This is a genomic window from Sulfuricurvum sp. (assembly GCF_028688295.1).
GTDB lineage: Bacteria > Campylobacterota > Campylobacteria > Campylobacterales > Sulfurimonadaceae > Sulfuricurvum.
On sequence record NZ_JAQTYM010000005.1, the window covers coordinates 1 to 57,188 of the forward strand.

Annotated in this window: 58 protein-coding genes, 1 tRNA gene and 1 pseudogene (1 of these 60 running past the window's edge); 33 read left to right on the forward strand and 27 right to left on the reverse strand. The window is 43.0% G+C overall.

Annotated features, from left to right (window positions below):
* A pseudogene (locus PHR02_RS02295) lies at positions 1-743 on the forward strand (translational GTPase TypA); the annotation flags it as partial.
* A 17-nt stretch (positions 744-760) separates the two neighbouring features.
* Here the strand turns inward: PHR02_RS02295 and PHR02_RS02300 are convergent.
* Positions 761-1,981: an NAD(P)/FAD-dependent oxidoreductase gene (locus PHR02_RS02300; protein WP_299988359.1), complete on the reverse strand. Its 1,221-nt coding sequence runs from the start codon at positions 1,979-1,981 to the stop codon at positions 761-763.
* Positions 1,978-3,075 carry a deoxyguanosinetriphosphate triphosphohydrolase gene (locus PHR02_RS02305; protein WP_299988362.1) on the reverse strand — a complete coding sequence of 366 codons (1,098 nt, stop codon included), beginning with the start codon at positions 3,073-3,075 and terminating at the stop codon, positions 1,978-1,980. The genes PHR02_RS02300 and PHR02_RS02305 overlap by 4 nt, the downstream gene beginning before the upstream one ends.
* A 254-nt stretch (positions 3,076-3,329) precedes the next feature.
* On the opposite strand from PHR02_RS02305, the gene PHR02_RS02310 reads away from it, so the two are divergent.
* The 4 genes from PHR02_RS02310 to PHR02_RS02325 all read left to right on the forward strand — a co-directional run bounded on the left by PHR02_RS02310 (position 3,330) and on the right by PHR02_RS02325 (position 7,627).
* Positions 3,330-3,761 carry a hypothetical protein gene (locus tag PHR02_RS02310; protein WP_299988366.1) on the forward strand — a complete coding sequence of 144 codons (432 nt, stop codon included), beginning with the start codon at positions 3,330-3,332 and terminating at the stop codon, positions 3,759-3,761.
* Positions 3,762-3,805: 44 nt separating this feature from the next.
* Positions 3,806-3,893 (forward strand) — tRNA-Ser (locus PHR02_RS02315).
* Between the two features lie 57 nt (positions 3,894-3,950).
* The gene (locus PHR02_RS02320) at positions 3,951-6,062 is read left to right on the forward strand and encodes a TonB-dependent receptor (RefSeq protein WP_299988369.1); all 2,112 of its coding nucleotides are present in this window, start codon (positions 3,951-3,953) and stop codon (positions 6,060-6,062) included.
* Between the two features lie 20 nt (positions 6,063-6,082).
* Positions 6,083-7,627 carry a YfiR/HmsC family protein gene (locus PHR02_RS02325; protein WP_299988372.1) on the forward strand — a complete coding sequence of 515 codons (1,545 nt, stop codon included), beginning with the start codon at positions 6,083-6,085 and terminating at the stop codon, positions 7,625-7,627.
* 12 nt (positions 7,628-7,639) lie between these two features.
* Here the strand turns inward: PHR02_RS02325 and PHR02_RS02330 are convergent, their stop codons facing one another.
* Positions 7,640-8,890 (reverse strand): MgtC/SapB family protein, encoded by a 1,251-nt coding sequence (locus tag PHR02_RS02330; RefSeq protein ID WP_299988375.1) that lies wholly within the window; start codon positions 8,888-8,890, stop codon positions 7,640-7,642.
* Positions 8,891-8,961: 71 nt separating this feature from the next.
* On the opposite strand from PHR02_RS02330, the gene PHR02_RS02335 reads away from it, so the two are divergent.
* Entirely contained in the window at positions 8,962-9,648 is a 687-nt protein-coding gene (locus PHR02_RS02335) for an SIMPL domain-containing protein (protein ID WP_299988378.1), read from the forward strand.
* Here PHR02_RS02335 and PHR02_RS02340 read toward each other — a convergent pair.
* From PHR02_RS02340 to PHR02_RS02350, 3 genes are read right to left on the reverse strand one after another with little or no spacing between them, the layout of a single operon-like run.
* Positions 9,621-10,886: a hypothetical protein gene (locus tag PHR02_RS02340; protein ID WP_299988381.1), complete on the reverse strand. Its 1,266-nt coding sequence runs from the start codon at positions 10,884-10,886 to the stop codon at positions 9,621-9,623. The two genes, PHR02_RS02335 and PHR02_RS02340, sit on opposite strands and share 28 nt — an antisense overlap.
* A complete protein-coding gene (locus PHR02_RS02345; RefSeq protein ID WP_299988384.1) occupies positions 10,879-11,121 on the reverse strand; it encodes a DUF2249 domain-containing protein in 243 nt (80 codons plus the stop codon). The genes PHR02_RS02340 and PHR02_RS02345 overlap by 8 nt, the downstream gene beginning before the upstream one ends.
* Complete coding sequence (locus PHR02_RS02350) at positions 11,118-11,552, reverse strand: hemerythrin domain-containing protein (protein WP_299988387.1); 435 nt, start codon at positions 11,550-11,552, stop codon at positions 11,118-11,120. The genes PHR02_RS02345 and PHR02_RS02350 overlap by 4 nt, the downstream gene beginning before the upstream one ends.
* A gap of 172 nt (positions 11,553-11,724) precedes the next feature.
* Between PHR02_RS02350 and PHR02_RS02355 the strand changes: the two genes are divergently transcribed.
* On the forward strand, positions 11,725-12,252 hold the full coding sequence (locus PHR02_RS02355) for a SurA N-terminal domain-containing protein (protein ID WP_299988389.1): 528 nt from the start codon (positions 11,725-11,727) through the stop codon (positions 12,250-12,252).
* A 43-nt stretch (positions 12,253-12,295) separates the two neighbouring features.
* On the opposite strand, the gene PHR02_RS02360 is transcribed toward PHR02_RS02355, so the two are convergent.
* From PHR02_RS02360 to pstS, 3 genes are all read right to left on the reverse strand, one after another.
* Positions 12,296-12,691, reverse strand: coding sequence for a hypothetical protein (locus PHR02_RS02360; RefSeq protein WP_299988392.1), 396 nt, complete (start codon positions 12,689-12,691; stop codon positions 12,296-12,298).
* Between the two features lie 106 nt (positions 12,692-12,797).
* The gene (locus tag PHR02_RS02365; protein ID WP_299988395.1) at positions 12,798-14,153 is read right to left on the reverse strand and encodes a hypothetical protein; all 1,356 of its coding nucleotides are present in this window, start codon (positions 14,151-14,153) and stop codon (positions 12,798-12,800) included.
* Between the two features lie 317 nt (positions 14,154-14,470).
* A complete protein-coding gene (gene pstS, locus PHR02_RS02370) occupies positions 14,471-15,472 on the reverse strand; it encodes a phosphate ABC transporter substrate-binding protein PstS (RefSeq protein WP_299988397.1) in 1,002 nt (333 codons plus the stop codon).
* A gap of 145 nt (positions 15,473-15,617) precedes the next feature.
* Here pstS and PHR02_RS02375 point away from each other — a divergent pair, with 145 nt between their 5' ends.
* The 10 genes from PHR02_RS02375 (at position 15,618) to PHR02_RS02420 (ending at position 24,235) form a co-directional block, all read left to right on the forward strand.
* A complete protein-coding gene (locus PHR02_RS02375) occupies positions 15,618-16,289 on the forward strand; it encodes a PhoU domain-containing protein (RefSeq protein ID WP_299988400.1) in 672 nt (223 codons plus the stop codon).
* Positions 16,290-16,336: 47 nt separating this feature from the next.
* A complete protein-coding gene (locus tag PHR02_RS02380; protein ID WP_299988403.1) occupies positions 16,337-17,011 on the forward strand; it encodes a response regulator transcription factor in 675 nt (224 codons plus the stop codon).
* Entirely contained in the window at positions 17,005-18,417 is a 1,413-nt protein-coding gene (locus PHR02_RS02385; protein WP_299988407.1) for a HAMP domain-containing sensor histidine kinase, read from the forward strand. Before PHR02_RS02380 ends, PHR02_RS02385 begins: the two co-directional genes overlap by 7 nt.
* Complete coding sequence (locus PHR02_RS02390) at positions 18,414-19,511, forward strand: hypothetical protein (RefSeq protein ID WP_299988410.1); 1,098 nt, start codon at positions 18,414-18,416, stop codon at positions 19,509-19,511. The genes PHR02_RS02385 and PHR02_RS02390 overlap by 4 nt, the downstream gene beginning before the upstream one ends.
* 46 nt (positions 19,512-19,557) lie before the next feature.
* The gene (gene pstC / locus PHR02_RS02395; protein WP_299988412.1) at positions 19,558-20,409 is read left to right on the forward strand and encodes a phosphate ABC transporter permease subunit PstC; all 852 of its coding nucleotides are present in this window, start codon (positions 19,558-19,560) and stop codon (positions 20,407-20,409) included.
* Positions 20,406-21,248: a phosphate ABC transporter permease PstA gene (gene pstA, locus PHR02_RS02400; RefSeq protein WP_299988414.1), complete on the forward strand. Its 843-nt coding sequence runs from the start codon at positions 20,406-20,408 to the stop codon at positions 21,246-21,248. Before pstC ends, pstA begins: the two co-directional genes overlap by 4 nt.
* 4 nt (positions 21,249-21,252) lie before the next feature.
* Positions 21,253-22,038 (forward strand): phosphate ABC transporter ATP-binding protein PstB, encoded by a 786-nt coding sequence (gene pstB / locus PHR02_RS02405; protein ID WP_299988416.1) that lies wholly within the window; start codon positions 21,253-21,255, stop codon positions 22,036-22,038.
* A 43-nt stretch (positions 22,039-22,081) separates the two neighbouring features.
* A complete protein-coding gene (locus PHR02_RS02410) occupies positions 22,082-22,852 on the forward strand; it encodes an RMD1 family protein (protein WP_299988419.1) in 771 nt (256 codons plus the stop codon).
* Between the two features lie 71 nt (positions 22,853-22,923).
* Positions 22,924-23,676 (forward strand): UDP-2,3-diacylglucosamine diphosphatase, encoded by a 753-nt coding sequence (locus PHR02_RS02415; protein WP_299988422.1) that lies wholly within the window; start codon positions 22,924-22,926, stop codon positions 23,674-23,676.
* Positions 23,654-24,235: a hypothetical protein gene (locus PHR02_RS02420; protein ID WP_299988424.1), complete on the forward strand. Its 582-nt coding sequence runs from the start codon at positions 23,654-23,656 to the stop codon at positions 24,233-24,235. Before PHR02_RS02415 ends, PHR02_RS02420 begins: the two co-directional genes overlap by 23 nt.
* A gap of 13 nt (positions 24,236-24,248) precedes the next feature.
* Here PHR02_RS02420 and PHR02_RS02425 read toward each other — a convergent pair whose 3' ends face one another.
* Genes PHR02_RS02425 through PHR02_RS02435 form a run of 3 tightly spaced genes read right to left on the reverse strand, consistent with a single transcriptional unit; the run spans position 24,249 to position 27,006 of the window.
* Complete coding sequence (locus PHR02_RS02425) at positions 24,249-25,163, reverse strand: MlaD family protein (protein WP_299988427.1); 915 nt, start codon at positions 25,161-25,163, stop codon at positions 24,249-24,251.
* Positions 25,163-25,897, reverse strand: a complete 735-nt coding sequence (locus tag PHR02_RS02430) for an ATP-binding cassette domain-containing protein (protein WP_299988430.1) — start codon at positions 25,895-25,897, stop codon at positions 25,163-25,165. The genes PHR02_RS02425 and PHR02_RS02430 overlap by 1 nt, the downstream gene beginning before the upstream one ends.
* The gene (locus tag PHR02_RS02435; protein WP_299988434.1) at positions 25,894-27,006 is read right to left on the reverse strand and encodes an ABC transporter permease; all 1,113 of its coding nucleotides are present in this window, start codon (positions 27,004-27,006) and stop codon (positions 25,894-25,896) included. Before PHR02_RS02435 ends, PHR02_RS02430 begins: the two co-directional genes overlap by 4 nt.
* A 131-nt stretch (positions 27,007-27,137) precedes the next feature.
* Between PHR02_RS02435 and PHR02_RS02440 the strand changes: the two genes are divergently transcribed.
* Both PHR02_RS02440 and PHR02_RS02445 read left to right on the forward strand, forming a co-directional pair.
* A complete protein-coding gene (locus PHR02_RS02440; protein WP_299988437.1) occupies positions 27,138-28,601 on the forward strand; it encodes a pyruvate kinase in 1,464 nt (487 codons plus the stop codon).
* A gap of 41 nt (positions 28,602-28,642) precedes the next feature.
* Positions 28,643-30,409 (forward strand): GGDEF domain-containing protein, encoded by a 1,767-nt coding sequence (locus tag PHR02_RS02445; RefSeq protein ID WP_299988440.1) that lies wholly within the window; start codon positions 28,643-28,645, stop codon positions 30,407-30,409.
* Positions 30,410-30,421: 12 nt separating this feature from the next.
* Here the strand turns inward: PHR02_RS02445 and PHR02_RS02450 are convergent, their stop codons facing one another.
* The 3 genes from PHR02_RS02450 to PHR02_RS02460 form a co-directional block, all read right to left on the reverse strand.
* A complete protein-coding gene (locus PHR02_RS02450; RefSeq protein ID WP_299988443.1) occupies positions 30,422-33,244 on the reverse strand; it encodes a translocation/assembly module TamB domain-containing protein in 2,823 nt (940 codons plus the stop codon).
* Complete coding sequence (locus PHR02_RS02455) at positions 33,241-34,935, reverse strand: BamA/TamA family outer membrane protein (protein WP_299988446.1); 1,695 nt, start codon at positions 34,933-34,935, stop codon at positions 33,241-33,243. Before PHR02_RS02455 ends, PHR02_RS02450 begins: the two co-directional genes overlap by 4 nt.
* Before the next feature lie 67 nt (positions 34,936-35,002).
* On the reverse strand, positions 35,003-35,434 hold the full coding sequence (locus PHR02_RS02460; protein WP_299988449.1) for a hypothetical protein: 432 nt from the start codon (positions 35,432-35,434) through the stop codon (positions 35,003-35,005).
* A gap of 156 nt (positions 35,435-35,590) precedes the next feature.
* Between PHR02_RS02460 and PHR02_RS02465 the strand changes: the two genes are divergently transcribed.
* On the forward strand, positions 35,591-35,746 hold the full coding sequence (locus PHR02_RS02465; protein WP_299988452.1) for a hypothetical protein: 156 nt from the start codon (positions 35,591-35,593) through the stop codon (positions 35,744-35,746).
* Here the strand turns inward: PHR02_RS02465 and PHR02_RS02470 are convergent.
* From PHR02_RS02470 to PHR02_RS02495, 6 genes are read right to left on the reverse strand one after another with little or no spacing between them, the layout of a single operon-like run.
* Positions 35,733-36,527: a Fic family protein gene (locus PHR02_RS02470; protein WP_299988454.1), complete on the reverse strand. Its 795-nt coding sequence runs from the start codon at positions 36,525-36,527 to the stop codon at positions 35,733-35,735. The genes PHR02_RS02465 and PHR02_RS02470 overlap by 14 nt on opposite strands.
* Positions 36,528-36,567: 40 nt before the next feature.
* Positions 36,568-37,914: a cobyric acid synthase gene (locus tag PHR02_RS02475; protein WP_299988458.1), complete on the reverse strand. Its 1,347-nt coding sequence runs from the start codon at positions 37,912-37,914 to the stop codon at positions 36,568-36,570.
* Positions 37,915-38,475, reverse strand: a complete 561-nt coding sequence (locus PHR02_RS02480; RefSeq protein ID WP_299988461.1) for a hypothetical protein — start codon at positions 38,473-38,475, stop codon at positions 37,915-37,917.
* Positions 38,475-40,283 (reverse strand): TonB-dependent receptor, encoded by a 1,809-nt coding sequence (locus PHR02_RS02485; RefSeq protein ID WP_299988463.1) that lies wholly within the window; start codon positions 40,281-40,283, stop codon positions 38,475-38,477. The genes PHR02_RS02480 and PHR02_RS02485 overlap by 1 nt, the downstream gene beginning before the upstream one ends.
* Positions 40,229-40,486 (reverse strand): hypothetical protein, encoded by a 258-nt coding sequence (locus PHR02_RS02490; RefSeq protein ID WP_299988466.1) that lies wholly within the window; start codon positions 40,484-40,486, stop codon positions 40,229-40,231. The genes PHR02_RS02485 and PHR02_RS02490 overlap by 55 nt, the downstream gene beginning before the upstream one ends.
* Before the next feature lie 56 nt (positions 40,487-40,542).
* Positions 40,543-42,114 carry a methyl-accepting chemotaxis protein gene (locus PHR02_RS02495; protein WP_299988468.1) on the reverse strand — a complete coding sequence of 524 codons (1,572 nt, stop codon included), beginning with the start codon at positions 42,112-42,114 and terminating at the stop codon, positions 40,543-40,545.
* A 66-nt stretch (positions 42,115-42,180) separates the two neighbouring features.
* On the opposite strand from PHR02_RS02495, the gene PHR02_RS02500 reads away from it, so the two are divergent.
* The 7 genes from PHR02_RS02500 (at position 42,181) to tpx (ending at position 47,815) form a co-directional block, all read left to right on the forward strand.
* The gene (locus tag PHR02_RS02500) at positions 42,181-43,503 is read left to right on the forward strand and encodes an NFACT RNA binding domain-containing protein (RefSeq protein WP_299988471.1); all 1,323 of its coding nucleotides are present in this window, start codon (positions 42,181-42,183) and stop codon (positions 43,501-43,503) included.
* A gap of 24 nt (positions 43,504-43,527) precedes the next feature.
* Positions 43,528-43,833, forward strand: a complete 306-nt coding sequence (locus PHR02_RS02505; protein WP_299988474.1) for a hypothetical protein — start codon at positions 43,528-43,530, stop codon at positions 43,831-43,833.
* A 45-nt stretch (positions 43,834-43,878) separates the two neighbouring features.
* Positions 43,879-44,637: a phosphatidate cytidylyltransferase gene (locus PHR02_RS02510; RefSeq protein WP_299988477.1), complete on the forward strand. Its 759-nt coding sequence runs from the start codon at positions 43,879-43,881 to the stop codon at positions 44,635-44,637.
* Positions 44,634-45,710, forward strand: coding sequence for a 1-deoxy-D-xylulose-5-phosphate reductoisomerase (dxr, locus tag PHR02_RS02515; protein ID WP_299988480.1), 1,077 nt, complete (start codon positions 44,634-44,636; stop codon positions 45,708-45,710). Before PHR02_RS02510 ends, dxr begins: the two co-directional genes overlap by 4 nt.
* Entirely contained in the window at positions 45,704-46,234 is a 531-nt protein-coding gene (locus PHR02_RS02520; RefSeq protein WP_299988483.1) for an alpha/beta hydrolase, read from the forward strand. Before dxr ends, PHR02_RS02520 begins: the two co-directional genes overlap by 7 nt.
* Positions 46,231-47,208, forward strand: coding sequence for a tRNA (adenosine(37)-N6)-threonylcarbamoyltransferase complex transferase subunit TsaD (tsaD, locus tag PHR02_RS02525; protein ID WP_299988545.1), 978 nt, complete (start codon positions 46,231-46,233; stop codon positions 47,206-47,208). Before PHR02_RS02520 ends, tsaD begins: the two co-directional genes overlap by 4 nt.
* Positions 47,209-47,311: 103 nt before the next feature.
* Positions 47,312-47,815, forward strand: coding sequence for a thiol peroxidase (gene tpx, locus PHR02_RS02530; RefSeq protein WP_299988485.1), 504 nt, complete (start codon positions 47,312-47,314; stop codon positions 47,813-47,815).
* A 42-nt stretch (positions 47,816-47,857) separates the two neighbouring features.
* Here the strand turns inward: tpx and PHR02_RS02535 are convergent, their stop codons facing one another.
* From PHR02_RS02535 to recA, 4 genes are read right to left on the reverse strand one after another with little or no spacing between them, the layout of a single operon-like run.
* Positions 47,858-48,463: an AMIN domain-containing protein gene (locus tag PHR02_RS02535; RefSeq protein ID WP_299988488.1), complete on the reverse strand. Its 606-nt coding sequence runs from the start codon at positions 48,461-48,463 to the stop codon at positions 47,858-47,860.
* A 14-nt stretch (positions 48,464-48,477) separates the two neighbouring features.
* Positions 48,478-48,759 (reverse strand): hypothetical protein, encoded by a 282-nt coding sequence (locus PHR02_RS02540; protein WP_299988490.1) that lies wholly within the window; start codon positions 48,757-48,759, stop codon positions 48,478-48,480.
* On the reverse strand, positions 48,759-50,027 hold the full coding sequence (eno, locus tag PHR02_RS02545; RefSeq protein WP_299988492.1) for a phosphopyruvate hydratase: 1,269 nt from the start codon (positions 50,025-50,027) through the stop codon (positions 48,759-48,761). The genes PHR02_RS02540 and eno overlap by 1 nt, the downstream gene beginning before the upstream one ends.
* Complete coding sequence (recA, locus tag PHR02_RS02550) at positions 50,024-51,061, reverse strand: recombinase RecA (protein ID WP_299988547.1); 1,038 nt, start codon at positions 51,059-51,061, stop codon at positions 50,024-50,026. Before recA ends, eno begins: the two co-directional genes overlap by 4 nt.
* A gap of 177 nt (positions 51,062-51,238) precedes the next feature.
* Here recA and PHR02_RS02555 point away from each other — a divergent pair, with 177 nt between their 5' ends.
* The 5 genes from PHR02_RS02555 to ccoG all read left to right on the forward strand — a co-directional run bounded on the left by PHR02_RS02555 (position 51,239) and on the right by ccoG (position 55,460).
* Positions 51,239-52,102, forward strand: coding sequence for an MqnA/MqnD/SBP family protein (locus tag PHR02_RS02555; RefSeq protein ID WP_299988495.1), 864 nt, complete (start codon positions 51,239-51,241; stop codon positions 52,100-52,102).
* A 97-nt stretch (positions 52,103-52,199) separates the two neighbouring features.
* Positions 52,200-52,466 carry a flagellar biosynthesis protein FliQ gene (fliQ, locus tag PHR02_RS02560; RefSeq protein ID WP_299988550.1) on the forward strand — a complete coding sequence of 89 codons (267 nt, stop codon included), beginning with the start codon at positions 52,200-52,202 and terminating at the stop codon, positions 52,464-52,466.
* Entirely contained in the window at positions 52,463-53,257 is a 795-nt protein-coding gene (locus PHR02_RS02565; RefSeq protein ID WP_299988498.1) for a UDP-N-acetylmuramate dehydrogenase, read from the forward strand. The genes fliQ and PHR02_RS02565 overlap by 4 nt, the downstream gene beginning before the upstream one ends.
* An 81-nt stretch (positions 53,258-53,338) precedes the next feature.
* Positions 53,339-53,983, forward strand: a complete 645-nt coding sequence (locus PHR02_RS02570) for a hypothetical protein (protein ID WP_299988501.1) — start codon at positions 53,339-53,341, stop codon at positions 53,981-53,983.
* Between the two features lie 34 nt (positions 53,984-54,017).
* Positions 54,018-55,460, forward strand: coding sequence for a cytochrome c oxidase accessory protein CcoG (gene ccoG, locus PHR02_RS02575; RefSeq protein ID WP_299988502.1), 1,443 nt, complete (start codon positions 54,018-54,020; stop codon positions 55,458-55,460).
* A gap of 173 nt (positions 55,461-55,633) precedes the next feature.
* Here the strand turns inward: ccoG and purM are convergent, their stop codons facing one another.
* Positions 55,634-56,629, reverse strand: a complete 996-nt coding sequence (purM, locus tag PHR02_RS02580) for a phosphoribosylformylglycinamidine cyclo-ligase (RefSeq protein ID WP_299988505.1) — start codon at positions 56,627-56,629, stop codon at positions 55,634-55,636.
* 66 nt (positions 56,630-56,695) lie between these two features.
* Positions 56,696-56,899: a phosphoribosylaminoimidazole synthetase gene (locus PHR02_RS02585; protein WP_299988507.1), complete on the reverse strand. Its 204-nt coding sequence runs from the start codon at positions 56,897-56,899 to the stop codon at positions 56,696-56,698.
* A gap of 158 nt (positions 56,900-57,057) precedes the next feature.
* On the opposite strand from PHR02_RS02585, the gene PHR02_RS02590 reads away from it, so the two are divergent.
* On the forward strand, positions 57,058-57,188 hold the 5' end (the start) of the coding sequence (locus PHR02_RS02590; RefSeq protein ID WP_299988510.1) for a spermidine synthase. It continues 424 nt past the right edge of the window; 131 of the gene's 555 nt are visible here — the first part of the coding sequence; the start codon lies at positions 57,058-57,060; its stop codon lies beyond the right edge, outside the window.

Below are 57,188 nucleotides of genomic sequence, written 5' to 3' on the forward strand. Positions count from 1 at the left end.
TCGTTTCCGGTCGTGGTGAGCTTCAAATCACGATTCTTGCAGAAAACATGCGTCGTGAAGGTTTCGAGTTCGGTATCGGACGTCCTGAAGTTATCGTAAAAGAGATCGAAGGGGTCAAATGTGAACCATTCGAGCACTTGGTCGTTGACCTTCCGGCAGACAATGCAGGTACGATCATCGAGCGTCTCGGTCGTCGTAAAGCGGAAATGAAAGCAATGGTACCGATGGGTGAGGGCTTTACTCGCGTAGAGTTCGAAATCCCTGCACGTGGTTTGATCGGTTTCCGTGGTCAGTTCTTGACCGATACCAAAGGTGAGGGTGTAATGAATCACTCATTCTTGGAATTCCGTCCTTACACAGGAAATGTTGAGAGCCGTCAATACGGAGCGTTGATCTCTATGGAAGACGGTGTTGCGTTAGCGTACTCATTGTTCAACCTTCAAGATCGCGGTGTCCTTTTCACAGCGCCTCAAACAAAAGTGTACAAAGGGATGATCATCGGTGAGCACAGTCGTTCAAACGACCTTGACGTTAACCCGATCAAAGGTAAAGCACAATCAAACGTCCGTTCTTCTGGAGCTGATGAAGCGATTAAACTCGTTCCACCACGTGATATGAACCTTGAGCGTGCATTAGAGTGGATCGAAGACGATGAACTTCTTGAAGTTACTCCTCTTACTATCCGTATCCGTAAACGTTGGTTAGATCCTAGTGATCGTAAACGTTACGGCGCTAAAAAGTAAGTTAAGCGCGTAAGCGCTTACTTCCCCATCTCTTTCCCCGCAATCATTCCACTAGCCCACGCAAAGTTAAAATTATAACCTCCACGTTTCCCCACAATATCGAGAACTTCACCCGAAAAATAAAGCCCTTCTATAATCTTTGATTCCATCGTTTTATTATTGACTTGTGCCGTAGAGACACCGCCTCCGCTCACTTCAGCATGTTTAAACCCGTGGGTATCGATCACGTCAAATTTCCATTCACCGATCAAATGGGCGATTTTTTTGATCTCTTTTGGATTTAGAGTGGATACGGTTGTGGAGAGTGCAACTACGGCATCTTCGAGGAGATAGGTGATGATTTTGGCGGGGAGTAGACCGCAGAGGGCGGTGTGGACGTCGTGTTTAGGGACGGAAGCAAATAGTTTTTCGATGACACTCACAAGGCTCGCTCGATCATAGCGGGGGAGGAGATTGAGAGCTATACTAACGCGTTGTTTGTGTAGCAGAGCATTAGAAGCGCGTTGGCTGATGTCGAGGATGGCTAGCCCCGAAATACCGTACGCGGCAAATAGGATATCTCCTGTTACTTTTGTGTTACTTTTGTTATCGATGAATAGGGTGACTTCTGCGGTCGTTTTAACCCCTGCCATTTTGTGGTGGTTTTTGGAGTTTAGATGGAGCTGTACGAGGCTGGGGTAGGTAGGGAGTATCTCATGTCCGAATGCACGGGCAAAGGTGTATCCATCTGCCGTTGCACCCAGTTGTGGAGCCGCTTCACTTCCCGTGGCGATTAAAACATTGTTATAGCTTTGTTTGCCCTGATCGGTTTGGACGGTGAAATGGGAGTCTTGTTTTGTTAGGGCAGTAACTTTAGTATCGGTGATGATTTTTACCCCTGCTTCACTCACGGCACTTTTGAGGGCGATGAGTACCGATTTGGCTTCATTCGAGAGGGGATAGCATCTGCCGTCGTCTTTTATGTCGAGTAATAGTCCGATAGAGTGACAGAACTTTTCAAAATAGTGAAAATTGAGCTGTTTAAGTGCATAGGTGACAAACTGCGGATCAGCTCCTGCATAATCCTCGTACGTGGCGGTGGTGTTAATGATGTTACATCGCCCGTTCCCCGAAGCGAGTATCTTTTTCCCCACACTGTTGTTATGCTCGTAAATGGTGACATTAGCACCTGTGCGTGCGGCGAAGAGGGCCGCCATAAGTCCACTCGCACCGCCGCCGATAATTGCTATTTTATTCATACACGTCCATATAACTCGTTATACAGCTCCATCGCATACCGATCCGACATACTGGCGATATAGTCACTGATAACACGGTGAGGATTACGCCGCTCACACTGTTCGAGGTAGTAACGCGGTAACATCTTCGGCTCTTCCATCAGAGCATTAAACAACCCAATAATCGCCTGTTTTCCGGCAAACATTTTACGCATGATGTGTTTGTGTTGGTAGAGTTCTTGGTATAACAGTTTTTTGAGTTTTTTGATTTGTGTCTCAAGGTCAGGTTCGAATCCGATCACTATCGGCTCATGAGCTGGAATAACAGAGGCTAACACGTTGGTATTGTCGATTTTACCACGGGAGTGCTCCAAGAGCGAATAGACGAGATGATTTATGAGATGGGAGCTAAAACGGTAGCGGAACATCTCATCCTCATCTTCGTGAATCCCCTCGTCATATACTTTTTGCAAAATTATTTGGATCAGCTCAGAGGATTTCAGGGTTTCAAAACTAATCAGCCCTGAGGCTACGCCATCATCGATATCGTGGCTGATGTAGGCGATTTCATCGGCACGATCAACGATCATCGCTTCGATGCTGGGGTGGGTATCGAGGGCAAATGCCTCTCGAATCTCATCGGGTAAAAACACTTTGTTATATGGATACGAGTGTTTTAGTATCCCCTCTAGCGTAGCGTAAGTGAGATTGAGTCCTAAAAAGGCTTTATAGCGCTGTTCGAGTTTGGTGACGACGCGAAAGCTTTGAAAATTGTGCTCAAAGCCGCTAGTAAATCCCCGCTCTTTTAAGCACTCATCAAGGGTGTCTCCGCCAATGTGCCCGAATGGGGTATGCCCCAAATCGTGAGAGAGGGCGATAGACTCGGCGAGTGATTCTTCGAGTCCTAAATGTGAAGAAATAGAGCGGGCGATTTGGCTCACTTCGATGCTGTGGGTGAGTCGGGTACGGAAAAAATCTCCCTGGGAGTTTAAAAATACTTGTGTTTTGTATTCGAGACGGCGAAAACTCCCTGAATGAATAATACGGTCACGGTCACGGGCATAGGGGGAGCGAAAATCATCGCTGATGGGATAAAAACGTTGATTTGGGAGCACATGAACCCTTTTGTATAGTGTAATGCAATTATATCCATCTAAAGATGATTCAAAAATAATACTCTTTACACAAAATTAACACTTCTTTTCTACAATGGTGACTCGATTCTCCTTCGATAGTTTGACCGCAACACTCCTCCTTCGTGTTTCGGTTACCTATAATCTTTAATTATCTCAAAAAACTTTTGATAATCCACCGACTTTTTTTGTAAAACAAGATATAATTTATCATCACGCGTCTAAGGTTTATAGATATGGATAATAAAAATCAGATAAGGTCATCATTGATTTCTGATAGTGCTCGAGACAGCGCACGGGAATATCAGCATCATAATCTCCAAGCACGTCGCCAAATGGAAAATGATTTTTTTCAGAAATCACTTGATTATCGTGATTTTGTCTTTTCACCGGAGGGGTATGAGGGGCTTGTCTTAGCCCTTTATATTGCAACTATCCCGTATTTGATGGGCTTACTGTTTTTATTTTTATTTGTTGCCGAAGCAAGTTATGAGTACTTTTTACAGTTTAATTTAGCCTCTTTCTTTGTAATTTGGGCGATTGGGTATGAGGTGTGTGCCGCCTTGATTTTGATTGGTATTTTTCTCTCATGGCTCAACCACATTAACGGTCGATGGAAGAAAGAACAAGCACGTAAAAAACCGCAGAAGAGTAAATATAGCTATTAAGGCTAATCCTAAGCTCATTTTGTTATAATTTCACGCTTCAATTAGGACATCTGGCCGAGTGGTCGAAGGCGCACGCCTGGAACGCGTGTATAGGGAAACCTATCTAGGGTTCGAACCCCTAGGTGTCCGCCATACAAATCCCCTATATACTGTACTTTCAGCGACTTAAAAACTATGAACGGTGAATCTATGAAACCACTTTTATCCCTTATCGCAGCCGTTTCTTTGTTGGGTGCCAATGAGTATAAAATTGATTTGATGGATGATGTTTTTGGGCTTGATTTGTATGATTTGCAACAAATGAAAGTCCATTCTGCTTCTAAATCGGAACAAAGCTTGAATTTTACCCCCGCTAAAATGATCGTTATTTCTAAAGAACAAATAGAAGATCGCGGATATCGCGGATTGGATGAGCTTTTAAATGATCTGCCTGGAATTCAGGTGATGCGTTATGCTGATAGCGGGATTTTGAATCAGATCGGGATTCGCGGGGTGATGGGGACCAACTATTTTAAAGTTCTTCAAGACGGGATAGAGATTGATCAGAGTGATGGAGAGATACTAAGCCATTCGATGCAATACCCGCTATTTGGGATTGAACGGGTTGAAGTCCTTTATGGTGCAGCATCGGTGGTGTATGGTGCGGATGCACTCAGCGGTGTTATTAATCTCATCAGCACTCAAGTTCCGAACGATGAGATCGGAATCTCCGGAGGAAAAAATGGGTATCGATACGCTTATGGGATAAAATCGATTGCCTTGGGAGAGGGGCGATTGAATCTGAAAGCGCATTATCATAATGATCAAGATTATGATCTCGAAAAAGAGTACCCTCAGGATTTTATTGTATCCAGTCGAAATAAAGAGTTCGATTTTCAGCCTCATATTTCCAAATCAATCAGCGCACGGTATCAAAATGGCGGTTTTGATATGGGTGCAAACTACCGGTACTCCTCAGAATCGACCCTAATTGCGATGAATCAGGGGAACTCTACTAGTAATATATTTGATAATGACTCGAATCTCAATACGGAACTAATGGGATATTATGGTCGCTATAGTAGTAAAATATTCGAAGATATCCATTCTACGACGACACTCAGTTACGATTCGACAGAGCTTTTGATTGATAGCTATTTTATCAACAAATATACCGCTTACAAACCCGGATACAAATACTCGAAATCAGAGCGTTATGCTCTAGAGGAGACCTTAAACACCAAGGTAGAAAATCACGATCTCCTTTTGGGATTTTCACACGAGTGGTTTGAATCAACGCCGATGACGATGGATTTACCATCACCTAGTTTATCGGAAAATATTTATTATGCGGGGACGAATGAGACAATAGTGGCCCCTATTTTTACTATTCGATGGCGCAATAGTGCGATGTATCTTCAAGATCAAATTGCTCTGAATGAGAATCTTCAGCTCTCTCTCGCTGGTCGGTACGATCAAAGTACGGAATATGGGTCTACGTTTAACCCACGGGTTGCCCTTATCCACTCTAATGATGCTATGACGCATAAGCTGATCTATTCGCAAGCTTATCTAGCCCCCTCAAATTATCAAAAATATAAAATGTATGGAAGTCCGTTAGAAGCCAATACATTAGGGGATGGAAATACCTACCAAACGCCACGTTTTAGAGTTGCAAATCCTGACCTAAAACCAGAAAAAAGTAAAAATATTGAATATGATATGGATTGGTTTTTAACCCAAAATGATCAGTTGAGCTTTTCGATCTACTACTCTAGGATCAAAGATATTATCTCGAATGAAGAATTTTTACCTGAGAAAGCGAACTTTATCCCCGATACGACGATTATCGAAACGGTTGGGGCGGATAACTCTACGCAAGCGGTTGTGTACGGTGGAGATATCTCGTATCAGGGGAAGTCGTTTTTTTCGGGGTACGATCTGAGTTACTGGAGTAATTATAGTTATATCGATGGGAAGATCAAATACACGTACGATTATGCAATACCTTATAGTGCATCACATGTGTTAAAAGGGGGTGGGACATTGCGTTATGGAGATTGGCGAGTTTCTCCATCATTTCGATGGGTAAGCCCGATTATGGCGGCACCGTATGATAATGGGATTTTAGCGAGACTAAACGGTCATTTTGTGACGAATCTTTTTGGCAGTTATGCGTTTGATAAACATACAAAAATTTCGCTAAAAGTGGATAACCTTTTTGATGAGCATTATTATGGGGTGCGTTATAATAGCAGCAGTAAATACCAATCTCCACAAGATACACGTATGTTTTCAATTGCGTTTAGTATGAGTATCTAATATCAGTGAGTATGTAGGACATGATGAAAATTATTAGTTTCTTTTTTTTGGTGTTTTTTGTCAGCTTGTTAAACGCAAAAGAGGTGAACAGCGATCAGGTAAAAGCGGCGTATGTTTACAATTTTTTAAAGCATACGACGTGGCCAAATGAATCAAATTTTTACCAATATCATCTCCTCGTAGCGTCTCAAAATGAAAATCTAAAAAATATGTTTTTAATGCTCTCATCGCGTAAACTCCTCAACGATAAAAGAATCAAAGTGACGTTTTATGATGGCAGAGTGTTGCCGAAAAATATTCAAGCGGTCTATGTTGATGAACAAAACAGTGCGTTATATGAGAAGTTTTTCAATACGTATGAATCTGATGCAGTATTGCTCATTAGTGATGGATATAAAGAGAAACAAAAGGTGATGATCAATCTGTTTCAGCGTGAGCAAATGGTCACATTTGAAATTAATAAAGCCAATATTCTCAACCGTTCGTTAAAGATTTCCCCCGATTTAGTACTTTTGGGCGGCAGTGAGATCGACGTTGCAAAGCTTTATAAAAGTTCACAGTATGAGCTTAAAGAACAAAAAGAGACGATTGGCGAATTAAATAAAAAAATTAAAGAGAGAAATGGCGAGCTTGCTGAAAAGATGGCTGCCCTTGAAAAACAAAAAGCCGCACTCCAAGAGCAGCAAAGCAAGATTGAAATACAAAGCGCGATGATTGCAAAACAGCTGCAATCGATTAATGAGCAAAAAAATACGATTAGTGCGCAAGAACGTGAATTACAGACGATTTATAACAATATCGACCTACAAAAAGAGAGACTTTTGGTCGAAGAAAAAAATATCAAAGAGAAAGAGAAAGAGCTAGAGTATCTCCTAAAATCGTATCAAGAAAAGCAGCAAGAGATAACGGATGCGAATAACGAATTAAAGGCACTAAACGCAGAGATTGCAACACAAAATGAAAATTTGGTTCAGAAAGAGGGGATTATTTCGACACAACGCGGAGCAATTGGTATCTTACTGATTCTTTTTGGGATTATTGTTTTACTCATTCTTTATGTCTTTAAACAAAACAAACTGCTTAATGCCCTTTCGCAAACCGATCCGCTGACCGGTTTGTTTAACCGAAGAGCATTGATGGAGACGATGCAAGCGGAGATCCAAAAATACCATCGATACGAAACGCCATTCTCCATCCTCTTTATCGACGTCGACCACTTCAAGATGATTAACGACAGTTATGGGCATGATAAAGGAGACCGTGTCTTAAAAATCATCGCCTCTTTAATGAATCAACAGACGCGAGACACTGATATCTGTGTACGATGGGGGGGTGAAGAGTTTATGATTCTTGCGACCAATACCCCTCTCGAAGACGCAGTAACGCTTGCTGAGAACTTTAGATCGACTATTGAAGGGTATGATTTTCATCTGGGAAGAAAAGTAACGGTGAGTATTGGACTTTCTACGATGAAAAAAGCTCAAGACAAAGATGCCCTGATCAAGACGGCGGATAATGCCCTCTACATTGCCAAAGAGAGCGGAAGAAATACGATTCAGTATTAATGTGTGAAGGTGTTAGAGTGTTAATGCTGCTGTAATACTAAACGCTCCTATTGAGATCAGATAATAGATCGCTACGATTCGAAAGAGGGCAAATTTTCCTAGAAAGAGCACAAGTGCCGCTTTGGCTACGCTGTTACTGATAATAGCGATAAGAATCGCATTATGAGCTGTTATGGGGTTTAAACCATTTTTCGCGTGTGAGGAGAGGGATAGGATGATGGCATCGACATCGGCAATCCCTGAGACGAGTGCGACTGCATAAACCCCCATATCCCCAATGTAGCGATTGGAGAGTTCGATCAGTGCAAGGGTAGCTCCAAATACCAATCCCATGAGAAGTGCTTCTTTTAGATCGAAGGGATTTTTGAATTCGATGTTTTGGGGGATGTTTTCTCGTTTACTGGTGAAATAGAGGTAACCGATGTAGAGGTAGCCGGTAATTGAGCCGACGATGATGGGGAGAATAAACATTTTTGTCAAAGTGGGATTAATAACCGACATCTCGATACCGGCCCGAATGAGCATCATCGACGAGGCCAGAGTGATCCCTAAAGCGAGATTTTTGGCTAAAAAACCGTTTTCATGAACACGGCGAGCCATGCTCATCGCCACCGCCGTCGAAGAGACCAAACCGCCAAAAAGTCCTGCAACGCCGATACCGTGGGTTGAGCCTAAAATACGGATGGCGATATAGCCAAAAAAGGATATGCCCGCCACCAAAACCACCATAATCCAGATGCGATAGAGGTTGATAAGTCCCATCGGATCGATAGCGCGATCGGGTAAAATCGGGAGGATCACAAAGGTCATAATCATGAACAATATCGCGGCGCTGAGATCTTTTTTGGTAATGGTTTGCTCGTATTCTTGGACCGATTCTTTGATGTTGAGGATAAAGAGGACGATGATAGTCGTAAATACGGCAAATATTGGAGGTGTAGCGGTCAAAATACCCCCTATAACAAACGTAACCAGGGCGGCAAATTCAGTTGTTGCCCCCTTTTCGCTGACTGAGAGGCTGTTGATGATGTATGCCGCAATCAGCAAACTGCCCATTACGACTGTTGCAATCAAGAAAAAGTAGGGGAAAAAAGTACTGAACCATGCAGAGAGAAACCCAAACAAAGAGATCATCGAAAAAGTTCTAGCCCCTCCAAAATCTCGGGTTTTATTGGAATAAATAATGTGCATTTCACGTTGCAACCCGATTAAAAAGCCCAAAACAAGTGAAAGAATAGTATTTTGAATAAAGAGTGGTTCCATCTCATCATCCTTTTCATGAACTTTTACATGATACAATGGAAATCATAAAATCTTAACGATGAGGTGCATTTATGCGAAAAATTACACTGGTCACGGCGCTATTCTTGCCATTATGGGTGCATGCGACGATGAACATCACGACAAACGAGCAGGTTTCACAATCGTTGAAACCGGATGTGTTGCAAGGGAGTCTCAGTTTTGAAGAGCAAAGCAAAAACTCCACGACGATAAAAGAGCACCTCAATCTAATAGTTGCGGCAGTAAAAGGGTTCGATCCTAAGGGAGAATTTTGTCAAGGGGGCGGCTATCACCTCTCGCCGCGCTATAGCTATAAAGATCAAAAACAAGAGTTCATCGGCTATAGCGGTAATTTAAATTTCGGATGCGAATTTAAAGCGATCGAGGAGTACAACACCCTCATAGCTAAAATCGATAAGGTGAGTGCTCCGAGTGTTCGAAAATCGGAGGGGGCATTATCATGGGGGGTGAGTGAGAAAACCCAAAAAATGGTGAAACAATCATTGCGTGTGGAGTTGTTACGCAGTGCGAAAGCTCAAGCGGAGGCTTTTTCCAAAGAGACGGCACTGGAGTGTGCCGTGGAATCGGTCAACTTCGGCGGCATAGCACAACCGCACCCCGTTATGATGAAGGCGATGATGATGGCCGATTCGGTTGGTACCGAGAGCCCGATTCAGCGAGATGAAGAGTCCTCACTGGATGCAACGGTGAGCTATATCTGCTCGAAGCGCGTACCGTGAACTAGGGTGTAACGATAAAGCTTGAGAGCCTTAATCAGGTTTATGAGTAAGAGTGTGAACATTGCCCCTCCTGATAGGGCTCCAAGCTGTAATAGCGGAGGATAAAATACTCCTGACAATATCAGAACTGAGGTTATGGCAAAAAGCCAAAATACCCCTTTGACACGCTGGGTCGGGATAATATTCGACATAATCGGTGCGTCCATAAAGCCTGCGGAATTGAGATGAAACCACACCAAAAAAGGGACGATTTTCCCCATCATTGCTAGAATGATTGCTAATGCGAAGAGGGCAAACGCGATCAGTGCAAAACTCAGAAGCGATGCGTTAAGGGTGATATTAAAGAGCGCGTAGGTGAGGATAGATAGGGTGAGAAGAACCATCCCTGAAGCCCATAACCAAATGCTCACATCGCTAACACGACGTTTGCGCTCTTTTAACCGTTTCACCGTTGTAGCAACAAAACCGACCAATAACGCCCCAATAACCAGATCAAACACCCAAACAAACGGCCATGCGATGATAAGCCAAATAAGCTTTAGTATCAAGGTGACAGCGATCACTTTAAACGCATTTCGCTTGCACCAAGAGCTATACGACGCGGTGACGTAAAACATCTCAACAACCTGAAACGCTACAGCGATAATCAATGCCGCGACCCATCCGATAAGACCGAGCGAATAGTGGGCATTTCGGAGTGCATCGTGAGCAGCACTAAAGCTCTCATTGGCATATTCACTCGCCATGACGATCCCTAAAATCGCAGTGAGGGAGAGGGCGATGAGGGCGAGACGCATTCCACGGAGGGTATCATGAGTCACTCCCCCAAAGAGAAGGGGTAGGATGAGGTTGGCACTATGGAGGATCGAAGCCCCTAGCGCGATCGACGCAATCACAAAAAGGATCGGCTGAGTGTAGATAAATGCACCGCTCAAAGAGAGGATACCGATCACCAAAAAGAGGTGAATCAAAAAGGCATTTCCTAACGGTGCGGGGATAGGGCGTCCTCCCAAAACACTCTGCATTTGAAACAGCGCACCGATCATGCTCATCGTAATGACCCCTAAAAACATCAGATGTATGGCTGCGAGTGAAAGGGGGTGGTTTGGGGTTAAGACGGCGATAGGATCAAGAAATAAGATCATGCAAAGCGCTAAACCAAAGAGGGGAACGGTGAGAAAAAAGCGGATGACTACCGAAAGGGGAGGCGCTTGATCGAGGGAGAGGCCGTTATACATACTCATGCTCCAGATGGAGTGTAGATGAGCGGGTGATGTAGATGTGCCATAGTGCCTCATCCTCCATGACGCTGAGGTATCGACCGCCGTTTTTGGTGATGATCTCAAACAACGGGATCGGCTCACGGCGGTGGATCATGTGAATCACCTCGTCAGCGTGTAGTTTTTTAAACGCAGAGACGGCCATCTCCAGCGGAACCGGATGGTCGAGCTCGCGGGTATCTAGGAGGATCACGGCTCCATACCTTTTAGGGTTTGAACCATCAGTTCTGCGTCCCCTCCGAGGGCGCGATCGATCATCGGATAGAGCATTTGTTCCTCTTTCATATTGTGCTGTTGGAGCATGATCATCATCGATTCTCCGATTCCGAAAAAATCGTCATGACGATTTTCATTCAAGGCGCTTTTCATCGATTCGAGTAAACTGCGTAGCTGTTGGTGCTCGTAGCGCATCATTTGTGTCGGTCCCCCCATCATCCCTGTCCGTTTTTCGAAGGCGATAAAGAGCTCACGCTCCTCCATATCGAAATGGTGATTGGTCGCTTGGTAGAACGATTCAAACAGTGTTGCGGCTTCTTCAGTTTTTTTATCAGCGAGCGCGTTTTCCGCTTCGGTAAAAAGATGATCACATGAACGATGATCCTCACGCATAAATTCTAAAATCATTACTATCCCCTTGATTATATTGTAACGATAGTATAAAGGGAATGGGTGAGATAACTCTTGATCGATATCAAGATAAAAAATAATCATCTTCATCTTTGAGAGAGAGGATCTATTAACGTTTTTGTATTAAAGACACACTATAATACCCAAACACTTTTCCAAAAGGAACTTTATGAAACTCTCTCTCGCTCTTGCCTCACTTGTTATCTCTTCATCATTCGTTTTTGCTGCCCCTGCTACACTTGCTACGATCAACGGTAAAGCGATAACTACTAGCGATGCTAACACTTTTGTTAACAAAGCAATGGGTGGGATGAGTTATGAAAAACTCGATGCAAAAATGAAACGTCAAGTGGTCGAACAACTCATTAACCAAGAACTGGTTAAAACAGAAGTGACTAAAAGCGGCATCCAAAATACACCAGCATTTAAAGCGCAATACGCCGCATTGAAAAATGATTTAGCGGTTGATATGTGGATGAAACAACAAATGGGGAAAATCAGCGTTACCGATAAAGAGGCGCAAACGTTTTATGATGCTAATAAAGACAAAATGAAGCAAGGGGATAAAACGGTCCCTTTTGAAGCGGCAAAAAGAGAAATTGTACAATTTATCAAGCTCGAAAAATTCAAAGCGCACATGAATAAAACTACCGATACTCTGCGCAAAGCTGCAAAAGTAGAAATAAAAGTACCGTGAGCCCCTGCTCACGCACTAATTACTACTCTTTAACCACTATTTTTCACCCTCTCGCCGCTAATCCTATCGCCAGTGCACGTTCAATCTCATCCCCATAATCGGGATTTTTGCTTCTCAATGTTTTTTCAAACTTTAAAATCAGTTTCGAATCCGTTTTCGGATGAGTACAAAGCGCTTCGAGGAGATGTTTGTAGCTACCGATACTATGGGTATTAATCGTTGAGAAACGCTCTAAAATCAGATTGATGGCGCGATTGAGCTCGGACGCACTAGAGGTGCTGTTTTTGATGATCGCACTGAGGGTTTCAAAGGTTTCGATTGATGCAGGAGTTACATTTGGGGGAGGTTTCTTTTTATTGCTCCAGACGTACAGAGCAACCAGTCCGATAAGAAGGAACAACAGTCCCACAATGGTGAGAATTAAATTTACAGTAATCATGTTTAGGTTTCTTTATAAAGTGAAGTAGAGGTATTGTAGCGAAAAAGGGATGAATTAAAATGGCTCCCGCAAATGCGGGAGAAAAGGAGAATGAGCTATTAAAGGATTACCATTTTAATTCGGTAGTCAACATATACACATCTTTAGATGCTCCAGTATCTGTACCAGCTGCATTTTCTTCATCGATATATTTTGCCGTACCGATGAAACTTACGTTTTTGTTATATTTATATGCAAGAGCAGCAATTTTTTTAGTACCTTCGTATGAAAGTGTTGTTACTCCTGCTGCTGTTTTGTTCTCTTTTTTATAATCATCGTAACGACCGATGATGGTCCAATCGGTAAATGGACGGATTTCAGCATTGATTGAGAATAAATCGTATTCAGAGTCAGTACCTGAAGCGATACGAACATCATCATCTGCCTTTACATATTGTGCTGCTAACAAAAATTCTGGTTGGTTATAGACTGCATGGATACCGTAGAATGTACGATCGTATTCAGCTGCATCACCGATAGCAATGTTGTCATCTTTATGATTGTGTGAAACAATACCCATTGTAGAGATATTTAAATAACTATCTTTTGTTCGATCGTTTTTACCAATTTTTTTACCACTTCCGATCAAGTGACCTGTAAGGCGCCATTCAACAGAGAGCTTAGAATCATTTTGTTGGTTACCTGCTTTTTTATCTGCATGGTACCCTTCACCATTGAAAACACCGATTTCAGAGCTGAAGTTTTCAGTTTTAGTTTTAAAGTTTACTCCAAAATCCGCAGAGTTAATAAGGTCAACACCCGATTCAGTTGGAGTTGATTTTTCTTCCAAAGCAACTTTGTTGAATGAACGGTAATGCCATGCATTGTGCTCTTCATAGTCGATCCATGGACGGTGAACGATACCCGCTTCTACACCTGTATATGGAAGAACGTTATCCAAATAGAGGTATGCGTATTTGATAAATACATCTGCGTAACCACCACCTTGAGAAGTTTTCAAATCACCGCCTTCAGGAAGTGTACCTGTATCAGATGACAACTCTTTTGTTGTATCCATAGTTACACGAGCGTAATCTTTGTCATTAAAAAATGCTTTTACTTGAACGTAGTTACGACGCATTTCAAAACCAGATGAACGCCCTTTTGTAGAACTTTTGGTCTCTGGATCAGCTGTTGTAAATCCTAGGTAATGAGTTCCGCTAAACTCAAGAGTTTTTGCTTTAGATTTTACATTGGTGTATTTTTTAGCCGCATCTTTGTACTCTGAAAAGCTAGATTCGATTTCACGATCAGCCATGTCAACAGTTTTTGCGTCAACGAAATCGCCCATCTCCACGCGGCCTTCGCCCGGAGTTGTATAAACTTGTCCTGTTTTAGGATCACTGTAGAGGGTCAAAGCATCTGCTGATGCAACGCCACTGATCATCGCCGCAGCAAGGGCTGATAATGCAACTTTTTTCATAAGAATCACTCCTGTTTTTTAGTGGTGTCATTGTAGAGAAATTTGATTACATGATTGTTACATTACAGAATGATTACGATAAGGAAAATGAATAAAGAACAAGGGGATGAAAACGAAAATAATGCTCCACTGAACGCATACGCAAGGACAATGGAGCTAAACTTAAGGAATTGAAGAAGGAGAATGAACGTTGGGCCTGATTAGGACACCTTTAAAGACACCGAGGTGTTTTTAGAGGTGGCTTTTTTGTCATTGCGGACATGATCCGCAATCTATAGATCCTGAATCAAGTTCAGGATGACCGTTTTAGAGAAAAATTATTTACTTTCTGCCCAGTATTGACGAACAAGATTTGTTGCATCAATTGAGAGAGGGATATATCCTAATTTTTCAGCCGCTTTATCACCGTTACGGAATGAGTGATCAAAAAATGCAATAGTTTGTTTATTGATATCGGCTGTTTCACGTGGCATCAAGATATAGGTTGCTGCTACGATTGGATACGTAGAATCACCTTGACCTGCTACAAGTGAACCATAGAAGTGGTCTTTTTTCGTCCATGATGCTTTGTCGATTGCATTTTGGAAGTTTGTTTTGCGAGCAGTGACCCATTTACCGCTAGCGGTTTGAAGTGTTGCTGCTGAGAGGTTATTTTTCTCTTTATATGCGTTTTCGATATAACCGATAGAGTAAGGAGTTTCTTTAACGATGTTTGTTACACCCTCATTCCCTTTTCCGCCGACACCGGTTGCCCAACCGATCGCTTTACCGGTTCCGAATTTGCTTTTCCACATTGGAGAAACATTGCTCAAATAATCCGTAAATACGTGAGTCGTTCCTGATCCGTCAGAACGGTGAGCAACAATGATTTTTTTCGCCGGAAGATTAAGTCCTGCATTGTCAGCAACGATTTTCGGATCGTTCCACATGGTGATAGTACCTGCAAAGATTTCAGCAACAACGCTGTTTTTAAGTTTCAACGCTTCATCTTTAACACCAGGGATGTTATGCGCTACTGCGATTGATCCGAAAACTGCCGGGAATTGGTACAATTTTGCTTTGTCTAACTCTTTTGGTGTCAATGGAGCATCGGTCGCACCGAATTGCACAACGCGTTCAGTAATTTGTTTGATACCGCCGCCTGAACCGATTGATTGGTAGTTAACACGAGTTTTGGTCGCTTTTTGGTAGTTATATGCCCAGTCGTAATAACATGGAGCCGGGAAGGTAGCACCCGCACCGTTGATTTTGTCTGCCGCGATCATCGATGATGCTGCTACTGCTGCGATCACCAAACCTTTTGTTATGTTTCTAAGCATAATAGAATCCTTTAGGAATTTTTGATGGCGGTATTGTAGAACTACCGGGTAACGAAACGATTACAAAAGGGCCTTAGTGTTTGTAATCTCTCGGTTATAAACCATTGTTATAATCGCGCACATCATTTATATCAAAGGCGCACCAATGCTACCACGCTATGAAAACAAACTTAACGAAATCCGTTCAATGATTTCACTCATGCTTTCTCAAATCATCCAATCGAGTGAAGAGACGCTTAAAGCATTTGAGACCGATAACACTGAATTGTATGAAACATCCCGCACATATATTAAAAATATTCAAGCCGAAGCGAATAAAATCGATAACGAAATCATTAAAACATTTGCCCTCTTCGGACCGGAAGCGGATGAACTGCGTCTGCTCGTGGCATATCTGAAAATGACCAATGAAATCGACCGTATTGGTGATGGGCTCAAAAAATACAGCAAACGTCTCCATGATCATTGCATGGGGGGATGTGATATGTCTGTTTTGACCAATGCGATTATTCAATTGCACAAAACGACGATCAATGCGTTACAATACATTGCAGAATGTTTGAGTGATATTGATGCGTGCGATGCGGATGATATTTACCGTAAAGTAATGGTAGAAGAGTCTAAAAATGACGATCTTTTCTCGATTATGGAAAAAGAGCTCTTGAATCTTATCATCGACGCGGATGAGCTCGCCGTTGAGTACGTTAGAGTGTTGGGGACATTGCGTAAACTGGAACGAATCGGTGATCGTACGGTTAATATTGCGTCATTGATGCTTTATGCACAAAAAGGTGGAGAACTAAACCTTCATAATTAGTTCTGTAGATGCGTAAGTATTCAAAATTTATTCAAAAGAGGCTAGCGGTGGAGACACTGATACTGATTGTCGAAGATGAACAAGACATATTAGAACTGATGGAGTATCACTTGGGAAAAGAGGGGTATGAGACCATCGGTTTTCTCAACACAAAACACGTCGTTAATGCTCTCGAAGAAGAGAGAGTAGACCTTATTTTGATGGATCGTAATCTCCCCGGTGCCGAGGGATCTGAATTTGTGGAGTCGCTTCGCAAACGGGGGATACAAACACCGGTTATTTTTGTCAGTGCAAAACAAAAAGATGAAGATATCGAACAAGGTTTCGAGCGTGGAGGAGATGACTATATTACCAAACCCTTTAGCATGAAAGAGTTGGTTTTACGGGTCAAAGCGATTTTACGCCGTACCCAAAAACGTCCGAATGAAGGTCTTTTAACCTATCGTGATATCACGCTCAACCTTGGGGCGCGTACCGTAGTGATTGAGGCAAATCCAGTAGAACTCACAAAACTCGAATTTGATCTTTTACATGCACTTATTGTCAATGAAAACGTTGTACTGGAACGCGATTATCTCTTGGAACATGTTTGGGGAAGCGATGAAGTGTATCAAGACCGCACTGTTAATGTTGCCATCAATCGCCTAAAAGAAAAAATAGACCCGGATAAAAGTAAAGAATATATCAAAACCGTGCGGGGAGTTGGTTACACACTGTGCTAAGGATCCATCAGCTTTTTTTCCTCAATGTTTTAGGTCTTTTTGTCGCAGCACTCTTTGTTGCTTCGCTTATTAGTTATTTTACCCTTAAATCGATGATCATCCAGGACAGCGAAGAGCGACTGGTACAAAATATTAATCTTCTGAACCCTCTGATAAGTATAACCAAAGATTATGATCGTTTTGTGGCGCAAGCTTCGGGAAGAACTTTTCTTCGTGTGACCATTATCGATGAAGATGGGACGGTTATTGCCGAGAGCGATGCGGATAAAAATACGATGGAGAACCATTCTGGACGTATTGAGGTGATGCACGCGATGACTCAGCCTTATGGGGTGGCTATCCGCTATTCGAACACCGTAAAAAATGATTTTATCTATGTTGCCCACAAAATTGTGACCCCTGATAAAACATTTTATCTCCGTTTAGCGATGAGCCTTGATAGTGTGATGGACCATTTTTATCTCCTCTGGATTAAACTTGTCGGGGCGTTTGGTATTTTGGTCGTTATCGCCCTTATCATTGCCTACAATATCTCTAAAAAAACCCGTTATGACATCCAGCAGATTACCCATTATCTCGATCAAATATCGGCTAAAAACTATCAAGTCATTCTTAAGCCAGAGTATTTCCGCGAATTTTTACAAATCTCGATCATGCTCAAAAATTTGGTTAAAAAGCTCCAAAATCGAGATAAACAAAAGCGTAAACATACCGCCAAGCTCCGATTAATCAACAAACAGCAAAATGATATCCTCTCAGCTATCAGCCATGAGTTTAAAAATCCGATTGCCGCGATTATGGGTTATGCGGAAACACTGCAAGATGATTTACATCTCGATCCCAAAATACGGGCTAAATTTCTCGATAAAATTCTCTCCAATACCCACCGTGTTACACTGATGCTCGATCGGCTTGCCCTCTCTGTGAAACTCGAAAATAATGATCTTTCGATTAAGCCTTCGAGGTTTGAACTCTCCGAAGCATGTCATGATTCTATATCAATTTTACAGGCTAAATACCCTGGACGTACCATTCGCTATGAAGGGGTTTCAAAGAGTGTATTTGCCGATAAGACGATGATTGAGCTGATCCTCACTAATCTCATCGATAATGCCCTCAAATACTCTGAAGAAGAGGTGGTCGTTAGGCTCAGCGAGAGCACGCTCAGTATTTGTGACAAAGGAATCGGAATTGCCCCTAGTGAACTCGATAAAATTACTTCCAAGTTTTACCGTGTTCAAAAAAATCGTTGGGACAACTCGATGGGGCTAGGGCTCTCTATCGTTAGCTATATCCTCAAATTGCATGATTCAGAACTGCGGATAGAAAGTACATTCGGGCTCGGTTCAACATTTAGTTTTTCACTTACCAATTTCATCGAGAAAAAGAAAATAACCAAAAAATGATCCCACTCCCTCTTTGTTTGGTAAAACTCATCGAACATTTATCCGCTGAGGGGATTAAAGCTATTTTTGTCGGCGGATTTGTCCGCGATTATTTTACCGGACACGCTACTGCTGATTTGGATATTGAGCTTTATGGAGTTACCTCTCTCGAAGCACTTGAAACCCTCCTAAGACCTTTTGGAAAATTGGGGCTTTACGGTAAAAGTTTCGGTGTTCTAAAGCTCTCCTATGAGGGCTATTCGATCGATTTTGCACCGCCACGAACCGAATCTAAATCGGGATTCGGGCATAAAGGGTTTGAGGTACTTTGGGTGAGTGAACTCGATTTTGCATCGGCTGCTCGTCGTCGCGATTTTACCATTAACGCGATCGGTTACGACCCCATAACACAATCACTTCTCGATCCTTATAACGGAGTAGGAGATTTAAACGCTAAAATCCTCCGTTGCGTTGACCCTGAAACGTTTGTCGATGATCCCCTGCGGATATTACGTGCGATACAATTTGCCGCACGTTTTACATTGACGTGTGATGAGCAGCTTTTGCTCTTGTGTCAGAGTATGATCGCCAAGGGTGCCCTCGAAGAACTCCCGAAAGAGCGGATTTTTGAGGAGATTAAAAAACTGCTTATCCTCTCAAATACCCCCTCGATCGGATTACGTCTTTTGGAGAGTTTTGGGGGTAGGAGACTCTTTGGTGTGTTTGATGAAGAGGCATGGGATGAGACATTGACACGCGTTGATCAGTTAGCCCAACAAACATACGACACGCCGCAGGAGCGTTTAACGTTTCTTCTCGCTGCCTTGCTTCTCCATTGCGATGATCCAATTGGTGTGTTGGAACGCATTACGTTTCACCATAGCTTAGCGATGCGTGTTCTCAAAATAATCATGCATGCGCGCAAATGGGGAACTCTCTCACAACCGCCTATACCACTTCTGATGGGGCGAGATTTAATTGCTCACGGGTTGTCACCCTCGGAATCATTTAAAACCATTTTAGACGCGGCTTACGAAGCACAGTTGAATCAGTTGTTTAGCAGCCGCGATCAAGCCCTGGTGTGGCTAAAGAGGTACTTGGTAACGGAGTCGTAATCATCATAGTCTAAAATTGCACATATTTTTTAGGATAAGGCTTGGCATGATTGATAAAATCTTCTTAAATATGACCCGCGCCAGTGCACTGTTAGTTCTTTTCATCGTTGCCTGGATATTTGTGGTTCTCTTTAATGAGTCGACCGAGGCGATGCAAACGTTCGGACTTGATTTCATCACCAAAGATGAATGGGCACCAAATCTGGAAAAATTTGGTGCGTATGCGGCGATTTTCGGCTCTGTTGCCTCAACCTTTTTGGCCATGCTTTTAGCGATTCCTATCGCCATCGGCGTTGCAATCTTTTTGAGCGAAATCGCCCATGATAAAATCAAAGGGTTCTTCGGAGTGAGCATTGAGCTCCTCGCCGCTATCCCTTCTGTTATTTACGGGATGTGGGGGCTCTTTTTCTTTGTTCCGATCTTGCGTGATATTTTTGGTGGAATGGGAATCGGGCTACTCGCTGCGGGAATCGTTCTCTCCATCATGATTTTGCCGTTTATGGCAGCGGTCACTCGTGATGCGATGAACACAACTCCTGATATTTTGAAAGAGTCGGCGTATGCGCTGGGGGGGACACAATGGGATGTCATCAAAGACGTCATCATCCCTTACGCAAAAGCGGGGATTATCGGCTCACTTATCCTCGCACTCGGTCGTGCAATCGGGGAAACAATGGCGGTAACGTTTGTTATGGGGAATGTCCATCACACCCCAAGCTCGATTATGGATCCGACAACTTCGATTCCGGTCACATTGGCCAATGAGTTTACCGAAGCGGATTCATCGCTTTATTTCTCAAGCTTATTCGGGTTGGCGCTCACGTTGCTCATTATGAGCTTTGTGGTGATCGCCATTGCGAAGTTTTACTTTTTACGTAAAGTGAGGAAAGGACAATGACCGCAGTTCAAAAACGGATTGTTATCAACAAAATCGCACTTGCTTTTTCAACATTGAGCGCTGTTATCGCACTTAGTTTTTTATTTTGGATTCTTGGTGTACTTGTGATGAAAGGGCTTGATGCTCTAAGCTGGAGTATCTTTATTTATGAGGGTTCACCTCCGGGTTATGCGGACAGTGGTCTTAAACACGCCCTTGTCGGTCAGCTGATTTTGGTGGGACTCGCAACCGTTATCGGAGTCCCTCTGGGAATTATGGCGGGAACTTACCTCAGTGAATACGGTAAAAACTCGAAACTTGCCCATACAATCCGTGATATTTCGGATATTATGATGTCGGCACCCTCTATCGTTATCGGAGCGTTTGTTTATGCCGTTATTGTTATGCCGATGGGACATTTTAGTGCCTGGGCGGGAGCAATTGCATTGGCAATTATGATGATTCCGATTATTTTACGTACAACGGATGATATGCTTCAATTGGTTCCCGGAACACTGCGTGAAGCCGCGTTCGCTCTGGGTGCACCTAAGTATAAAGTGATTATCGATGTCGTCTATCGTGGTGCGAAAGCAGGGATTTTGACCGGTGTATTGTTGGGGATTGCCCGCGTTGCCGGAGAGACAGCACCATTGCTCTTTACTTCGTTTAATGATAATTTTTTCACGACTGATCTGAATCAAGCAATGCCTTCGCTTACGGTAACGATGTTTAACTATGCAATCAGTCCGTATGATGATTGGCAGCAACTCGGATGGGCAGCTGCTTTCATCCTCTCGATGTTTATTTTAGGTCTGAATATCATCGGACGACTTATTTTATTAGCCGGAAAAAGGAAATAACATTATGGCAAGTATTATCGATATCAAAGAAGAGTGCGCACTCCAAGTACGCAATTTTGACTTCACCTACAAAGGCGCTCCGGCACCGAGTTTGAAAAAAGTAACTATGCCGATCGCCAAAAATGCGATTACAGCGTTAATCGGGCCATCAGGATGTGGTAAAACTACATTGCTACGTGCATTTAACCGTATGCATGACCTCTATCCTGGGAACAAATACGAAGGTGAAATCGAGTTTGAAGGGCGTAATATCCTAGATCCGAAAGAAGATTTAATCCATCTTCGTACCAAAATCGGGATGATTTTCCAAAAACCGACCGCGTTTCCGATGTCGATTTATGACAATGTTGCTTACGGTATGCGCTTGCAGGGGATCAAAAACAAAACCGAGCTCGATGGTCGCGTAGAAAAAGCACTCCAAGATGCCGCTATATGGAAAGAGGTAAGCGATCGTCTCAAACACGATGCTAACGGTCTCTCAGGCGGACAACAACAACGTCTCTGTATCGCACGCGCGATTGCGGTAGAGCCGGAAGTATTGCTTTTTGACGAACCAACCTCTGCACTCGATCCGATCTCGACTCAGGGGATCGAAAAACTGGTTATCGAGCTCAAAGAGCGCGTATCGATCATTATCGTTACCCATAACATGCAACAAGCCGCACGTGTAAGTGATTACACCGGATTTATGTATTTAGGAGATTTGGTGGAGCTAGGCAACACTGAAGAGCTATTTGTTACCCCAAAAGAAAAACTCACCCAAGAGTACATCACCGGTAAGTTTGGGTGATATAATCCTTATAGGATGTCACCAATCGCTCACAGGAAGTACCATGAATCTTTTATCACTTTATCTGCTCCGTCCTCTCACCAAAACACAAATTGAATATTCGCTCGATCTTAACCTCATAAAAGGGGTTGAGAACGGTTATTTCGGGCACAACGAACATTATCACGTTGTACTTGCCCCATTTGGGGTTTTAACCTTGATTGCTGAAGAGAAAAAAGAGATCCTCAATGCACTGAGCCTCCTCAATATCTCTTTAGAGGATGAAAATCTCATCACCCAAGATTACCCTATCATGATGGATGGTGATTTGGCCAAAAACTTTGAGATTACTAACGAAGTGATCCTTTTACGTGATACGTCACCCCTTAGTCTTAACATTATCGCTTTGGCAATCTCTCAGAGTGTGGGGTTGGAGCATTATGAGAAGCGGCTTGATACCTTGTTCGCCCAAAGTCGCCATATTGTGGAGTCCATCCACACGTTTTCGATCTCCAGACGGTCCCATCTTATGAGCTTCGTTAAACGGCTTGCCCTTACCCGTCATGACATGGTGAGCAATCTTTTGTTATTGGATAAACCGAATATTTTATGGGATGATGGAGATGCGGAAGCGCTTTATAATCGTTTGGCATTTATTCTCGAACTGTATGATCGTCACGAAATCGCTTTATCAAAACTAGCACAGATCAAAGAAGATGTGATGTTGGTGATGGACATTATCAACCATAAAAAAAGTGAGTTTTTGGAGTGGATCATTATCATCTTGATCGGCGTTGAAATCGTTATGGGGTTGTACGATTTTTTTCTGAAATAACTCCCCCTCTGTTACCATTAGGTGATAAAACGGTCACCGTATTGTAATGCTACCGTACTAAACTCTGTTTCATGAATGATCTATTAGCGTATAGAAGTGTTTTTATCTCGGATCTCCATCTTGGAACACGGGACGCTCAATCGGAGCATCTCTTAGAGTTTATCCGAAACGTCGAGTGCGAACATCTCTACCTTGTCGGCGACATTATCGACGGATGGGAACTGCGCCGCAACTGGCGATGGAGCCAAGCCCAATCTGACGTACTCCAAAAAATCCTCCGCAAAGCCCGCAAAGGGACGCAAGTTCACTACATTATCGGTAACCATGATGAGTTTTTACGTCCCTTTTTACCCATGGTGATGGGGGATAATATCACCATATCACATGAAAAAGTCCATTACGCGCTCAATGGTAAACGCTACCTCGTCGTTCATGGCGATATGTTCGATGCGGTTACCATGACCAAAAAATGGGTCGCCCATTTGGGTGATCGTTGTTATCTTTTTATGCTGCGGCTGAACCGTCCGATCAATACGGTACGCCGATTATTTGGTAAATACCACTACTGGTCATTGTCAAAAATGGCTAAACAAAGTGTCAAACAAGCCGTGAGTTTTATCACCGATTATGAGGAAATCCTATCTTCTCACGCCGATGATGGCGGATACGATGGGGTGATCTGCGGGCACATCCATCATGCGGAGATACGCCTCATCAATGATATCGAATATCTCAACTGCGGTGATTGGGTCGAATCGTGCACGGCGGTCGTCGAACATTACGATGGAAGGTTTGAAATTTATGAACACCACCAAAACAGTTAGTATCGTTTTTTACAAAGGGAGCGGTAACTTTAGAGACAAGCTCATCCGCTTATGGACAAAGAGTCCCTATTCACATTGTGAGTTTGGTCGAAGTGATGGGTTGTATCACTCTAATGATCGGTTTCGCTTAGTTTCTAGAGCCGAAATGATCGACATCCAGTCGAATGATTGGGAAATTTGCAAACTGACTCTTCCCGCTGAGATCATCGAGCGGGTTGAAAAACGTCAGTTGAAAAAGAATGGAACGCAGTATGATTGGATTGGGATTATCTTTTCTCAGGTGTTTCGACTGGGGATTCACGATTCGCGACGATGGTTTTGTTCCAAAAGCAACGCTGATGATTTGCATTATGCCTACAAGCTGATGCAAAGAAGTAAAAAGAGCACCTTCGCCCCCTATGTTCACGCGCTCCATCCGATCCAAAAATTCAAATCCAATGAGCTTTCTCCGAGTGATCTGTTTGCGATTGTACGTGAAATAGAACACCTTCAAAATAATATCCATTCTAACGAAGTACGCTACCAAGAGGTTTATGAGCGAAGCTACCGAGCAGGGTGAATAGGTTTTATTCCTAATCAAGCTCATCAGGACCGGGTTTGCTCGGTTTGGATTTAAAGAGCAAATCGCTGGGGCTCTCTTGGAGCGATTTGATTAACACTTTCCCCTCACGAATGAGCTCTTTTCCCTCTTCGATTGCTTGATTTGAGTTTTCTATCGTTGCGTTTAGCTTACCTACTGAGTCGGCTTTTTTAATCTCACGGATGAGTTCGGTACTCTCTTTGGCCAATGCTTTCGTCTCTTCGAGAACGGTATCGCTCTTTTGTGCTACGCTAGAGAAATCTTTGAGGGTTTGGTTGGTGTTCTCCTCTAGCACTATCGCCCCTTTGACCAAGGAGGTAATATCATGGCGGTTGTTTTTTAGCTCACTCGATATGAGGGAGAGATTTTCCAAACTCGTCGTCGTGTTTTGAATATTACGTTCGCTGACAAGCTGATCGATTTTGAGAACAGTTTTATCGATATGGGAGAGGATCAGTTCGGCTTTATCGGTTATCACGCTTATCATAGAGGGTTTTGAGAGCAAAACCGGACGTTCGCTTTTATCGACCGCACTCAAAAACGGCGATCCATTCGTCCCCCCTTTGATCTCCAGATAACCGATCCCCGCGATCCCTTGAGAGTTTAAAACGATGATGCTGTCGGTTTTTATGGGGGTATTTTTCTCCACTTTGAAATCGATTTGAATTCTCTCAGGGTTTTCACCATCGATGCGCACCTCTTCGACGAATCCGACATCAATCCCTTTTAATCGCACCGGAGAAGAAGCTTTTAATCCTGCAACTGATTCGGAAACATAGGTGCGATAGCTCTGAAATTTATCCTCATTTGAGCCGTATTTCCCTAACCAAAAGGCAAAAACTCCTAGCGAAATCAGGCCAAAAAGCGCGATCACCCCTACGAAAATAAAGTTTGCATTTCTCTCCATTACATCACCTTTAAAAATTCATTTAAAAATGGCTGATTGCTTCGAACCGCCTCTTCGTAGTTGCCGTCAAAACAGACCTTTTTATCATTCAACACGATAAAGCGATCCAACACCGTTTTGATCGTATCCAAATCGTGTGTCACAATCACGACACTAAAGCCCAACATGTCACGCAGCTCGACGATCAGCCGATCAAATGCTTCGGCACTGGAAGGATCTAACCCACTGGTAGGCTCATCTAAAAAAAGCAGCTCTGGATCTAGCGCCAGTGAGCGCGCTAACCCTACCCTTTTTTTCATCCCGCCGCTTAGCTCTCTGGGGTACAAATAAGCGGCGGATGATGGCAACCCCACCATGCTCAGTTTTGTCATCGCGATATTTTCGATCAACTCGTGAGAGAGATTTGTGTACTCGATCAGAGGCAAAGCAATATTTTCCAGTACATTCATAGAGGAGTAAAGGGCACCGAATTGAAACAAAACCGCCCATTTTTGCCGAAGCCTTTGAGCACCTTTTGCATCTATATCTCGGATCGATTCCCCTAAAATCTCGATTGACCCTGAGTGAAATTTTTGGAGCATGATGAGCTGACGCATCAGTGTCGATTTTCCCGCACCGCTCCCCCCGAGTATCCCAAATATCTCCGATTTTTTCACCTCGAACGATACCCCATCATGGACGAGTTGATGATCGAATTTCGTCACGATGTTTTCGACGTTAATGATCGTACTCATATTCCCAGCTTTGTGAGAGCTATCGCGATACAGGCGTCACAGATAATGACCCAAAAGATCGCACTCACGACGCTTTTCGTGGTCAGCGCTCCGATGCTCTCAGTGCTTCCGCTCACTTGAAAGCCTCGGTAGCACCCGACGATGGCGATAATCCCCCCATAAATCGGAGATTTTCCCAAACCGACATAGAGCTCGTTAATCGAGATTTCGAGATACATCCTATCAATAAACTCATTGACACTGATCCCTAAATGGAGGTTGGCGACAACCAATGCCCCCATCATCCCCGCGATGTCTGCAGCAAAAATGATGATCGGCATCATCAGTATCAAGGCAAACACACGGGGTAATACTAAAAAGACGAACGGATCGAGACCCATTGTTCGCATCGCATCGATCTCTTCGGTAATTTTCATCGTTCCGATCTCTGCCGTAAAAGAGCTAGCACTCCTAGCTGCGATCAAAATAGCGGCAATCATCGGTGAGAGTTCCCGAAATACCGACATAACGCTCAGATCAACGACGAAAATATCACCACCGATTTTGTTCAGATATCCAGCGGATTGATACGCAACCACCAAGCCTATCAAAAACGAGAGCATCATAATGATGGGTATAGCTCTGATCGCGGCGATATCAACCTGTTTTACAAAAGCAGTAAAGCGAAAATCCCACGGTTTTATCATTACTTTGAAAGTAGCTGCTACACCTTCTCCGACAAAAGAGAGAAAATTACCGATACCAGCAAAGAGGTCGAATATCCCTCTGCCGAAAGATTCTAAAAAATGGGATTTTTGCTTTTGCAATAGAGGTTTATACGAAAAGTTTTTTTCATAAAAAGTAAGTAATTTTTGGTTCTCAGCAGTGAGATTGATGAAATCAACACTGCACCCTCTCCTGCTTATACTCTTTTTGATGCGAATAATTTCAACCGCTCCGGCAGAATCGATGCGAGAACATTCCGCAAAATCAAAAGTAACGGGCAGAGAGGGAAGATGAAGTATTTTTGTTTCGATATTTTTGCTTACTGAAAGCGATTCTTTTGTCCAATCCGACAGAATCATGACGGTCGTAATGGTTGATTCAGAATCATTTTTGATGCGTATCATGGCAAAATTATGCCCGTAAATCCAGATAAATCGTGTAACCGAAAAGTAACCTAATTTTATAAATATACACACTCGTAATCTTTTTATCGTACACTTACGTACTGAGAGTTTCAGATCCAAAAAGGGAAATAATGAAAAAAAATATACCTCATAGTGCACCGACAATAGAATCTGATTTTTTATCCACAATTTTGGACCGGTTACTCGATTTAAAAGAGAAAATGATCCTCGATACCAATCCAGCCATCGATAATCTCTCTTTACTCAATCTATACCACTATCTCAACCTCCGTAAATACGATTTTTCACAGTTGCAAGATGATCTTACCAAAGTAGGACTCTCCTCTTTCGGACGATCACAGGGGCATATGGAAGCGAGTGTCAATGTTGCACTTGAAATGCTCTCTCTATCGTTAGGAAAAAAACTGTCACTTCCAAAGAGCCGTTTGAGTTATGAGGCTTCTCATGAGATTATGGACAAAAATGCACAGATATTTTCCACCTCCAGCGATAAAACAAAAATCATGATTACTATCCCTTCCGAATACGACGAAGGGTGGTTTAGCGACCTCGCGTGCGAGGGGGTTCACCTCTTTCGAATCAATACTGCGCATGATCATCCGGACGCATGGAGTAAAATGGTGACAGAGATTAAAAGTGCGTCGTGTGAAGAAAAAGCGTTAAAAATTTACGTTGATCTCGCAGGCCCGAAAATCCGAACCTCTTTGCCAGAAGGGAAAAAATCAAAAAAAATCAAAGTCTTTTATGGTGATAAAGTATTGATCCACTCTAGCACATCAACCCTCTCTAAAAAAGAGACAAAACATTATGATGCCGTGGTAGGATGCACCTTGGAAAAAATAGGGAGCATGGTGAGTGTCGGAGACCATCTCTTTTTGGATGATGGAAAAATCGAACTTTGCATCGATGAGATCCTCGGCGAAGATATCGCTTGCAGTGTTTTGACACGTAATGAGGAGGGATCTAAAATCAAAGACGAAAAAGGGATCAATTTTCCTAGCAGCGACATCGCGATTCACGCTATTTGCGAGCATGACAAAGAGGTGCTTCCGTACGTCTGCGAATACGCCGATATCCTCGGTATCTCCTTTGCCCAAACTCCTAAGGATATCACCGATTTGATCGATGAGTTGGAAAAATTAGGGAAAAAAGGGGAAATAGCAATCGTCGCCAAAATCGAAACTAAAAAAGGGGTCCGAAACCTCCCCGCTATACTTGAAGCACTTATTGAGTATGGAAATTCGGGGATCATGATCGCACGGGGTGATTTGGCAATCGAGATCGGATTTGAAAACCTCGCGTATATGCAAGAGGAGATCCTCGATCTTTGTACGGCAGCGCATATGCCCGTCATCCTTGCCACCCAAGTATTAGAGAGTAAAATGAAAACCAATATCCCCAGTCGAGCCGAAATCTCAGACGTTGCCTTTGCCCATAAAGCGGAGTGTGTGATGCTCAACAAAGGGGAATATGCTTTGGAGACGATCAAAATCCTTACTACGATTTTTGCGCAGATGGATTTGATCTTTCGAAAAAACAAACTGCTTTATAATCCAAGTTTTCAATGGAAGTAATCGGTAACCGATTTGAAATTAATAGATTCTATACTTAGCGTATGGAACAATTATCTCCTTTTTATGAGCGTTATTTTGATGTCTTGGATATTGCTTTTCAGCCGATCGTTGATATCCATTCGGGAATTACTTTTGGTGTCGAAGCCCTTTTACGCGGTAGTGATGTTTTAGGATATGTGAGCATCGAAGCATTTTTCGATCATCTTTACGAAGATAATGTCCTCTATACTTTCGATCTTAGATTGCGTGAAAAAGTAATTGAAAAATTTTGTAGGATTTCGGGTTTTGAGAATTTAAAGCTTTTTTATAATCTCGATAATCGAGTGTTGGAGATGACCGATTTTTCAAAAGGGAATACCTCTCGAATCCTCAGACGTTACGGACTCGATCATAAGCGAATAGTATTTGAACTCTCCGAACACAATGAAATCACCAATTTAGACCATTTCACCCGTCTCATGAGCCATTATGGGGATGAGGGATTTTGCATCGCGATTGATGATTTCGGAATTGGACAATCGGGATATAAACTTTTATACCATTGCACCCCGAACGTGATTAAAATTGACCGATTTTTTCTCAGTTCTATCGATAAAGATCCGAAAAAAAAGCTCCTTGCTCGTAATATGGTACAGCTCGCTACCCTTTTAGGTTCTCGTGTCATTGCAGAGGGTGTCGAAACTGATAGAGAACTGTTGGTCTGTAAAGAGATTGGTGCTCAGATGGTTCAGGGCTATTTTGTTGCTTACCCAACCATCAATATTGCACAAATAGCTCAAAAATATTCTCATGTCGTTGAACTCTCTGAAAAAGATCATCGTTTTAAATCACATCAAAATATCATATTAAAACGCCTAGAGAGCATAAAACCGATCGTTATCGGTGACTCGATGGAAGCATTGTTAGATTTACTCAAAGCCGATGATGAACTTTTTTTAGTTCCAGTTGTTGATTCCGCATCCTTCCCTAAAGGGATTATTCACGAACACCGCCTAAAATCTGTTATTTATTCTCCGTTTGGGAGATCACTTATCCAAAATCGTTCTTCGAATCTTTCGGTTTTAGATACCTATATTGAACCGATCCCTGTCGTCGATGTCTCAATGCCGCTAGAGACCATTATAGAGCTTTTTTCCCTCTCCCCAAATGCTCCGGGCGTTCTTGTAATCGAATCATCGCGTTACATCGGATATCTCAGTGCACGTGAAATGATCGAAGTGGTACATGAGCGTAATCTCATCTCTGCCCGGGACCAAAATCCCCTTACGCGATTACCAGGGAATTACCGTATCAATGAATTTATCGCTCAGATCCTCGAAAATAAAAATGAAGCAGTTGTTGTCTACTTTGATTTTGATCATTTTAAACCGTATAACGATTATTATGGATTTCGAAACGGTGATCGCGTTATTTTGCTCTTTACCGAACTTATGCATAAATATCTCTCTACCGATTTTTTTAAAGGGCATATTGGCGGAGATGACTTTTTTATGGGGACCCTTTTGCGTGAAGAGGTCACATTCGAATCGGTATATGAGCAGGTAGAGCGGTTAATTTATCAATTTATCGATGAAGTACGTGAATTTTACGATCAGATAGATCGTGAACGAGGGTTTATCCTCTCGGAAGATCGAGAAGGAAATAGTAAAGAGTTCAAACTGCTTAGTGTCAGTGCTGTTGTTATCGGTCTGGGAAAAGGGTCTGCCCCTATCAGCGGAGAACATTTACAGCAGTTGTTTGCTCAAGAGAAAAAACGGGCAAAAAAATCGCCTACCCACATAAGTGTTATTCACATCCGCGAGAATTAGGCTCTTTTGCTGCTATTTTTTCTTTGGAGGGTTATGGGGGAGGAAATCGCGAAAATCTTTGATATAGATCGCGTTGATCCCTTGCCCCAATTCATGGATATCAGCATCGAGCCGCAGCCAGCGGTTTACGGTGTATTGTAGGAGGACACTCGATACTGTATCGTTTTTATAGATTACTCGAAGGTCTTTGTTTAAGCGTGCTCCCACTTCAAATCCCATCCCCCCCTCAGCAGTGGTGAGGATATTCATCGTGTCGATTTGGAGTTTGGTTGCTCCACTGATGAGCCCTTTTAATCCTGCTCCTAGCATAAAGTTCGTTGCATCAGCACGGACGGTAGTGGTAGAGTTGTCTCCTCCCCCAATCGCATTTGCGGGTGAGCCAAAAAGGATATAGCTCATAATGTCATTTTGACTCATCACCGGATCGGAGCTAAAGAGGAAAATCGGCGAATCGAGGGTATGGGTAACATAAATGAGAATTTTGTTGTAATTGACTTCATGTCCGATTGTGAGATTCAGATACGGATTAAGGGGGACATCTCCACCGAAATAGATTTCGGAGTGTTTAAGAGTAAAGAGTTTTCCCGCTGTTGTAGCCGTACCATTAGGGATAGTTACCATCCCTAAAATCTGCATCGCCTCGGTTGGATCTTTCCAGAGGGTGATATCAGGATTGAGACGTATATCGAGCTCTTTAGTTTTAAAATGGATTGGTTCATCTGCTGTGATATGGAGGTTCATGGCGAATTTTGCACTGCTTGGCGGACGGACATCCTGGATAATGATGATGTCATCGTCCATCACCTTGAACTGTTGCAACGGTAAATAGGTGATCGTTGCATCGAGGAAGGTGAGAGAGCCTGAGAGATTTTGGTTGGCGTCAGCATCACGCGTAAAGGCGAGATCGGTTCGCGCATGTGCTTCACCTTCTGGTCCTTTGTAACTAAAACGATCTGATTGAAGACGTAAAGCGGCGCTGAGATCGTTTTGGATATTTCCGCTAAGGAGCAAACTGTCGTAAATCCAGAACTCATCGATCATCACTTCCCCTGTGCTGGAGAGATGGATATGAGATGTTTTGTCACTAAAGATGGGGTGATCGGCTATTTCAAATTGGTAGCGGTTGATGGTGATATTTCCATCACGATAATCGACACTCATACTCCCATTCGTCCCTGCATAGGCTCGTTGAGAATCCAGTACCGCTGCATACCATGGGATTTTTAACTCACTTTTGATCGTGAGCGTATTGGTAAAATCGATGTGTGTACGGGCACGAATTTCTGCATCATAGTATTCACCTTTGTGCAGTTCGATCGGTTCTAGTTTGGAAAGTGTTGAAAATAAAGAGGGGATGAGTAGATCGATATCTACACGGTTGTCTCCGAGAGATCCGTCGATATCAAAAAAGGCTCCGAGATAGTTACCTGAGCCTTTTAGATTATCCCCCCTCAGCGAGGCATTAAGAGCGAGTGACTCTCCGCTGAGCTGTAATCGTGTGGCATTGATCTCATCATCGAGCGAGAGGATAAGATGTTCAGGCGGTTTGTGCGCCCAGTTTTTCCACATCGCTGCATCTTGCATTAATGTGAGATTTCCATCCAGAGAATGATGGCTGTTTTGGATCGAAAAAGTACCCTTAAAGTGTGCATGATCGTGTAGCGCTTGGATATCTCCGTGCAATTCGTTTGTGCTGAGTAGATAGTTCCCTTTGGCATTAAGCTCAAGTGCTGAAGAGCGGAGAGTCTCAGGTAATGCCTGGATAAAGGAGAGATTTTTATGTTCACTGCGGAGTTTCCAGTTAAAGCGTTCATAATCGGTGCTGGCGAGTTGGAGGGTACTTCCATCGAGTTGGAGGAGACCACTCAACCCTTTTGACGAATCGGTGAACTCTCCGTGCAGTGTGTTAGCCGGGAGCGGATGTTCTGAGGTGACAAGAGCATCGAATTCGGTTGTTGTCGTTCCATCCAGTGCATAACGGAGATGTTGTTTGGTTTGGAGGGAGTCATTAGCGCGTACCAGTCGATAGAGGGCATCGATATCGAGATAGTCGTTTTCATACACATAGCGAAAATTGAGTGTGATGGCTTCGGCATGAACACTTGGATCTTGCTTCGACTCTAGTCGTGCGATGGCAGTTTGCAAAAGAGCTTGATCGGCAGACAGATCGTTGATTTTTATCCTCAATGTACGTGGCAGTGTTGTAAAACGACCGCTCAGAGGTGCCAGCTCTCTAGCATTGGGGTAGAGATCGCAGAGCCCTTTGAGGGAGCTGTTTCGAACCACGCCGCGAATTGCGCCGCTCGCATAGCGTGATTTTAACGTTGCGGTGAGAGAGGCAAAATTGATACTATCACCATCATAGGAACCATTTTTCCCTCTTAGATCGAGTTCGACAGGGTAAGCACTGATGAGCTGAAGATTGGTGATCGATACGTCACGAAGTTTAAAGGTTGGAAACGGCCAGATGGATTCCTCATCGCTGATAAAATCATCCAGATGGAGACGTAAACCATCGATTTTAATCGAATCGATGGTGTGTTCACCCTCTAACATTTTGACGAGATTGTATTGGAGTACGAGGGTTTTAGCCTCCATTGTATCACTGCGGACGTTATGGAGGACGAACCCCTCTAGGATCGATCCCTCAGCATGGGTATAATGAACCCCTAGGGGTTCGAGAAAATAGGTATTAATAATCTCTAAACTGTCGGGACGAAAAGCGATATACAAAGCCGCTGATGCGAGTAAAATAACGCTGTAGAGGAGAAAATGGAGCGTTACAAAGAGATGTTTAAGCCATTTTAGCCATGGGAGTAATCGAAGACGTTTCAAAAGAGCTCTCCGATCCGAAAATGGATAGCGTATTGGCTGTTATCGTTTGGATCGATCCCAAAATCGATTGCGATCGGTCCTACGGGTGTTACATAGCGGATACCTACACCCACACCCCAATAGGCATCGTTGGCGTAATCGGGGAGGGTACTTTGTGAGGCAAAGGTGAGATCGCTGAAGAGTACTCCTCGAAATTCTTGATAGATAGGGAATCGGTATTCGAATGTTCCCTCACTCAAAGATGAAAAACCGATTGGGTCACCATCGCTGTTTTTAGGACCCAAATCACGATAGGTATAGGCACGGTTAGAGTTCATTCCCCCAGCATAAAAGCGATAGGATGAGGGGACTTCTCCATCATAAAGACGTAGTGTTCCCCATTTGAGTTTAGCTCCGAAAACGTGATCTCCAAGACTGGTTATGTATGCGCCTGAGAGGAGGCTTTTAAAATAAGTAGCATCGGAAAAGACGGTTGATCGTATCGAACCGGTCAGTTTGGCATTCAGCCAGTACCCTTTCGTCGGTTCTAGAGGTTTATTGCGAGTATCGAAATTAAGTTCACCCAGTGGAGAGGCGATAAATAAGACTGAATTGGGGAAGGTGTTTATATCTTGTGATTCATAGGTTTTGGAGCGATCAAACAGTACTCCGACCATTGCCGATCCCGGATTGTCTTGGTACTTTGCTGTTATTTTCTCATAAATACTTTCGGCTTTATACCCATCATATATCTCATTGGTATAGCCGATCTCACCCCCGAGTACTCCTCTATTGTGCAGTGGCATTGCTATGGTTCCAGAAGCCTCTTGTTTGATTTGTGAATAGCGTAAGTTAAGAGCAAGGGTTTTAAGATCACCGAAAAAATTACGATGTTTTAATCCTGTTTGTGCTTGGATACCCTGATCGCTGCTGTATCCCAACCCGGCGGTAAATCGGATGGGACGTTCCGCTTCTTCGATGCTAAGGCTGATGGGGACGATACTGCCGTTGCGCTCGTTGTCGTTGATGAGGACACGGGTTATCCCCTCTTGGGCATAGAGGGCTTCATAGCTCAGACGGATCGCTTCGACACTGTAGGGATCACCCTCTTCGAAGCGCAGCATGGATGCAGTAAGTTTTCCATCAATATTGGGAGTTGATTCGACACTAACTGTACCGAAAGTACACACCTCACCAGGGGTAGCTTCAAATAGTAAGTAGGCACGATTTATTTCGATATCAACCCACGCTTTAGTATTGAACTGAGCATTACAATACCCCGCATCTGCGTAGCGCTTTTTAATCGCTGATTTGGAGGCGGAAAATGCTTCTTGGTCAAAAAGTTCGTCTTGATGGAGGGGAATGGACGATTCGATATCGAGAGCGCTATTAATTTTGATATCTCCAATGAGGATAGGGGTGTTCTCCTGAATCTTAAAAACGACACCTTTTTCATCGGTTTCAGCGGTAACTTTAGCGTGGTAATACCCTTTGGATCGATAAAAACTGCCGAGCGCAGAAACACTCTGTCCAATGGCGATGGGTTCTATAGAGGGTTGATCTTCCCATACCTCTATGCCATAGGGTTTTCGAAGCCCTAAAACACCATAAAGTGTATTTGAGTTGATCTTTTCATTGCCGTTAAACGTGATAGGGATGGGGGTGCAGAGTAGATGGAGGGAAAATGTCATTAAAACAATAATGATACGCATCGCCCCTCCTTGAAAATAATCTCCCTTATTTTAGCGTAACAATACTCTACTGTGGGTAACTACGGTGTTAGTTCCTCTTATCGGAGGGGGCTTTTTTCATGATAGTGCCCCAGTCGCGATCAAAGATTTTACGGATATAAAGTTCATTATGTGGGACCAAACAACCGGCACAGTTTTGATGAATCGCTGTATCGGTGATAAAACGATCCCCATCGGGGCTGTCGATAGAGCAGATACTAAAGAGGGTTTTCCCCTCTTCGAGAGTAAACCCAGCATCGTTAAAACGGAAATTAGGACAGGCACAGAGATAGCAGTTGAGTTCTTCGGTATCGTGGCACTTTTTCTGTTCTGCGTAGAGGGGGCAGAAATCGCTCTCTTTTTCAACCATATTCTCAAATCGGAAATACTCGATCACTTCGTCGTCGCTCAGAGCGGAGAGTTTATCCATAATAACACGGTGTTTGGCAGCGTGAGTGTCGAACCAGTTTTTATAGGACATATAAAGTAGCCTTTATTAATTTGATTTTATTAATGCCGATATAACAAAAACATGGTACTATTCTTGCTGAATTCAGTACCGAGCGGTAACTAAATCTATCGAGATTTCGGTCGCAGAACCAAAGTGGGTTTTACCCTTCGTGAAAAAGGTATTTTTATGAAAAAAACTATTGCAAACACCAATAAATTCTTCTCTACCGCTAAAAAGCGGGAAACTATGATCGTTAATTCGGTTTATACCTCTGCTAAAGCGGAAGGTTCTAAAACAACCAAAAAAGAATTGAAAGAACACTACAAACTTATCCATTCCTAATCTCTTCTTCGATTTTATCGATCAATAATTGCTGTAGCGGTTCATAGTTACAGTGATACCCTTCATGTACTTTCTGAATATAGTTATCACCGTTTTTGAGATTTAGCCCGATCATTGGCAATCCATTTTTCGCCAAAATAATATCTCCCAAAAGTCGGCTGATTCGTCCGTTTCCTTCCCTAAACGGATGAATAAACAAAAATTCACTCAACAATCGGGATAAATCTGACGTAATCAACTCAATATCTTCATACTGTTTTTTAGAAACCTCTTTAATCAACGTATTAAGCTGTGGAATCCCTTGTAAAAATTCTAATCTCCATGTCCATGCTTCGAGATTATCCCCTTTGCTCATTTTAACCGTTCTAATCTCACCCGCAAATGGGTAGATTGATTCAAAAGCCCTCTTATGCCATTTTTTGACGGTGTTAAAACCAAATGATCTCGAAATGTCAAAATTGACAACCAAATCGCTGTAAAGTTCGAGGAGTTTTAAATCCTCATGTTTTTGAATCCAATCGCTATCAGTGGATTTTAGGTAGTTGATACATACACCGCTAGAGGTCATTATTTTTTGAATGTCGTTACTTGCCCAATGACTCCATGGATTCGAAATGATCTGATCAGGGCTTAATTCGTCACATTGTAGATTCGTTTTATCGAGAATATTTTTAGGCGGCTTTGTTGATTTAAAGTATCGTTTATCCGTTTCATACCAATATTGGATAGGTGTATTATGGGAAGTTTTAAAAACGTAAAGAAGGTATTTTGATTTGATCATTGTTTGTCCGGTATAAATCCTACTTCACTATGGTTGTTTATTATACCGCGTTTATACTCTCAATCACACGCTCCACATCGATCTCGCCTCTCATCGTCTCCATAAATACCTCAATCGTTTTTTTCTTATACCGTTCAAAGACTTCATCATCGAAGAGACCATGAACGAATGTCCCTTTGATATGACCTTTTTCATACGATAGTGGATATTTTTCACTCACTCCGTGATGGATTTCAAACCCGTTTATCGCGCGGCCAAAGATCTCATATTTCCCTTTTTTGAGCACTTTATCCCGCTGAAATACGATCACATCATCGATAAATCCGAGGGCTTCTTCACGACTCGGTTCTGAGGTTTCGACACACCCCTCATCGATGATGGTTTCAAACATCATCTGATACCCGCCGCAAATTCCCAGAATCTCTTTTGTCCTCATTTGGAGGGTATCGAAGAGTCCCACTTGCTTGAGCCATCGCAAATCCTCGATCACCCGCTTGCTTCCGGGGAGGATAACGAGATCGAAACTTTCTAACGCGATGTTAGTGGTGATAAACTCGACTGCGATTGTCTCATCGGCGATAAGAGGTTCGAAATCGTTATAGTTGCTCATCGTGGGATAATTGATGATCCCGATTTTTTGTGAGGGGTTAGGTTTGTTTTGGACGAAATTTTTGAGGCTTTGGGAGTCTTCGAATCCGAGGTTGAGCGGGGTATAGGGGAGGACTCCGAGGACGGGAATACCGAAGCGCTCTTCGATAATACGCACCCCATCATCAAATAAGCTTCGATCTCCGCGAAATTTGTTGACGATCACCCCGATGACATTTTCGCGCAGCTTTTCGGGGAGGAGATTATAGACCCCCCAGATCGAGGCGAAAACCCCTCCGCGTTCGATGTCGGCGACGAGGATAATCTTCGTACTATATGTTTCGGCAATGTAGATATTGGAGAGGTCTTTCTCCATCAGGTTCAGCTCGACGGGACTCCCCGCCCCCTCACAGATAACGCACTCATAACGTTCGCTCAGATACTCAAAGCACTCATCCACAGCAGGTTTCAGCAGATCCAGATCACGGTAATACTCCCGCACCTCTTTATCTTCCACAACGTGCCCCTTTACGATCAGCGAGGCGCTATTCCCGTGCCCCGATTTAAGCAACACGGGGTTGAGATGATAACTCGTCGGGATACTTAACACTTCGGCTTGAAAATACTGGGCGATGGCGATTTCAGAGCCGTCGTCGCAGACATGGGAGTTGTTGGAGACGTTTTGGGCTTTGAACACCCCGACGCTGACCCCCCGCTCTTGGAGGAGTTTTCCGATCACAAACGTAAGGGTCGATTTCCCCGCATCGGAAGAGGTGCCGAAAATAGAGAGGGAGTTCATCTATTTTTTCCTAAACGCGCGAAGCAACGCAACGATAATCAAGCATTCCAGCGCGAACAATACAAAATGCAAATCATAGACTTGTTCTGCGGCTTTAGTGATACCGTAATGCTCTATGAGTTTGTAAAATCCGTACGAGAGAGCCAACCCTGCCAGAGAGCCTTGCTGTTTGGCGACATCGATCCACCCCATCACCCGTGCATGGCGGGCGAAATGGGTTTCGGCTCGTACCAAATACCCTCCGAAGATAAAAGAGAACTGATAGGCGACGTAAATGACCAAAGCACTCATGATATGGGTGGAAAACAGCAGATAATATCCCACCATAAGAAGCATGATAAGCTCCGTTGCCAATGTAAATCGGAAAAACGTGCGGAGATTCATCAGTCGGTGATATACATATGCCATCCCCATCATCCCCAGTGCAAGCAGTATCCCTCCAACTGAAAATGTCGAGGGGCTAAGGGTTGCATAGATCGTAAAGACCGATCCCCCCACCATACCGGTGAAGAGTGCGTTGAAAAATTTGTAGCGCAGATAAGGGCGAAATAATAGTTTCATTAAAATCGTGCGTTTAACCCGACATAGAAACTGCGTCCGGCAGTTCCGTATCCGTCAACTTCTTGATAAAGTTTATCGCTCAAATTGTCTCCCTTAAGATAAAAACTGAGACTCTCGGTCGCATCATAATTCACGACCGCTCCCCATAGGGTATAACGTCCTGTTTGTTTTGTTTGGGCAAGATCATCATAGCGTGTTCCGATGTAGTGTGCATTGAGTCCTAACTGCCATTTGGAAAATCCGTAATAATCCAGTGCACTTCGGAAGGTATCTTTTGCGCGTCGTTGAATCTCTTGATTGTTTTGATTTTTAGCCCAAAGATGGTTATATCCGAGATCCAACACTATATTGCTTGCGATCGTGTTTTTATACGAGAGCTCATACCCCTCAAAACGTGATTTCCCCTCAACTTGTGTGTATCCCCCGATCCACCACATAACTGGATCAGAAACATACCCGATGAGATTATCGACGAGATTATTATAGTAGGTGAAACTTAGATGTTTATACTGCATCGTCGCATCAAAACTTTTGGTCGTTTCCGCATTGAGCGCAGTAATATCGGGATGGATATTCATAATCTCATACAGTGAGGGCACACGATACGCGGTTCCGTAATTCGTGCTAAAAGAGACTTCGTCCGTAAAATTGTATTTAGCACCGATCTTACCGGTTGTTTTGTCCCTAAACATATCATACGTATCATGGCGAATAGATTCGGTTACGATTAGGTTATCCAAACGGTTCGTATTCGTTAGAAATACCCCTTTGGAATCGAGCTCTTTTGAGCTGATCGTATCTTTGGAATAGAGAGCATTTCCCCCTATGACCAAAAAGGAGTTTGGCGCATAGTGATAGCTCGCTTGAAGTGTCCCCTCTTTATGTCTCCCCTTAAACGCTGTGGTATAACCGAGGGGGTCTTTTTTATCGAAACTGGAGATATTGTATGTCGCGCTGAGTGAATCTTCTAGGTTAAAACGATGGACGTAACCGATACTTCCCAAACGATTGATCTGATGGATCTCATTGGCTTCACTGTTAGGTTGAGCGTAGGCATCGTACTGAGTAAAAGCATCGATAAAATGGAGTTGGGCATTGAGGGTATCGGATGGGGTCACATCGTAGCTGAGTTTAGCGTTTAGTGTCTCATTTTTATAACCGTCCGCTTCATAGTCGTCTGGACTTTTCCCTTTGGGTGTACTCGAAGAGAAGCCGTTGGTTCGGATCTGATTCGCCCCGAAATAGTACGATAACGCATTGACTCTTTGGGAGATGTTAGCCCCTAGTTTGGTGGTTGCATAACTGCCGTATTCAGCTGTCGCACCTATGCGTAGTTTTTCGGTTGCTTTTTTAGTGATGATATTGATCACACCGGCGACGGCATTCGCTCCCCAAACACCGCTTTGCGCCCCTTTTATGATTTCAATACGTTCAATATCATTGACCATAAGTTGCTCTAACTGTGCTTGCCCTTTGGGGGTGGTCGGATCGTTGTAGCGGATACCGTCTACTAACACAACAGCGTTTTCAGAGCTGAATCCCCGAAGAAAAAAGGAACTTTGACTCCCTACCCCTCCGTTTTGTGCTATCGGAATATTGCTGAGGGTTTTGAGTGCATCAATAACCGAGGTTATATGTCTCTCCTCGAGTTCATCAGAGGTTATAACATCGACGTTAGCGGTGACATCTTTGAGCGATTGTTCAGTTTTAGAAGCGGAGATAACGATAGGTTCGAGGGTGAGCGTATTAGCCTCTAATGAGGCAACGAGTGTCGCGGATGCGACGAGTGATAAGGTCTGTTTAAACATGAGTGTCCTTGATTAATAATCGTAATAATGAATGAGAGCAGGACACTCTTAGGGGGAGAAACAGCCGAATAGATGTAGATAGGACAAACCGGAGCAACGAGCTCAATACGGGTAATATTTTGGAGGAGACGTACCTCTGAAGCATACGCTTGGATAGCGACAAGTGAAAAATAATTCTTACCAAACCCGCATGGTGAACGCATCACTATCCTCCCCAAAATTTTTGCGAATTATAGCGAAAAAGAGGAGAGGGACTTTTTTAGGATTTGAATTGACCCAATTGAGTATTCAAGTTGGTTGCGGCATTGTAGAGTTCAGCGGCAATGTGAGAAATTTGTTTGATCTCTTCTTGATTGCTTTGAGAGAGGCTGGACATCTCGGAAACTTTACTAATGATTTGATTGATTTTAAGTGCCATATTTTCAGCTTCTTGAACACTTTGTTGACTCGCATCAACATTAGAGCGCAGTGCATTTGAAGCTGAATCGATTTTAACATCGATCTCTTCGCTTCGCTCCGCGAGACGTTCGATATTTTCACTATTGGTACTCATCATGTCTGAAGAATCGGAGATCGACTGAATGACGATAGAGATGGTTGAGTTAATTTCGGTGAGGCTCTTTTGCGTACGCTCTGCGAGCTTGCGTACTTCATCAGCAACAACGGCAAATCCACGACCGTGTTCACCCGCGCGTGCAGCTTCGATCGCGGCATTAAGTGCGAGCAAATTCGTTTGGTCCGCGATATCGGAGATAATACTAAGTACACCGCTAACACTGGCAGCATCTGAGGAGAGTTGAGCAAAACGTTCGACGAGCTCATTGCTCATTTGGGTGGTACTGTGAATTTCACGGGTAATGACATTGGCGATTTCACGTACACTCCCCAACTCTTTTTCGGTAGAGAGGCTATTTTTGAGGGTATTTTTAGCCATATTGACGCTTTGCTCCAAAGTCGCTCCTATTTCAGCAGCGGTTGTATTGGTATTTTGAGCGATAGTGTTCGTTTTTTCCGATTGGTTTGCGAGATTCGTCGCTGCCTTATTAAGCGTTGATGTAGAGCCTACTGCAGAAGAGGTGATTTGCTTGGTGTCGTTAATCGTACTTTGTATTTTTTCGATAAAACGGTTGAGATAATTACTTGCTATACCGATTTCATCATTTTTATTCAGAATCGGAAGACGTTTGGTGAGGTCTCCGTTGCCGTGCGCTAAATCACTGGAAACAAGATCTAGCTCTTCGATAGGACGGAGGATGCTGCTGCCTGAAAAATAGTTGATAGCGACCAAAAGGGCAGTAAGAACGGTTCCTAAAATCATAAACCATTTGAAAAAACTGGAGGTTAGCTCATCGACATAATCGGCTTTGTTGAGTCCAGGAACAACCCACATATCCCATTTTGGGATATAGCGATACGCAGCTATTTTTTCTTGGCCGGTAGAGGCGGAAACGTATTCATAGACACCGCCTTCTTTATGGGAGCGAATTTCATCGATATAATCGTGCCCTGCCATCTCTTTCCCTTCATCTTTGTGATGAATCCGAAATACCCCCTCGGTATCGACAAAATAGACATAGCCACTCTCACCGATTTTGATTTTGAAGATATCAGTTTTAAAACGGTTGTCTTCATAGGCTTTAGGATCAATTTCAGAGATATAGTTGACCGTTTGTTCAAGTGAGTCGGCAACGGTACTAAGGTCGTTGATCATAATGGCTTTAATCGAACTGGTAGCAATGAAGTATGCTACAATCACACTTACGAGGATGGCACCTATAGCTGCCACAAGATTGACAATAAACTTAGCTTTGATCGTGTTAAAAAGATTCATAGTTAATATCCGTTAGCGGTTAGATTCTGTCATTGTAGTTCTCTTTTTCTAAAGCGAAGGTAAAATATGAGGTTTTCTTATTTAGAACAAATTACAAAGTACATGGAACATTTCACCCATATTGTTGCTGCGTACCGTTATGACGATACAGGGATACGCCTAATTTTCGATCGTGATAATAGCTGGAATTTTGAGATGCAGCGGGGAAATTCGACGATCAGCATCGGAGAAGTAGCCAACCGAGGGAAAATCTATCAAGCGCCATTTGATATCTTGCTTGCTAAGAGGTTTAACCGTTCAACCCTACAGCATGTTGAACTTTACAATCACGATAAAATTATCCGCCTTAGCGTCAGTACCAGCGGTTCATACAAATCTGAAACTACCCTTTTACAGTTTGAATTTACCGGTAAACATACGAATGTGATTATCATGGACAAAGATGAAATTGTTTTAGAGGCACTCCGTCATATCGATGATGAGGTTTCAACCCGCAGTGTTCGTGTAGGTCAAAAATTAGGAGAGATCCCCAAGCCTCTATATGAACCACAGCATTACCCGCTAGAAGATGTAAGAGGATTTTTGCTCGAAGAGTTTCGCAGTCGTAACTATGATCGACTTGAGCGGCTTAAAAATGAGAAAAAATCACTTTTACACAAACGTTTAGCGACGCTCCAAAAGCATTTGGATGCACTTGAGAGTGAATCAACACTGATGGAAGAGTCTCAAAAAGCTCAAAATGGCGGGCATTTGGTGTTGGCAAATTTGGAGAGTATAAAACCGTACGAAAAGAGCGTTGAAGTCTCTGATTTTGACGGGACAATGATACGTTTAGACCTCCCAAACGGCTGTAATAGTGCCTCTGGGTGTGCTGAGAGTTTTTTTAAACGTTCTAAAAAAGCAAAGCAAAAAGCGATTGGACTACATCAAGAAAGAGCTAACCTCGAGGCTAAAGTTCGTCATTTGGAACTTTTTATCCAGACGGTATCCGAAGCAACATCTCCTGAGGAGATAGCACTTTTATTTCCCGCTAAAACACCTAAGTCAAAACTCAAAACTTCTGATTCTATCGCTGAATTTTGGATCGAGGGGGTAAAAGTTTCTTTGGGTAAAAGTGAAAAAGGGAATATTGAATTACTCAAAAATGCGAAAGCCAAAGACATTTGGATGCACCTTAAAGATCGCCCTTCCGCCCATGTCGTGATCAGTACCGATAAACAGCAGCTACCTGAGCGACTTCTCGAAGCGGCAGCGAAACTGTGTGTCGATTTTTCGGTATTTCAAAAAGGGTCTTATTTGGTCGATTATACTCCCCGTAGAGAGGTGAAAATTCAAGAGGGAGCAAATGTCCTTTATACGAATTTTAAAACAATCAGCATAGAAAAATAGAGATAACTTCAAAAGGATAGCGCTATGGCAATCGGTCCCATCGGCAATACGATTTACGTTAATCAGCAAATGGCAACGGTAGCTAGTGAGAAAACCGCTTTGTTGAATCGTTTTGAACTTCAGGCTCTTGCGGCGGCAACCGCTTCCCAAGAAGCGAAAAAAGAGATCGAAGAGGTTCGTCCTATGGAGAAAAATCATGGCGTTGATCCAGATCGTGAACATACCAAAGAACAAGCTGAACAAGAAGAACGGCATCCCGAAAAAAAAGAAGCGGGAACTGAATCTGAGGTTCCTCCAGAACCGTTGCATATTTTAGATATTAAAGTGTAATTTCGGTATAATCGCGAAATTTTAACACCATTGGTTAACCAAACTATGCAAACTGCAAAAAATTCAACACAAGAGCGTATTGTTACTGCCGTCTTTCTTGTCATCGGCGTTTTGATTGTCGGGCTTATTAACAATTTCTGGCTTATGTGGTCTGTGATGGGTGTCGTTTATTTACTCGCATTTCATGAAGCAACACGATTATTCGGAATCAACAATAACTCTTTATATGCTTATGCAGCGATACTTTGGCTTGCTGCAGCGCTGTATCCGTATGGCGAAGATTTATTTGTTATTGCAGGGCTGATTTTTGCTGCTGCAGTAGCCTACACTCAAAATATTCCCCCTAAAAACTTCCTCCCTTTTATTTATCCGACGGCAGGGATGCTCTTTATGCTCAGTATGTATCAAGAATACGGAATGGTGGCGATGTTATGGCTCCTTGTTGTCGTCGCGTCTGCTGATGTGGGAGCATATGTGGTGGGACGCAGTATCGGTAAAACTCCTTTTAGTCTTTCCAGTCCGAGCAAAACCCGAGAAGGGGTTTATGGCGGTATTGCTGTTGCAACGGGTGCAGGATTTTTTATCGGTATCACGATCGTTGATATTACCCAAGCCATCATTATCTCTATGGCAGGGGCAATCGGCGCAGTTTTTGGAGATTTATTTGAAAGTTATCTGAAGCGTCAAGCAGGGGTAAAAGACAGTGGTACGATTCTTCCCGGGCATGGCGGCATATTGGATCGTATTGATGGGTATCTTTTTGCTTCTATTATTATGCTAGTTCTTCTTCGGGGTCTTGTTTGATCCTACTGGGCTCCACCGGTTCGATCGGAGTCAATGCCCTCAATATTGCTGAGCAGTTTGATCTTAGTGTCGATACGCTCGTTGCGGGACGTAATATCGATCTTCTCAACCAACAAATCCAAAAATATTCTCCAAAACGTGTCGTTGTGATGGATGAGATAGATTGTCCCCGTGTCAACCACCCCCATGTTCGCTTCGGTGAATCGGCGATCCTTGACGCTATTGAATCCTCCTCCTCGCAACATGTCGTCAATGCTCTCGTCGGTTTTGCCGGCTTTCGTCCCACCCTCAAAGCCCTCGAATGCGGTAAAAAACTAGCCCTTGCTAACAAAGAATCATTGGTCGTCGGTGGTGCATTCGTCGATACCTCCGCCATTATCCCGATTGACAGTGAACATTTCGGATTGTGGTATCTCAACCAAATTCCTCGTCCGATCAGCCGCATGGTGATCACCGCAAGCGGAGGTGCTTTTAGGGATTGGCCTCTAGAGAAACTCTCTTCCGCTACCTTAGCTGATGCACTCAAACACCCCAACTGGTCTATGGGACAGAAAATCACCATTGACAGTGCCTCGATGGTGAACAAACTCTTTGAACTTCTCGAAGCCCGCTGGCTTTTTGGTGAGGGGGAATACGATGCCCTGATCGAGACCAAATCACTGATCCATGCTCTTATCGATTACACTGACGGTTCTACGACCGCACACTTCGCCCATGCCGATATGCGCCTCCCTATCGCCTATGCCCTTATGGGAAAAGTGGATATCCCTATTGTGGATCGAATCGATCTGACCCGTATCGGTGCCCTCGAATTTAGAGAGATCGAGAAAGAGCGCTATTCCGTGTGGGAGATCAAAAATGATTTGCTCGCTAACCCTGCACGCGGTGTCATCGTCAATGCGGCAAATGAAGTAGCGATTGAGCGTTTTGTTGCTGGCGAGATTCGCTTTATCGATATCTCTACGCTGATTCTCCGTGCGTATGAGCATTTTAGTAATCCACCTGAATCGATCGAGGCTATTTTTGCTCTTGATACAGAAGTTCGCTCATTTGTACGAGGGATCAGATGTTAAAAGTTCTAATGCTACACGGATGGGGTGGAAGCGATGATCCCCACTGGCAAGCTTGGTTAGCAGGAGAGATTGCCAAAGATTACGGTACGGTTAGTTTCCCCCTTTTGGACAATCCACATTTCCCGAGTAAAAATCGGTGGATGAAGCAGATAAAATCGATTCTTGCCGATTTTGTCCCCGACGTCGTCATCTGCCATTCGTTGGCAAATATCGCATGGTTTCATCTCTGCAATGATGGGGAAATATCCCCCATCAAACGGCTATTACTCGTCGCCCCTCCTCATCTGACGTGTAGTATAGAGACCCTTAAAACCTTTTTTCCTCTCGAAGCGCCTAAAAATCTTTTTGCCGAAGAGGTATTGTTGGTCACATCGACGAATGACCCCTATATGAGCACAGAAGAGGCCTTAGAGCTTCAAAAGGCTTTGGGTGTAGAGATGAGAGTGATTGAGGAGGGGGGACACATTAATACCTCTTCAGGGTTCGGCGAATGGCCATTTGTCAAAGAGTGGGTATTGCAATGATCCTCAGTATTGAAAGCAGTTGCGACGATAGTTCAATCGCTATCACCGAAATAGCAACAAAAAAACTCATCTATCACAAAAAGATTTCCCAAGAGTTAGAACATTCCGTCTATGGTGGTGTCGTCCCAGAACTCGCCAGCCGTCTCCACGCCGAAGCGTTACCTAGTATTTTAGCGGAGTGTGAACCGTGGTTTGGAGAGCTAAAAGCCATTGCCGTCACGAATGAGCCGGGGCTAGGTGTGACACTTATCGAGGGGGTTACGATGGCAAAAGCACTTAGTATTACTCTAAGCATCCCAATCCTCCCGATCAATCACCTCAAAGGGCATATCTATTCTCTCTTTATCGAGAAAGAAGCGGTTCTCCCCATAACCGTATTACTCGTTTCGGGCGGTCATACACAACTTATCGAAGTTAAATCGTACACCGAGATGGAGACAGTAGCCACCACGATGGATGACAGCTACGGAGAGAGTTTCGACAAAGTAGCCAAAATGATGCATCTAGGCTATCCGGGTGGGCCGTTGATTGAACACTTAGCGAAGAGTGGTGATGCGACCAAATTTACCTTTACCGTTCCGCTCTGGCAATCACCCCTCATCGCGTTTAGTTATTCAGGGCTAAAAAATCAGGTACGTTTAGCGGTAGAAGCGAACGAGCCATCCGCTTATCCCGACATCGCGAGCGCATTTCAGTATACAGCGACCGAGCATCTGATCCAAAAACTCAAAAAGTATTTCAAATCTCATCCTCCTAAGCGTTTCGCTATTGTCGGTGGAGCCAGTGCAAATCTTTACTTGAGAAATAGTGTTACGAAAATACTTGCTACGTATAAAGTAGAACTTTTACTTGCTGAACTAAAATTTTGTTCAGATAATGCAGCCATGATTGGGCGTGCAGGAATCGAAGCGTACACTAAGGGGGAACTACAGCCTTATAATAATATATCGGTAAACCCCCGTTGTAAACTGTAGTAAACCTTAAACCAAAACATCTCTTTCATAATTCAGAGTCAAATTATCCGATTTAAAATATACTTCCCGCATCAAATAAATAAACCAAAAAGAAGGAGCCAATATGGCAACGACTAAATTCAAAGGTACTGACGTAGAACTTTTAGGAAACACTGTAAATGTAGGTGATAAAGCACCTGAAATTACAGTTGTAAATTCAGCAGGTCTTGGTGATGTAAAAGTAGGCGGCGCTCAAGGTAAAAAACAACTTATCATCGTTGTTCCATCACTCGATACAGGTGTATGTGCAACTGAAACTCGTAATTTCAATGCAAAAGCTGCTGGTCTTACCGATGTAATTACTACAATCGTATCTCTTGATCTTCCGTTTGCAGCGGGCCGTTTTTGCCAAGCAGAAGGTATTGATAATTTGACAGTATGTTCAGATTTCCGTAACAAAGATTTTGCAAACGCTTATGGTGTATTACTTGGCGGTTCTGTTCTTGCAGGTGTAACATGTCGCGCAATCTTTGCAGTAAACGAAGAGGGTGTTGTAACGTATAAAGAGATCGTTCCTGAAATCACTGAAGAGCCAAACTACGACGCCGCGTTAGCTGCAGTAGCATAAGTTCTACTTTCCCCATAGGGGAAACCTTCTCTCTTCACTCTTTTATTTACACGTAATACTAATCAAACCATTCATTTTATTTAGAGCATAGCTGTAACGTCCATCAAGTGTAATGGTAGCACGTACAAATTTCCCGTGGTTTCCCATCCGTATCATTTTATAAGGACCTGCGTTTAACTGTTTGTCTTCGGTTTTCAAGTCGCTGTCACGTTTAAAGTCAAGGACGATACGATTTGGGTCACTTAAAACAAAATGGCGAATAAGAGGATCAGATGTTTTAATAGTGAGAATTTTACCTTTTACATCAAAGCGAATAAAACCAAAATTGACAGAAGAGGAATTATTTGCTGATGTAGGTGAACGGAGCGTTGATGACTGTGAAAGCACTATCGGGCGGTGCCAGTCAATGCTTTGATCAATAGGTATTTTAAGATTTTCAATACTTCCGTCCACATTTTGGATCGTAAATGTAACTTCTTTTAAAATACGGGCTTGATCGGGTAATTTATAATGAATATTTTCCATTTGAGGTTTTAACTCAATGGTATTTGAGGTTACTCTTTTTGTTTCATTGGTACTAAAAAAAGGGTTTTCACGAGCCAGAAGAGGGGCCAAGAGCAACAGAGAGAGAAAAAATGAGTGCTTCAATATATTTTCCATCCTTATTGCGAGTCAGAATCAAGCTCTTTAAGTTCAAAATACTGCTTTTGTAGCGTAGCATTTTCAGCTTTAAGTCTTTCGATGTCTTCAACCAAGTAGTTTTGGTGCTCTTCAAGATCAAGAAGAACACTGAGTGAGTTGTTTCCAAAAAAAATGAATCCCATGTAAACCCCTACTATAAGAACGATTCCTGAAGCAAGGAGAAATTTTTTGGTAGAGAGTCCAAAATATTTTTCGCTAAGACTCTCTTGCTCTTCATTCAGAAACTGCTCATCATTTTGCATTAGTTAAAGAGGGCTCTCCCTAAATATTCGCCGTACATAACTTCCGTTTCAATCTCTAACAAACGGTTGTATTTAGCAGTACGTTCCCCCCGTGCGGTTGAGCCTGTTTTGATCTCACCACAGTTAAGTGCAACGGCAAAATCAGCGATAAAGGCATCTTCACTCTCGCCGGAACGGTGAGACATAACGCATTTGTACCCATTGCGTTGTGCTAGACGAACGGTCAGCATCGTTTCGGATACTGATCCGATTTGGTTTGGTTTGATCAAAATTGCGTTTGCAATACCTTTTTCAATCCCTTCTGCCAAAATATTGGCATTGGTTACAAATAAATCGTCTCCGACGAGTTGTACTTTTGAACCTAAACGCTCTGTAAGTATTTTCCAGCCAGCCCAGTCATCTTCACTCAAACCATCTTCGATTGATACGATAGGATATTTAGAACAAAGATCCGCGTAATAATCGACCAATTGCTCAGAGGTAACGGTACGATTTTCAGAATCGAGTTTATAACCACCCTCGGTTACGAGTTCTGATGCCGCAACATCAAGTGCTATAGCAATTTGTTCACCTGCTTTGTATCCCGCTTTAGCAATCGCTTCCATAATCACTTGGATCGGTTCTTCGTTTGAACTCAAATCGGGAGCAAATCCCCCTTCATCACCGAGGGCCGTGTTAGCTCCGCGATCTTTGAGAATTTTTTTAAGGTTGTGATACACCTCTGCTGATGCTCGTAGACCTTCAGAAAAATCGGTAAATCCAATAGGCATAATCATGTACTCTTGGAAATCAACGCTGTTGTCCGCGTGGCTTCCACCATTGATGATGTTGAGCATCGGAACAGGAAGAACCATTGCGTTTGCACCGCCAAGGTAACGGTACAATGGGATGCCAAGACTTTTTGCCGCTGCACGCGCAACTGCCATTGAAACACCTAAAACAGCATTTGCTCCGAGATTACCGTAATTTTCAGTACCATCAAGTTCTTTCATAACTGCATCAACCATCGCCTGGTTAAAGGGGCTAAGTCCCATAATCGCATCAGCGATATCGGTATTAACGTGTTCCACTGCTTTAAGAACCCCTTTGCCCATGTAACGAGCATCGCCATCACGCAATTCCAACGCTTCGCGCTTACCGGTACTAGCTCCACTTGGTACGATAGCACTTTCTCTTGTTCCATCGCTCAACTGTACGGTTGCTTTTACGGTTGGATTCCCGCGAGAATCCATCACTTCGATTGCACTTACTTCATCAATAAAAATCATTCGTCTACCTCACCTATATCAGATTCATCCATAGCAATGATGCCTGAGACACCCATCGCCGCTTTAATTTTTTCTTCCACTTTACGAGCTAACTCTGGCTCATCTTTAAACTTTTGCTTAACGTTTTCACGCCCTTGTCCGAGTTTCGTATCCTCGAAACTAAACCAAGCACCGCTTTTATCAATAATATCAAGCTTAACACCGTAGTCAACGAGTTCCCCCTCTTTGGAGATACCCTCACCGAACATGATATCAAATTCTGCTTGACGAAACGGTGGTGCCACTTTATTTTTAATTACTTTTGCTTTAACGCGATTCCCGATTTGGCTCTCACCTTGTTTGAGAGTAGCGATTTTACGGACATCGATACGAACCGATGCGTAAAATTTCAGCGCATTTCCACCGGTAGTTGTCTCCGGTGAACCGTATCCCATCGTACCGATTTTCATACGAATTTGGTTGATAAAGATAATCGTACAGTTCATTTTGTGCATGATACCGGTGAGCTTGCGCAATGCTTTTGACATCAAACGAGCTTGAACACCCACTTGTTGGTCATTCATCTCCCCTTCGATCTCCACTTTCGGGGTCAACGCCGCAACCGAGTCGATAACGATCAAATCAACGGCTCCACTACGAACAATCGTTTCAACGATATCGAGTGCTTGCTCGCCGTAATCGGGTTGAGAAACCAAAAGATTCTCGACATCGACACCAAGATTTTTAGCGTATCCGATGTCGAGAGCGTGTTCCGCATCGATAAAGGCACAAATCCCGCCGTTTTTTTGACATTCGGCAGTAATTTGAAGACTGAGGGTTGTTTTCCCCGAACTCTCAGGGCCATAGATTTCGATCACGCGCCCTTCGGGTATTCCACCGATTCCAAGGGCTAAGTCTAAACCGATAGAACCTGTACTGATGGAATTAATAGGTTCAATCTCTTTGTCCCCAAGACGCATCAACGTCCCTTTTCCGAACGTTTTATCGATTTGCTTCATCGCGAGTTCAAGCGATTTAAGTTTATTTGGATCCATCATGCTGTGCTCTCCTGAGACTAATATGTTTTAAAATTACGTCATAATATGACAAATTGAAATATATTTAAAATATATGACAAATTGCAATATTAATAATTCGCATTCTGGAATAGAGATATTTTAGCGTTATTTGGTTAAAATTTAATTGATATACACAATTCAATAGGATTTTTAGTGAAAAAAATGGTGATTGCCCACTCTCCCGACGCCGATGATATTTTTATGTATTACGCCATTAAATTTGGTTGGGTAGGCCAAAACAATATTCAGTTTGATAACATTGCTTTAGATATTGAAACTCTTAATACAGAAGCGCTCAAAGGGACGTACGATATCAGTGCGATTAGTTTCGGCCTTTACCCTCATATCCGAAATGATTATGCCCTGCTTCGAACGGCCGTGAGTTTCGGACAAGGGTATGGACCTAAGCTTATTCGCAAAAAAGAGACGATTTTAAAACGCCGCTTTAAAGTAGCGCTGAGTGGTAAATACACTACCAATGCGTTACTTTTTAGGATCGCTTATCCGGATGCAAAAATCGTTTACATGAATTTTTTAGAGATTGAACAAGCAGTATTGGAAGGTGTGGTTGATGCGGGTGTTTTGATTCATGAGTCTATTTTGGGTTATGATGAATCACTTGAAGTGGAACGAGAACTTTGGGATATCTGGTGTGAGCTCTCAGGTGGTGATCTCCCCTTACCGCTTGGAGGGATGGCTATCCGCCGCTCTTTACCGATTACTTCAGCCATTATGTATGAAAACCTTTTAACGAAAGCGGTTCAAATTGCTCGGGATCACAAAGAGAACCTCTCAAAAATGTTGATTGAGCGTAATCTCGTCCGTATCGATGCTTCGACATTGGAAAAATATCTTGAACTTTATGCTAATGATGAATCCATTACCCTCAATGAAACTCAGTACAAGGCAATCGAACTTTTGTTTGATCTTGGGTATAAGCATGGCTTTTTTGATGCGAAGATCAATCCGAGAGACTTTATGCTACCGTTGGAATACACTGATTTGAGGTATTCGTAATGAGTGCGGTTTACTGCACGCGGGTCCTCTGCCAAAGGGAACCTAGTGTTAGCGTAGCTATCGGGACGAGTTCCGATGCTGTAAGGACATTAAGATGATGCAAGAAGAATTGATCGGTTTAGGAATCGAGACGTTTAAAATTGCTTTGATCTTGGCGCTTCCCGCATTGTTGGTGGGTATGTTTTTAGGGCTTGCGGTGAGTATTTTTCAAGCAACTACCCAAATCAATGAGATGACCTTGAGTTTTATTCCGAAAATTATTGGTGTTGTTATTGTGATTATCCTGACGATGCCATGGATGATGAATGAGATGCAAGATTTTACGATTCGGATGTTTAATATGATTCCGACATTTGTGCAATGAATACCAAAACTATCGATTTTTCCAAGTTCAGTTCTATTCGTATCGGCCCAATTGTTGAGGTAGCGCTCATTGAAAATGATGTAGTCCCAGTGGGGCATTTAATTGTTGGCGCTGCCAATAACGTTCTCGTATCCCCAACACCACCTCCGCTCATGATCCTTTCCAAAGAGTACGATTTTATCCGCCTTGAAGAAGACGGTCTCCATATCGGTTCCGCAACCCCAGGGGGGAGAGTTGTCTCCTTTTGCAAAAAAAATAACATTGCCCATTTTGAGTACCTCTCCAAACTCCCAGGAACACTGGGTGGGATGTTGAAAATGAACGCAGGACTCAAAGAGTATGAAATATTCAACCATCTTATCGCTATCCGTACTCAAAGTGGATGGAAGCAAAAAAGCGACATTGAATACGGATACCGCAAAACCTCTATCAACGAAGTAGTCTTTGAAGCGGTTTTTGAAGCGCAAAGTGGATATTCGCTAGAGCGTTATGAGATGTTTTCACAAATGCGTTCCAATCAGCCCAATGATCCGAGTGCAGGGAGCTGTTTTAAAAATCCTCCGAGTGATTATGCCGGACGACTGATTGAAGCGGTTGGTCTAAAAGGGATACGTCAAGGTGCGATGGCCTTTAGTGAGGTACATGCTAATTTTCTCGTCAACATGGGTGGAGGGACATATATGGATGCTCTCATACTGATCCAAGAAGCACAAACGCGGGTGCAAAGGGAGTTTAATATTGAACTTCAATGCGAAGTAGTTATCCTCGATCAAAATAACATGACGAAATAATAATTAAATCTATTGACTTTAGTCGTCATTATTGGTTAAAATGACGATGAAATTAACTAGAAGAGAGGATTTAATCATACAATGACTGTAAGTTATATTCGTCCTGATAAAGATTTTGATGGTGTTTATGAACAGCTTAAATTGATTAATGGGTATGCTGATCAAAAAGCTATTATGATCAATGAAGAGCTCGTAGATCAAACCTCACAAAATAAAAGGTTAACGGATCGTCACGAAGTGGTACGGTTCTTCCGCTCTTTAGAGGGGGATACGTTAATTATTTACGATACATGGACGTTAAGTAGCTGTATCGAAGATGTTGTGCAGATGTTTAGCTGTCTTTTAAAAAACAATAATACGATTCATTTTGTCAAGCCGGGAGTGATTATCGATCGTAAAAGTGATACAATGGTTGTCTTGGGGCTTATTGATCAATTGCGCCAAATTATTCAAGATGATGCAAAAAAAGGGATTGGCCGCCCGCGTGGATCTAAATCATCGTCAAAATTTGATATGTATTTGGAACAGATTCTTGAATTGTTGAAAAAACGACGTAGTGTGAGTGAAATTGCACGTGTTCTTGGGGTGAGTAGAAGTTCACTTAAAGATTATATTGAATCACGGGAACTTAAAGAAGTTGTGAGTGGCGTTATTGGAGTCAATGATGATGGTGATGCAGAAGCAACGGTGATCAGCACCATTCGGTGTCCGATCGATGAAAATTAACGTAAAAAACTAACTGTATGATGGAGGTCGTATAATGAGTGAAGAAACAGTCTCCCCTAAAGGGAAAGAATATTTGGCAGGGTGGACCGCATGGCGTATTAAACGTTATTGGTTTTATGCCCTTGTAACCCTTTTTGCTCTAGCAGCACCATGGATTACCATAGATGGTAATCATCTCTTCTTGCTCAGTTTTGATAAGCTGAAACTTCATTTGATGTTTATTCAGTTTGATATGCAAGAGCTTTATTTAATGCCATTTTTGTTGATTATCTTATTCGTAGGTGTTTTTGGTATTACGGTACTGGGAGGACGTGTGTTCTGTGGATGGATCTGTCCACAGACGATTTTTCGCGTCGTGTATCGTGATTTAATCGAAACGAAACTCTTGGGGCTTCGAAAACGGATTAAAAACAAACAGCAAGAACCGGATTATTCGAAGTTTGAAAATAAGCTAAAACGTTTGGTCGCTATTTTGATCTGGACAGGATTGTCCTTTATTGCTGCAGCAGATTTAATGTGGTATTTTGTACCCCCTGAGGATTTCTTTGCATATCTGCAAAACCCTATGGAACATACGGTATTGATGGGTTCTATTATCGGGATTGTTCTCTTCTTGGTCTATGACGTTATTTTCTTACAAGAGAATTTTTGTGTCTATGTTTGCCCTTATTCACGTATTCAATCGGTTTTGTACGATGATGATACAGTTATGGCAATCTATAACCCGAACCGTGGTGGTGATATCTATAATGACCAAAAAGAGAAACTCTTTACGAAACAAAAAGATCTTCTAGCCGTCAATACAAACGCTGAGTGTACAACTTGTGAGAGTTGTGTGACCGTCTGCCCAACCCACATTGATATCCGGCGCGGGCTTCAACTAGAGTGTATCAACTGTTTAGAGTGTGTTGATGCATGTACTGAAGTTATGGGTAAACTCGGAAAACCGAGTCTTGTGGAGTGGTCAAGTGAAAAAGAGACCCTTTATATGAAAGGTAAAACACATTACTTCCGTCCAAAAATCTTGGGTTATATTGCCATTTTGGTGATCGTGAGTATTATTTTAGGGATGATGGGAAGTAAAAAAGAGTACATGCTTCTTAACATCAATAAAGAGAACCGTTTGTATGCCGTTCATCAAAATGATGAGGGAAAAATACAAGTGGATAATGCGTATACGTTCTTGTTACAAAATACGTTGAACGAAGATCATGAATATTATTTTGACATTGTTGCCCCTGCAGGAATGGAAGGCAAGATTAAGATTGCCCAACCGGAAAAACCGTTTAAAGTAAAACCGGGTGTTGTTAAGAAGAAAGTAGTTGTTCTCTATACAGATGAAATTCTTGTGAATGACGATCGAAAAGATACGGTTATTCCGATTACGATTAATGCGTATGCGGTGGATGCGAAAGATAAAGTGGCGGTAACACGTCAATCGACGTTTACTTTCCCAAGAGCGGATATGCTCAAATAATAATGTGATGTACTTTTCTTTTTAGAAAAGAAAAGTACGCAAAAGAAAATCCCCCCTCAACAGAACGCTACACTCCTCTCGGCACTACTGCCTACGGAGTGGCTCTAGGTATGTTTCGGGGGAAAAATAATTGAATTATGATTGATTTCCGCAAAGTGCGGAAAGAGAGAAAGTTATACTAGGACTGCTTCGCGTTGCCCTGCTTCGAGATGACCGATAATGTATCCATCGGTTGCAGCCAATACATCGGCTACGTCAGCTTCTTTAACAACCAAAATCATCCCCACACCCATATTAAACGCACGGAACATCTCATGACGTTCAACATGCTGTCCGATGAGCTCGAAAATCGGCAATACGCGGATAGAAGATTCGGTGATTACCGCACGTAGCCCCTCAGGGAGAACGCGCGGGAAGTTTTCGACGATTCCACCACCTGTGATGTGGGCGAGGGCTTGGATTTTATCTTTGAGCGCTTTGAACGTTTTAACGTAGATGCGTGTCGGCGTCAAAAGGGTTTCGATCAAAGGTTTTCCTTCGAACGCATCTTCGAACTTCATCCCCATTTTTTCAAATAACACTTTACGCGCCAATGAAAATCCATTTGAGTGGAGACCTGAGCTCGGTAATGCAATGAGGATATCACCCGCCGCTACTTTATTTGAGCGATCCAGTTCACTCTTTTCTCCGATACCGACGGCAAATCCTGCCAAATCATAATCATCGGAGTGGTACATCCCCGGCATTTCTGCCGTTTCGCCACCGATAAGGGCACATTCGGCTTGACGACACCCCTCAGCAATACCGCTGACAACTGCTGTTGCAGCAGTAACATCGAGTTTTCCGGTTGCGTAATAATCGAGGAAAAAAGAGGGTGTTCCGAAATTACAGATCAAATCATTGACACACATCGCCACTAAATCGATTCCGACAGTATTATGAATACCCGAATCGATAGCAAGTTTGAGTTTTGTTCCGACACCGTCTGTTGCTGCGAGCATTACCGGTTCGCGGTAGCCGCTTGGGAGTTCAAACGCCCCTGCGAATGAGCCGATTCCACCGAGTACACCGGGGATTGCTGTCGATTTAACGAGTGGTTTGATGTTTTCGACAAAACTGTTACCGGCGTCAATATCGACACCGGCATCTTTGTAGCTGATTTGGCTCATGAAGTCCCTCATCTGTTTATAATGTGCAAATTATAACAGATGAGTGGTTAGGGGAAATTTAGAGGATTAATCTTTTTGCGGACATTTGCCGAAAACTTTTTTGAAAACCCATAACGATGGACAAAAATCGGTAAATGCCCATACGATGACCATGACGATTACTAATGTTTGAATGACTACAGCAAGTTGTATCTGACCTGTTACAAACAATACCATCGCAAGTGTTAATACGATTGCCATTAAAAAACGTTGAATTTTTTCAGCACACATAGTTGCTCCTCAATTTATAGAAATAATTGGTTGAAATTATAGCTAAAGAGGAGGAGTTAACCTTTAACTGCCGAGTATAAATAGAATATTCAAACCTTTTTAATCTCTGCGTGTTACAATCGCTGAAAAATTCCCACTTATGAGAAGAGAACCATTTAATGAAAACATTTATCACTCCCGAAATGATGACCCATGTCGCACTTTGTACCCACAAAAATCCCAGCACCGTGATGGTGTTAAGCGATCAACGTGATCTTTTAAAAGGTGAATTGGCTCGTTACCGCGATGT

Excerpts from the sequence above, each read along its gene's own strand:
- tpx (WP_299988485.1), top strand. The coding sequence starts at position 47,312 with ATGGCAACGACTAAATTCAAAGGTACTGACGTAGAACTTTTAGGAAAC.
- PHR02_RS02505 (WP_299988474.1), top strand. The coding sequence starts at position 43,528 with ATGGCAATCGGTCCCATCGGCAATACGATTTACGTTAATCAGCAAATG.
- PHR02_RS02490 (WP_299988466.1), bottom strand. The coding sequence starts at position 40,486 with ATGCGTTCACCATGCGGGTTTGGTAAGAATTATTTTTCACTTGTCGCT.
- pstB (WP_299988416.1), top strand. The coding sequence starts at position 21,253 with ATGGCAAGTATTATCGATATCAAAGAAGAGTGCGCACTCCAAGTACGC.
- PHR02_RS02390 (WP_299988410.1), top strand. The coding sequence starts at position 18,414 with ATGATCCCACTCCCTCTTTGTTTGGTAAAACTCATCGAACATTTATCC.
- PHR02_RS02485 (WP_299988463.1), bottom strand. The coding sequence starts at position 40,283 with ATGTTTAAACAGACCTTATCACTCGTCGCATCCGCGACACTCGTTGCC.
- PHR02_RS02465 (WP_299988452.1), top strand. The coding sequence starts at position 35,591 with ATGAAAAAAACTATTGCAAACACCAATAAATTCTTCTCTACCGCTAAA.
- PHR02_RS02310 (WP_299988366.1), top strand. The coding sequence starts at position 3,330 with ATGGATAATAAAAATCAGATAAGGTCATCATTGATTTCTGATAGTGCT.
- PHR02_RS02320 (WP_299988369.1), top strand. The coding sequence starts at position 3,951 with ATGAAACCACTTTTATCCCTTATCGCAGCCGTTTCTTTGTTGGGTGCC.
- PHR02_RS02430 (WP_299988430.1), bottom strand. The coding sequence starts at position 25,897 with ATGAGTACGATCATTAACGTCGAAAACATCGTGACGAAATTCGATCAT.
- ccoG (WP_299988502.1), top strand. The coding sequence starts at position 54,018 with ATGAGTGAAGAAACAGTCTCCCCTAAAGGGAAAGAATATTTGGCAGGG.
- PHR02_RS02500 (WP_299988471.1), top strand. The coding sequence starts at position 42,181 with ATGAGGTTTTCTTATTTAGAACAAATTACAAAGTACATGGAACATTTC.
- PHR02_RS02355 (WP_299988389.1), top strand. The coding sequence starts at position 11,725 with ATGAAACTCTCTCTCGCTCTTGCCTCACTTGTTATCTCTTCATCATTC.
- PHR02_RS02335 (WP_299988378.1), top strand. The coding sequence starts at position 8,962 with ATGCGAAAAATTACACTGGTCACGGCGCTATTCTTGCCATTATGGGTG.
- pstS (WP_299988397.1), bottom strand. The coding sequence starts at position 15,472 with ATGCTTAGAAACATAACAAAAGGTTTGGTGATCGCAGCAGTAGCAGCA.
- PHR02_RS02495 (WP_299988468.1), bottom strand. The coding sequence starts at position 42,114 with ATGAATCTTTTTAACACGATCAAAGCTAAGTTTATTGTCAATCTTGTG.
- PHR02_RS02340 (WP_299988381.1), bottom strand. The coding sequence starts at position 10,886 with ATGTATAACGGCCTCTCCCTCGATCAAGCGCCTCCCCTTTCGGTAGTC.
- fliQ (WP_299988550.1), top strand. The coding sequence starts at position 52,200 with ATGCAAGAAGAATTGATCGGTTTAGGAATCGAGACGTTTAAAATTGCT.
- PHR02_RS02520 (WP_299988483.1), top strand. The coding sequence starts at position 45,704 with ATGTTAAAAGTTCTAATGCTACACGGATGGGGTGGAAGCGATGATCCC.
- PHR02_RS02415 (WP_299988422.1), top strand. The coding sequence starts at position 22,924 with ATGAATGATCTATTAGCGTATAGAAGTGTTTTTATCTCGGATCTCCAT.
- PHR02_RS02585 (WP_299988507.1), bottom strand. The coding sequence starts at position 56,899 with ATGTGTGCTGAAAAAATTCAACGTTTTTTAATGGCAATCGTATTAACA.
- PHR02_RS02570 (WP_299988501.1), top strand. The coding sequence starts at position 53,339 with ATGACTGTAAGTTATATTCGTCCTGATAAAGATTTTGATGGTGTTTAT.
- PHR02_RS02460 (WP_299988449.1), bottom strand. The coding sequence starts at position 35,434 with ATGTCCTATAAAAACTGGTTCGACACTCACGCTGCCAAACACCGTGTT.
- PHR02_RS02365 (WP_299988395.1), bottom strand. The coding sequence starts at position 14,153 with ATGAAAAAAGTTGCATTATCAGCCCTTGCTGCGGCGATGATCAGTGGC.
- PHR02_RS02330 (WP_299988375.1), bottom strand. The coding sequence starts at position 8,890 with ATGGAACCACTCTTTATTCAAAATACTATTCTTTCACTTGTTTTGGGC.
- PHR02_RS02410 (WP_299988419.1), top strand. The coding sequence starts at position 22,082 with ATGAATCTTTTATCACTTTATCTGCTCCGTCCTCTCACCAAAACACAA.
- PHR02_RS02375 (WP_299988400.1), top strand. The coding sequence starts at position 15,618 with ATGCTACCACGCTATGAAAACAAACTTAACGAAATCCGTTCAATGATT.
- recA (WP_299988547.1), bottom strand. The coding sequence starts at position 51,061 with ATGGATCCAAATAAACTTAAATCGCTTGAACTCGCGATGAAGCAAATC.
- PHR02_RS02420 (WP_299988424.1), top strand. The coding sequence starts at position 23,654 with ATGAACACCACCAAAACAGTTAGTATCGTTTTTTACAAAGGGAGCGGT.
- PHR02_RS02360 (WP_299988392.1), bottom strand. The coding sequence starts at position 12,691 with ATGATTACTGTAAATTTAATTCTCACCATTGTGGGACTGTTGTTCCTT.
- tsaD (WP_299988545.1), top strand. The coding sequence starts at position 46,231 with ATGATCCTCAGTATTGAAAGCAGTTGCGACGATAGTTCAATCGCTATC.
- PHR02_RS02455 (WP_299988446.1), bottom strand. The coding sequence starts at position 34,935 with ATGCGTATCATTATTGTTTTAATGACATTTTCCCTCCATCTACTCTGC.
- PHR02_RS02425 (WP_299988427.1), bottom strand. The coding sequence starts at position 25,163 with ATGGAGAGAAATGCAAACTTTATTTTCGTAGGGGTGATCGCGCTTTTT.
- PHR02_RS02565 (WP_299988498.1), top strand. The coding sequence starts at position 52,463 with ATGAATACCAAAACTATCGATTTTTCCAAGTTCAGTTCTATTCGTATC.
- PHR02_RS02350 (WP_299988387.1), bottom strand. The coding sequence starts at position 11,552 with ATGATTTTAGAATTTATGCGTGAGGATCATCGTTCATGTGATCATCTT.
- PHR02_RS02440 (WP_299988437.1), top strand. The coding sequence starts at position 27,138 with ATGAAAAAAAATATACCTCATAGTGCACCGACAATAGAATCTGATTTT.
- PHR02_RS02300 (WP_299988359.1), bottom strand. The coding sequence starts at position 1,981 with ATGAATAAAATAGCAATTATCGGCGGCGGTGCGAGTGGACTTATGGCG.
- PHR02_RS02510 (WP_299988477.1), top strand. The coding sequence starts at position 43,879 with ATGCAAACTGCAAAAAATTCAACACAAGAGCGTATTGTTACTGCCGTC.
- PHR02_RS02480 (WP_299988461.1), bottom strand. The coding sequence starts at position 38,475 with ATGAAACTATTATTTCGCCCTTATCTGCGCTACAAATTTTTCAACGCA.
- eno (WP_299988492.1), bottom strand. The coding sequence starts at position 50,027 with ATGATTTTTATTGATGAAGTAAGTGCAATCGAAGTGATGGATTCTCGC.
- PHR02_RS02475 (WP_299988458.1), bottom strand. The coding sequence starts at position 37,914 with ATGAACTCCCTCTCTATTTTCGGCACCTCTTCCGATGCGGGGAAATCG.
- pstA (WP_299988414.1), top strand. The coding sequence starts at position 20,406 with ATGACCGCAGTTCAAAAACGGATTGTTATCAACAAAATCGCACTTGCT.
- pstC (WP_299988412.1), top strand. The coding sequence starts at position 19,558 with ATGATTGATAAAATCTTCTTAAATATGACCCGCGCCAGTGCACTGTTA.
- purM (WP_299988505.1), bottom strand. The coding sequence starts at position 56,629 with ATGAGCCAAATCAGCTACAAAGATGCCGGTGTCGATATTGACGCCGGT.
- PHR02_RS02540 (WP_299988490.1), bottom strand. The coding sequence starts at position 48,759 with ATGCAAAATGATGAGCAGTTTCTGAATGAAGAGCAAGAGAGTCTTAGC.
- PHR02_RS02435 (WP_299988434.1), bottom strand. The coding sequence starts at position 27,006 with ATGATACGCATCAAAAATGATTCTGAATCAACCATTACGACCGTCATG.
- PHR02_RS02470 (WP_299988454.1), bottom strand. The coding sequence starts at position 36,527 with ATGATCAAATCAAAATACCTTCTTTACGTTTTTAAAACTTCCCATAAT.
- PHR02_RS02445 (WP_299988440.1), top strand. The coding sequence starts at position 28,643 with ATGGAACAATTATCTCCTTTTTATGAGCGTTATTTTGATGTCTTGGAT.
- PHR02_RS02325 (WP_299988372.1), top strand. The coding sequence starts at position 6,083 with ATGATGAAAATTATTAGTTTCTTTTTTTTGGTGTTTTTTGTCAGCTTG.